50 protein-coding genes and 1 tRNA gene are annotated in these 57,671 nt (G+C 61.0%); 23 read left to right on the top strand and 28 right to left on the bottom strand.

Annotated elements, in window-relative coordinates:
• Positions 1–104: 104 nt before the first annotated feature.
• Positions 105–539: a YkgJ family cysteine cluster protein gene (locus HX873_RS10235; protein ID WP_003217996.1), complete on the top strand. Its 435-nt coding sequence runs from the start codon at positions 105–107 to the stop codon at positions 537–539.
• Positions 540–743: 204 nt separating this feature from the next.
• Here the strand turns inward: HX873_RS10235 and typA are convergent, their stop codons facing one another.
• The gene (gene typA / locus HX873_RS10230) at positions 744–2,564 is read right to left on the bottom strand and encodes a translational GTPase TypA (RefSeq protein WP_003217997.1); all 1,821 of its coding nucleotides are present in this window, start codon (positions 2,562–2,564) and stop codon (positions 744–746) included.
• A 139-nt stretch (positions 2,565–2,703) separates the two neighbouring features.
• Positions 2,704–4,158, bottom strand: coding sequence for a tRNA uracil 4-sulfurtransferase ThiI (thiI, locus tag HX873_RS10225; protein WP_023659343.1), 1,455 nt, complete (start codon positions 4,156–4,158; stop codon positions 2,704–2,706).
• A 333-nt stretch (positions 4,159–4,491) separates the two neighbouring features.
• On the opposite strand from thiI, the gene glnA reads away from it, so the two are divergent.
• From glnA to ntrC, 4 genes are all read left to right on the top strand, one after another.
• Entirely contained in the window at positions 4,492–5,898 is a 1,407-nt protein-coding gene (glnA, locus tag HX873_RS10220) for a glutamate--ammonia ligase (protein ID WP_003217999.1), read from the top strand.
• Positions 5,899–6,087: 189 nt separating this feature from the next.
• Positions 6,088–6,624 carry a chorismate mutase gene (locus HX873_RS10215; RefSeq protein ID WP_177122639.1) on the top strand — a complete coding sequence of 179 codons (537 nt, stop codon included), beginning with the start codon at positions 6,088–6,090 and terminating at the stop codon, positions 6,622–6,624.
• Positions 6,625–7,015: 391 nt separating this feature from the next.
• Positions 7,016–8,101, top strand: a complete 1,086-nt coding sequence (gene glnL, locus HX873_RS10210; protein ID WP_003218001.1) for a nitrogen regulation protein NR(II) — start codon at positions 7,016–7,018, stop codon at positions 8,099–8,101.
• A complete protein-coding gene (gene ntrC, locus HX873_RS10205) occupies positions 8,098–9,534 on the top strand; it encodes a nitrogen regulation protein NR(I) (protein WP_003218003.1) in 1,437 nt (478 codons plus the stop codon). Before glnL ends, ntrC begins: the two co-directional genes overlap by 4 nt.
• A gap of 624 nt (positions 9,535–10,158) precedes the next feature.
• Here ntrC and HX873_RS10200 read toward each other — a convergent pair.
• Positions 10,159–10,599, bottom strand: a complete 441-nt coding sequence (locus tag HX873_RS10200; RefSeq protein ID WP_003218005.1) for a hypothetical protein — start codon at positions 10,597–10,599, stop codon at positions 10,159–10,161.
• Here HX873_RS10200 and HX873_RS10195 point away from each other — a divergent pair.
• A complete protein-coding gene (locus tag HX873_RS10195) occupies positions 10,598–11,053 on the top strand; it encodes a tRNA (cytidine(34)-2'-O)-methyltransferase (RefSeq protein WP_003218007.1) in 456 nt (151 codons plus the stop codon). The genes HX873_RS10200 and HX873_RS10195 overlap by 2 nt on opposite strands.
• Before the next feature lie 132 nt (positions 11,054–11,185).
• Here HX873_RS10195 and secB read toward each other — a convergent pair whose 3' ends face one another.
• The 3 genes from secB to HX873_RS10180 are packed head-to-tail and all read right to left on the bottom strand — an operon-like array spanning position 11,186 to position 12,383.
• Positions 11,186–11,671, bottom strand: a complete 486-nt coding sequence (gene secB / locus HX873_RS10190; RefSeq protein WP_003218009.1) for a protein-export chaperone SecB — start codon at positions 11,669–11,671, stop codon at positions 11,186–11,188.
• Between the two features lie 42 nt (positions 11,672–11,713).
• Complete coding sequence (gene grxC, locus HX873_RS10185; RefSeq protein ID WP_003218011.1) at positions 11,714–11,968, bottom strand: glutaredoxin 3; 255 nt, start codon at positions 11,966–11,968, stop codon at positions 11,714–11,716.
• A 1-nt stretch (position 11,969) separates the two neighbouring features.
• On the bottom strand, positions 11,970–12,383 hold the full coding sequence (locus HX873_RS10180) for a rhodanese-like domain-containing protein (protein ID WP_003218014.1): 414 nt from the start codon (positions 12,381–12,383) through the stop codon (positions 11,970–11,972).
• Between the two features lie 151 nt (positions 12,384–12,534).
• Here HX873_RS10180 and gpmI point away from each other — a divergent pair, with 151 nt between their 5' ends.
• Complete coding sequence (gene gpmI / locus HX873_RS10175) at positions 12,535–14,061, top strand: 2,3-bisphosphoglycerate-independent phosphoglycerate mutase (RefSeq protein WP_003218015.1); 1,527 nt, start codon at positions 12,535–12,537, stop codon at positions 14,059–14,061.
• 316 nt (positions 14,062–14,377) lie between these two features.
• Here the strand turns inward: gpmI and HX873_RS31760 are convergent, their stop codons facing one another.
• Positions 14,378–14,641 carry a PBECR2 nuclease fold domain-containing protein gene (locus tag HX873_RS31760; protein WP_256349623.1) on the bottom strand — a complete coding sequence of 88 codons (264 nt, stop codon included), beginning with the start codon at positions 14,639–14,641 and terminating at the stop codon, positions 14,378–14,380.
• A gap of 446 nt (positions 14,642–15,087) precedes the next feature.
• Here HX873_RS31760 and HX873_RS10165 point away from each other — a divergent pair, with 446 nt between their 5' ends.
• The 4 genes from HX873_RS10165 (at position 15,088) to HX873_RS10150 (ending at position 19,894) form a co-directional block, all read left to right on the top strand.
• The gene (locus HX873_RS10165; protein ID WP_003218021.1) at positions 15,088–16,392 is read left to right on the top strand and encodes a murein hydrolase activator EnvC; all 1,305 of its coding nucleotides are present in this window, start codon (positions 15,088–15,090) and stop codon (positions 16,390–16,392) included.
• Positions 16,393–16,423: 31 nt separating this feature from the next.
• Entirely contained in the window at positions 16,424–17,731 is a 1,308-nt protein-coding gene (locus HX873_RS10160) for a S41 family peptidase (RefSeq protein WP_003218023.1), read from the top strand.
• A 1-nt stretch (position 17,732) separates the two neighbouring features.
• The gene (locus HX873_RS10155; protein WP_008435686.1) at positions 17,733–18,515 is read left to right on the top strand and encodes a divergent polysaccharide deacetylase family protein; all 783 of its coding nucleotides are present in this window, start codon (positions 17,733–17,735) and stop codon (positions 18,513–18,515) included.
• Between the two features lie 74 nt (positions 18,516–18,589).
• Positions 18,590–19,894 (top strand): Vps62-related protein, encoded by a 1,305-nt coding sequence (locus tag HX873_RS10150; protein ID WP_177122638.1) that lies wholly within the window; start codon positions 18,590–18,592, stop codon positions 19,892–19,894.
• On the opposite strand, the gene HX873_RS10145 is transcribed toward HX873_RS10150, so the two are convergent.
• From HX873_RS10145 to HX873_RS10115, 7 genes are all read right to left on the bottom strand, one after another.
• Positions 19,847–20,605, bottom strand: coding sequence for an ABC transporter substrate-binding protein (locus HX873_RS10145; RefSeq protein ID WP_003218028.1), 759 nt, complete (start codon positions 20,603–20,605; stop codon positions 19,847–19,849). The genes HX873_RS10150 and HX873_RS10145 overlap by 48 nt on opposite strands.
• Before the next feature lie 66 nt (positions 20,606–20,671).
• A complete protein-coding gene (hisF, locus tag HX873_RS10140) occupies positions 20,672–21,442 on the bottom strand; it encodes an imidazole glycerol phosphate synthase subunit HisF (RefSeq protein WP_003218030.1) in 771 nt (256 codons plus the stop codon).
• 9 nt (positions 21,443–21,451) lie between these two features.
• Positions 21,452–22,189 (bottom strand): 1-(5-phosphoribosyl)-5-[(5-phosphoribosylamino)methylideneamino]imidazole-4-carboxamide isomerase, encoded by a 738-nt coding sequence (gene hisA, locus HX873_RS10135; protein ID WP_003187784.1) that lies wholly within the window; start codon positions 22,187–22,189, stop codon positions 21,452–21,454.
• A 39-nt stretch (positions 22,190–22,228) separates the two neighbouring features.
• Positions 22,229–22,486, bottom strand: coding sequence for a DUF2164 domain-containing protein (locus tag HX873_RS10130; protein WP_003218033.1), 258 nt, complete (start codon positions 22,484–22,486; stop codon positions 22,229–22,231).
• Positions 22,486–23,124: an imidazole glycerol phosphate synthase subunit HisH gene (gene hisH, locus HX873_RS10125; RefSeq protein ID WP_003218034.1), complete on the bottom strand. Its 639-nt coding sequence runs from the start codon at positions 23,122–23,124 to the stop codon at positions 22,486–22,488. Before hisH ends, HX873_RS10130 begins: the two co-directional genes overlap by 1 nt.
• The gene (gene hisB / locus HX873_RS10120; RefSeq protein WP_003218037.1) at positions 23,124–23,717 is read right to left on the bottom strand and encodes an imidazoleglycerol-phosphate dehydratase HisB; all 594 of its coding nucleotides are present in this window, start codon (positions 23,715–23,717) and stop codon (positions 23,124–23,126) included. The genes hisH and hisB overlap by 1 nt, the downstream gene beginning before the upstream one ends.
• 256 nt (positions 23,718–23,973) lie before the next feature.
• Complete coding sequence (locus tag HX873_RS10115) at positions 23,974–25,635, bottom strand: OFA family MFS transporter (protein WP_003218039.1); 1,662 nt, start codon at positions 25,633–25,635, stop codon at positions 23,974–23,976.
• 295 nt (positions 25,636–25,930) lie between these two features.
• Here HX873_RS10115 and HX873_RS10110 point away from each other — a divergent pair, with 295 nt between their 5' ends.
• From HX873_RS10110 to HX873_RS10095, 4 genes are all read left to right on the top strand, one after another.
• Positions 25,931–28,147: an AsmA family protein gene (locus HX873_RS10110; protein ID WP_177122637.1), complete on the top strand. Its 2,217-nt coding sequence runs from the start codon at positions 25,931–25,933 to the stop codon at positions 28,145–28,147.
• A complete protein-coding gene (gene mutY, locus HX873_RS10105) occupies positions 28,144–29,211 on the top strand; it encodes an A/G-specific adenine glycosylase (protein WP_008435691.1) in 1,068 nt (355 codons plus the stop codon). The genes HX873_RS10110 and mutY overlap by 4 nt, the downstream gene beginning before the upstream one ends.
• The gene (locus HX873_RS10100) at positions 29,208–29,480 is read left to right on the top strand and encodes an oxidative damage protection protein (protein WP_087693327.1); all 273 of its coding nucleotides are present in this window, start codon (positions 29,208–29,210) and stop codon (positions 29,478–29,480) included. The genes mutY and HX873_RS10100 overlap by 4 nt, the downstream gene beginning before the upstream one ends.
• 103 nt (positions 29,481–29,583) lie before the next feature.
• Positions 29,584–29,659, top strand: a tRNA-Phe gene (locus HX873_RS10095).
• A gap of 91 nt (positions 29,660–29,750) precedes the next feature.
• Here the strand turns inward: HX873_RS10095 and HX873_RS10090 are convergent.
• From HX873_RS10090 to HX873_RS10080, 3 genes are all read right to left on the bottom strand, one after another.
• A complete protein-coding gene (locus tag HX873_RS10090; RefSeq protein WP_003218048.1) occupies positions 29,751–30,152 on the bottom strand; it encodes a hypothetical protein in 402 nt (133 codons plus the stop codon).
• 126 nt (positions 30,153–30,278) lie between these two features.
• Positions 30,279–31,919, bottom strand: coding sequence for a glycosyltransferase family 39 protein (locus tag HX873_RS10085; protein WP_177069300.1), 1,641 nt, complete (start codon positions 31,917–31,919; stop codon positions 30,279–30,281).
• An 87-nt stretch (positions 31,920–32,006) separates the two neighbouring features.
• Entirely contained in the window at positions 32,007–32,972 is a 966-nt protein-coding gene (locus tag HX873_RS10080; RefSeq protein ID WP_177122636.1) for an arsenic resistance protein, read from the bottom strand.
• 172 nt (positions 32,973–33,144) lie between these two features.
• Between HX873_RS10080 and HX873_RS10075 the strand changes: the two genes are divergently transcribed.
• Entirely contained in the window at positions 33,145–34,065 is a 921-nt protein-coding gene (locus HX873_RS10075) for an alpha/beta fold hydrolase (RefSeq protein WP_102604466.1), read from the top strand.
• 73 nt (positions 34,066–34,138) lie between these two features.
• A complete protein-coding gene (locus HX873_RS10070) occupies positions 34,139–34,552 on the top strand; it encodes a hypothetical protein (protein WP_063033519.1) in 414 nt (137 codons plus the stop codon).
• Positions 34,553–34,687: 135 nt separating this feature from the next.
• On the opposite strand, the gene gabP is transcribed toward HX873_RS10070, so the two are convergent.
• Entirely contained in the window at positions 34,688–36,079 is a 1,392-nt protein-coding gene (gabP, locus tag HX873_RS10065) for a GABA permease (RefSeq protein WP_003218057.1), read from the bottom strand.
• A 554-nt stretch (positions 36,080–36,633) separates the two neighbouring features.
• Here gabP and HX873_RS10060 point away from each other — a divergent pair.
• The 5 genes from HX873_RS10060 (at position 36,634) to HX873_RS10040 (ending at position 40,865) form a co-directional block, all read left to right on the top strand.
• Positions 36,634–37,407 (top strand): ABC transporter ATP-binding protein, encoded by a 774-nt coding sequence (locus HX873_RS10060; RefSeq protein ID WP_003218059.1) that lies wholly within the window; start codon positions 36,634–36,636, stop codon positions 37,405–37,407.
• 13 nt (positions 37,408–37,420) lie between these two features.
• The gene (locus HX873_RS10055; RefSeq protein WP_003218061.1) at positions 37,421–38,173 is read left to right on the top strand and encodes an ABC transporter substrate-binding protein; all 753 of its coding nucleotides are present in this window, start codon (positions 37,421–37,423) and stop codon (positions 38,171–38,173) included.
• Positions 38,174–38,246: 73 nt separating this feature from the next.
• Entirely contained in the window at positions 38,247–38,942 is a 696-nt protein-coding gene (locus tag HX873_RS10050) for an ABC transporter permease (protein ID WP_003218063.1), read from the top strand.
• Positions 38,943–38,980: 38 nt separating this feature from the next.
• Positions 38,981–39,670, top strand: coding sequence for an ABC transporter permease (locus tag HX873_RS10045; protein ID WP_032899447.1), 690 nt, complete (start codon positions 38,981–38,983; stop codon positions 39,668–39,670).
• Entirely contained in the window at positions 39,651–40,865 is a 1,215-nt protein-coding gene (locus HX873_RS10040; RefSeq protein WP_177122635.1) for a methyltransferase, read from the top strand. The genes HX873_RS10045 and HX873_RS10040 overlap by 20 nt, the downstream gene beginning before the upstream one ends.
• 242 nt (positions 40,866–41,107) lie before the next feature.
• Here the strand turns inward: HX873_RS10040 and bcsQ (HX873_RS10035) are convergent, their stop codons facing one another.
• The 10 genes from bcsQ (HX873_RS10035) to bcsQ (HX873_RS09990) form a co-directional block, all read right to left on the bottom strand.
• Positions 41,108–42,049 carry a cellulose biosynthesis protein BcsQ gene (bcsQ, locus tag HX873_RS10035; protein ID WP_177122634.1) on the bottom strand — a complete coding sequence of 314 codons (942 nt, stop codon included), beginning with the start codon at positions 42,047–42,049 and terminating at the stop codon, positions 41,108–41,110.
• Positions 42,050–42,222: 173 nt separating this feature from the next.
• On the bottom strand, positions 42,223–43,350 hold the full coding sequence (locus HX873_RS10030; RefSeq protein WP_177122633.1) for a cell division protein FtsQ: 1,128 nt from the start codon (positions 43,348–43,350) through the stop codon (positions 42,223–42,225).
• 12 nt (positions 43,351–43,362) lie between these two features.
• Complete coding sequence (locus tag HX873_RS10025) at positions 43,363–44,778, bottom strand: MBOAT family protein (RefSeq protein ID WP_177122632.1); 1,416 nt, start codon at positions 44,776–44,778, stop codon at positions 43,363–43,365.
• Positions 44,779–44,795: 17 nt separating this feature from the next.
• Complete coding sequence (locus HX873_RS10020; RefSeq protein WP_177041013.1) at positions 44,796–45,461, bottom strand: alginate O-acetyltransferase AlgF; 666 nt, start codon at positions 45,459–45,461, stop codon at positions 44,796–44,798.
• A complete protein-coding gene (locus tag HX873_RS10015; RefSeq protein ID WP_003218072.1) occupies positions 45,461–46,132 on the bottom strand; it encodes an SGNH/GDSL hydrolase family protein in 672 nt (223 codons plus the stop codon). Before HX873_RS10015 ends, HX873_RS10020 begins: the two co-directional genes overlap by 1 nt.
• 17 nt (positions 46,133–46,149) lie before the next feature.
• Positions 46,150–50,007 carry a cellulose biosynthesis protein BcsC gene (locus HX873_RS10010; protein WP_008435712.1) on the bottom strand — a complete coding sequence of 1,286 codons (3,858 nt, stop codon included), beginning with the start codon at positions 50,005–50,007 and terminating at the stop codon, positions 46,150–46,152.
• Positions 49,989–51,185 carry a cellulose synthase complex periplasmic endoglucanase BcsZ gene (gene bcsZ / locus HX873_RS10005; RefSeq protein ID WP_008435713.1) on the bottom strand — a complete coding sequence of 399 codons (1,197 nt, stop codon included), beginning with the start codon at positions 51,183–51,185 and terminating at the stop codon, positions 49,989–49,991. The genes HX873_RS10010 and bcsZ overlap by 19 nt, the downstream gene beginning before the upstream one ends.
• Positions 51,182–53,440, bottom strand: a complete 2,259-nt coding sequence (gene bcsB / locus HX873_RS10000) for a cellulose biosynthesis cyclic di-GMP-binding regulatory protein BcsB (protein WP_134325575.1) — start codon at positions 53,438–53,440, stop codon at positions 51,182–51,184. Before bcsB ends, bcsZ begins: the two co-directional genes overlap by 4 nt.
• The gene (gene bcsA, locus HX873_RS09995) at positions 53,437–55,656 is read right to left on the bottom strand and encodes a UDP-forming cellulose synthase catalytic subunit (RefSeq protein WP_177021033.1); all 2,220 of its coding nucleotides are present in this window, start codon (positions 55,654–55,656) and stop codon (positions 53,437–53,439) included. The genes bcsB and bcsA overlap by 4 nt, the downstream gene beginning before the upstream one ends.
• Complete coding sequence (gene bcsQ, locus HX873_RS09990) at positions 55,653–56,636, bottom strand: cellulose biosynthesis protein BcsQ (protein ID WP_177069293.1); 984 nt, start codon at positions 56,634–56,636, stop codon at positions 55,653–55,655. Before bcsQ (HX873_RS09990) ends, bcsA begins: the two co-directional genes overlap by 4 nt.
• 690 nt (positions 56,637–57,326) lie before the next feature.
• Between bcsQ (HX873_RS09990) and HX873_RS09985 the strand changes: the two genes are divergently transcribed.
• Positions 57,327–57,557 carry a DUF2790 domain-containing protein gene (locus tag HX873_RS09985; RefSeq protein WP_102367909.1) on the top strand — a complete coding sequence of 77 codons (231 nt, stop codon included), beginning with the start codon at positions 57,327–57,329 and terminating at the stop codon, positions 57,555–57,557.
• Positions 57,558–57,671: the final 114 nt, after the last annotated feature.

Here is a 57,671-nt window from a genome sequence, read left to right as displayed (position 1 = left end):
TGTGGCCCGGCACAGCCTTCGAGCTGAAAGCTGGAAGATATTGTTCAAAAAACCACCAGTTCCGGTATGATCCCGCGCCGGATAACACCCCTCTTGGAAACCTGATGAAGCCTCAACTGATCGCCGCCGCGGAACTCGACCGTCTCGAGACCTGGCAGAAATACTCAAGCCATATGTGTGGCGGCTGTGTGTCGAGCTGCTGCACCCTGCCGGTTGAGGTGAAGATCAAGGACCTGATCCGCATCGGCATCGTCGATGAGTTCGAGCGTGGCGACCCGCCGAAGAACATCGCCAAGCGCTTGCAGAAGGAAGGCATCGTCGAGCGCTTCAACGCCAAATCCGAGATCTTCACCCTGCAGCGCATGAGCAACAACGATTGCCTGTACCTGGATCGTAAGAGCCGCTTCTGCACTATTTATGACAAGCGCCCGGATACTTGCCGCAATCACCCGAAAATCGGGCCGCGCCCGGGGTATTGCGCGTACAAGCCGAAGGAAGTGGTGCGCGAGACCAGGTTCAAGACCCTCGACAAGTTCTGATCCAGATTTTTTATTGCTTGAACTACCGCTTTCGCGAGCAAGCCCGCTCCCACACTTGACCTCATTCATCCTGAAAAAACGCGGTCGAATGTGGGAGCGGGCTTGCTCGCGAAGGGGCCCGCACAGTCACTACAGATATTGCAGGCATAAAAAAACGCCCCCGGCCTTTCGACCGGGGGCGTTTTTCATTCAGCCTGAGTTAACTCAGTTCTTGGCTTTCTTGGCAGCGCGGGTACGCTCGCCTTCGTCCAGGATCTTCTTACGCAGGCGGATCGACTTAGGCGTAACTTCGCACAGCTCGTCGTCCTGGATGAATTCCAGAGCCTGTTCCAGGGTAAAGCGAACAGGTGGAACCAGAGCGATGGTTTCGTCTTTACCCGAAGCACGCATGTTGTCGAGCTTCTTGCCTTTGGTTGGGTTGACGCCCATGTCGTTGTCACGGCTGTTCAGGCCAACGATCTGACCGTTGTAGATCTCTTGACCGTGCTCAACGAACAGCTTGCCACGCGCCTGGAGGGTTTCCAGGGAGTAGGTCAGCGCCTTGCCGGTTTCTACCGATACCAGAACACCGTTCTGACGACCGGACATGTCGCCGGACTTCATGGTGTCGTAGCGATCGAAGATCGAGGTCAGGATGCCAGCACCGTTGGTCAGGGTCAGGAACTGGTTACGGAAACCGATCAGACCACGAGCAGGGATGTTGTATTCCAGACGCACACGGCCTTTGCCATCCGGCACCATGTTGGTCAGGTCGCCCTTACGCAGGCCCATTTCTTCCATGACCTTGCCCTGGGATTCTTCAGGGGTGTCGATGGTGACGTTTTCAAACGGTTCCTGCTTCACGCCGTCAACCTGACGGATGATCACTTCAGGACGACCAACGCCCATTTCGAAGCCTTCGCGACGCATGGTTTCGATCAGTACCGAGAGATGCAGCTCACCACGGCCGGAAACCTTGAACTTGTCAGCCGAGTCGCCTTCTTCAACGCGCAGAGCAACGTTGTACAGCAGCTCTTTGTCCAGACGTTCCTTGATGTTACGGGAAGTCACGAACTTGCCTTCTTTACCGCAGAAAGGCGAGTCGTTTACCTGGAAGGTCATGGAAACGGTTGGCTCGTCAACGGTCAGAGGCTTCATCGCCTCGACGTTGTCCGGCTGGCACAGGGTGTCGGAGATGAACAGCGAGTCCATACCGCTCACACACACGATGTCACCGGCAAACGCTTCTTCAACGTCGATGCGGTGCAGGCCGTGGTGACCCATCAGCTTCAGGATACGACCGTTGCGCTTCTTGCCGTCGGCGCCGATGGCGACCACCGGAGTGTTCGGCTTGACGCTACCACGAGCGATACGGCCAACACCGATAACACCCAGGAAGCTGTTGTAGTCCAGTGCCGAGATTTGCATCTGGAACGGGCCTTCACGGTCAACTTTCGGAGCCGGTACGTTGTCGACGATCGACTGGTACAGCGGGGTCATGTCTTCAGCCATGTCGGTGTGTTCCAGACCGGCAATGCCGTTCAGGGCCGAGGCGTAGACGACTTTGAAGTCCAGCTGTTCTTCGGTGGCACCCAGGTTGTCGAACAGGTCGAAGATCTGGTCCAGAACCCAGTCCGGACGCGCGCCTGGACGGTCAACCTTGTTGATGCACACGATCGGACGCAGGCCGGCTTCGAAAGCCTTCTTGGTCACGAAACGGGTTTGCGGCATAGGGCCGTCTTGAGCGTCAACCAGCAGCAGAACGGAGTCAACCATCGACATTACGCGTTCAACTTCGCCGCCGAAGTCGGCGTGGCCCGGGGTATCCACGATGTTGATGTGGTAGCCGTTCCAGTTGATGGCGGTGTTTTTCGCCAGAATGGTAATACCGCGCTCTTTCTCCTGGTCGTTGGAGTCCATCACGCGCTCGTCGTTGAGCTCGTTGCGCTCCAGGGTGCCGGATTGACGCAAGAGTTTGTCTACCAGGGTGGTCTTACCATGGTCAACGTGAGCAATGATGGCGATGTTGCGTAGATTTTCGATCACTTGTGTATCTCGATCAGAGGATTCGGTGTGCTGACAGGTCGTGGCAGCGATTAACAGTAGAGTCAGGCCTTGCCGTTACAGCTTGACGGCAGAGTCGGGGGGCCGGTGACGCAGGCCACAGGCAAACAGCCCCGGGCTCTTAGCTCGGTCGATAAACGCGCACATTGGCATGCCCCTCACTGAGCAAATGGTGGGCATGCAGGCGACTCATCACGCCTTTGTCGCAATACAACAGGTACTGACGGCTGTCATCCAGTTCCTTGAAACGCGCATTCAATGCATAGAACGGCAGCGTTTGTACGTCGATGCCAGCAATTTCCAGCGGCTCGTCTTCAGCGGCATCCGGGTGACGGATGTCGATGATGATCTGACCGGCCAGAGCCTCGCTGACTTCTTCGATCTGCAAATCCTGGCCCAATTCGTCGATAACCCGATCGATCGGCACCAGCTTGGCGTTCTCAAGCGCACGCTCGAGCACCGCCATATCGAACTGTTGTTCTTCGTACTCCACGCGGTTGCGCTTGGCGTGGGTCTTGGGGTTCACCGAGATGACCCCGCAATATTCCGGCATGTGCTTGGCGAAATCCGCCGTGCCGATCTGGGTCGCCAGGTCGATGATGTCTTGCTTGTGACTGGCGATCAGCGGGCGCAGTACCAGCTTCTCGGTCACAGAGTCGATCAACGACAGGTTCGGCAGGGTCTGGCTGGACACCTGGGAAATCGCTTCACCGGTGACCAGTGCGTCGATTTCCAGCCGATCCGCGATTCGGGACGCAGCGCGTAACATCATACGCTTCAATACTACGCCCATATGACTGTTATCGACTTTCCCGAGAATTTCTCCCAGGACTTCCTCGAACGGTACGCTGACAAACAGCACCCGTTGCGAGCTGCCGTACTTCTTCCAGATGTAATGCGCGACTTCCATCACGCCCAATTCGTGTGCACGCCCGCCCAGGTTGAAGAAGCAGAAGTGGCTCATCAGCCCGCGGCGCATGATCTGGTAGGCCGCGACAGTGGAATCGAAACCGCCGGACATCAATACCAGGGTCTGTTCCAGGGCACCCAGCGGGTAGCCGCCGATGCTGTCGTGCTGGCTGTGGATCACAAACAACCGTTGGTCGCGAATTTCCATCCGCACTTCAATTTGCGGCTCTTTCAGGGAAATTCCGGCAGCGCCGCACTCGCGACGCAGCTTGCTGCCCACGTATTTCTCGACATCCATGGAGCTGAACGGGTGCTTGCCGGCGCGTTTGCAACGCACTGAAAACACCTTGCCTGCCAGCACATCGCCGTAGTGCTGCTTGCACTTTTCGGTGATGTCGTCGAAGTCGCCCAGCGGGTACTCGTCGACCTGCAGGAAATGCGCGATGCCCGGCACGCAGCTCAGGCGCTCGGTCATGTCCTTCAGGGCCTTGGGGTCTGTGAGGCGGGTTTCCAGCTCGAGATTGTCCCACACACCATTCACCACCACAGCCGGGTCCAGATCGCGGAGCACGGCACGGATGTTCTTGGCCAATTGACGGATGAAACGCATCCGTACCGGTCGGCTCTTGATGGTGATCTCGGGGAAGACTTTAACGATTAATTTCATGAAAACAGCGCGCGCAGGCCCAGCCGAAAAAGGGGGGCGCGGATTATAGCGGAAATCGCTCAAGGTTTAACCAGTTAATATGCAACTGACCTTTCGCGCACCAAAACGGGTCATAAACCAAAATAAGCGCTACATTGCGGTGCGCAATTTCTTCCGTTTCAGCGGATTGCACCTTTATAGGGGCGTTTTTGTGGCAAAAAACCCATGTCGGGGCACTGGCATGCAATTTGCTCTCTTGTGAGGCAGGTTGCCTTGGTCGAGTATTCGCGCCGGCATCACCCACATTCTAAGGGCTACTCCACTACCCCAGCCCGAAGCCACCCGGAGGACACTATGTCGAAGTCGGTTCAACTCATCAAAGATCATGACGTCAAATGGATTGATCTGCGCTTCACGGACACCAAAGGCACTCAGCACCACGTGACCATGCCGGCTCGCGACGCGCTGGATGACGCCTTCTTCGAAGAAGGCAAAATGTTCGACGGCTCCTCCATTGCCGGCTGGAAAGGCATCGAAGCTTCCGACATGATCCTGATGCCGGACGACAGCACTGCCGTACTCGACCCGTTCACCGAAGACCCAACCTTGATCATCGTCTGCGACGTGATCGAGCCTTCGACCATGCAGGGCTACGACCGTGACCCACGTGCGATCGCCAAGCGTGCCGAGGAATACCTGAAGTCGACCGGTATCGGCGACACCGTATTCGTAGGCCCGGAACCAGAATTCTTCATCTTTGATTCGGTCAAGTTCAAGTCCGACATCTCTGGCTCCATGTTCAAGATCTTCTCCGAACAAGGTTCGTGGATGTCCGACCAGGACGTGGAAGGCGGCAACAAAGGCCACCGTCCAGGTATCAAAGGCGGCTACTTCCCGGTTCCTCCGTTCGACCACGACCACGAAATCCGTACCTCCATGTGCAACGCCATGGAAGAGATGGGCCTGGTCATCGAAGTTCACCACCACGAAGTGGCGACTGCCGGCCAGAACGAAATCGGCGTGAAGTTCAACACCCTGGTTGCCAAGGCTGACGAAGTTCAGACCCTGAAGTACTGCGTACACAACGTGGCTGATGCCTACGGCCGTACCGCTACCTTCATGCCTAAGCCTCTGTACGGCGATAACGGTTCGGGTATGCACGTTCACCTGTCCATCGCCAAAGAAGGCAAGAACACCTTCGCTGGCGAAGGTTATGCCGGCCTGTCCGACACTGCCCTGTACTTCATCGGCGGTATCATCAAGCACGGTAAGGCCCTGAACGGCTTCACCAACCCATCGACCAACTCCTACAAGCGTCTGGTCCCAGGTTTCGAAGCTCCGGTAATGCTCGCCTACTCGGCTCGCAACCGTTCCGCTTCGATCCGTATTCCTTACGTGTCCAGCCCTCGCGCTCGCCGTATCGAAGCCCGTTTCCCGGATCCGGCAGCCAACCCGTACCTGGCCTTCGCTGCCCTGGTCATGGCCGGCCTGGACGGTATCCAGAACAAGATCCACCCTGGCGATGCCGCCGACAAAAACTTGTACGACCTGCCGCCTGAAGAGGCCAAAGAGATCCCACAAGTGTGCGGCAGCCTGAAAGAAGCCCTGGAAGAGCTGGACAAGGGCCGTGCGTTCCTGACCAAAGGCGGCGTGTTCAGCGACGACTTTATCGATGCCTACATCGCCCTGAAAAGCGAAGAAGAAATCAAGGTCCGCACCTTCGTACACCCACTGGAATACGAGCTGTACTACAGCTGCTGATCCGGTAGCGCTGCGTAACGCGGCGTGATTAAAAAGGCCTCCTTCGGGAGGTCTTTTTTTTGCCCGCAAAACCCTGTGGGAGCCGGCTTGCCCGCGAAAAATTCAAAGGCGCCGCATTTTTTCAATATTTACGCGTTATCGTTAACGACCTTCGCGAGCAAGCTCGCCCCTACAGAAGAGGGATCTGCCTTGAAACTCAAAATTGGGTTCATCTTGCTGGCCATCAGCGCCAATGTATTCGCAGCACCACCCACCCTCGCCCCGCTGCTCGACAGCATTGCCGAACGCCTGGCGATTGCCGACCAGGTGGCCCTGAGCAAATGGGACAGCCACAAGCCCGTCGAAGACCGCCCACGGGAGCAGGACGTGATCGCCAGCGTCGTCGCCCAGGCGCCGAGCTACAAACTGGCACCGGCCCAGGCCGAGCAGTTTTTCTTGGCCCAGATTGAGGCGAACAAACTGGTGCAATACGCCCACCTTTCCGACTGGCAGCTGCAAGGCAAGGCGCCGAATGACCCACGCCCGGATCTGGTCGGCCAGATCCGCCCTAAACTGGACCTGCTGCAAAAACGCCTGCTGCAACAGCTGGCGGACTTCACCCCGGAGCGCACCAACCCGCAATGCCCGCAATGGCTGGCCCAGGCCAATCACGCACCTGCCAAAGACTCGCTGCACCAGCTGGCAATGATCCGCGCCACTGCCGAGCTGTGTATCTATAAAATCTAAAATTGCGAACCCCATCAAAATATGGGAGCGGGCTTGCTCGCGATGGCGGTGTGTCAGTTGATATGTGCATGACTGACACGCCGCCTTCGCGAGCAAGCCCGCTCCCACAATTTAGATTCGACCCATTCAGCCAATCAGTCGCTGCCACCAGCTTCCTGAACAGACTTTTCAAAACCGCACTATATTGGTGCGATACGCTGCACCCTTCCCACTTACGCAACCCATTTTGGTTCGAAACTTCCCGTCCAAGCTGGCAGAACACCACAGTTTCGCGCCTTAAGCCCCCATTTCAGGGCTTTAACGCTTCTTTTCGGAGCTTTGGTTTGGTTTTTGCATTTTCCTTGTATCAGCGTGTGCCTCAAGCCCGCGCCTTGCTCCAAAAGAGGTCCTAATGACCATCAGCGACGCACTGCACCGCCTGTTACTCGACAACCTGACCACCGCGACCATTCTGCTCAATGACGAACTGCGCCTTGAGTACATGAACCCGGCGGCGGAGATGCTGCTGGCCATCAGCGGGCAGCGCAGCCATGGGCAATTCATCAGTGAGCTGTTCACTGAGTCGGCCGAGGCCTTGAGCTCGTTGCGCCAGGCCGTGGAGCAGGCGCACCCGTTCACCAAGCGCGAAGCGATGCTCACCGCCCTCACCGGCCAGACCCTCACCGTCGACTACGCGGTTACACCGATCCTCAGCCACGGCGCCACCTTGTTGCTGCTGGAGGTGCATCCCCGCGATCGCCTGCTGCGCATCACCAAGGAAGAGGCGCAGCTGTCCAAGCAGGAAACCAGCAAGATGCTGGTGCGCGGCCTGGCCCATGAGATCAAGAACCCCCTGGGCGGGATTCGCGGTGCCGCACAGCTGTTGGCCCGCGAGCTGCCGGACGAAAACCTCAAGGACTACACCAACGTCATCATCGAGGAAGCCGACCGCCTGCGTAACCTGGTAGACCGCATGCTCGGCTCCAACAAGCTGCCGTCGCTGGCAATGACCAACGTGCACGAAGTGCTGGAGCGGGTTTGCCAGTTGGTGGAAGCCGAAAGCCAGGGCTGCATCACCTTGGTGCGCGACTACGACCCGAGCATTCCCGACGTATTGATCGACCGCGAGCAGATGATCCAGGCGGTGCTCAATATCGTGCGTAACGCCATGCAGGCCATCAGCAGCCAGAACGAGCTGCGCCTGGGCCGCATCAGCCTGCGCACCCGTGCCCTGCGCCAGTTCACCATTGGCCACGTGCGCCATCGCCTGGTGACCAAAGTCGAGATCATCGACAACGGCCCCGGCATCCCTGCAGAACTGCAGGAAACCATCTTTTTCCCAATGGTCAGCGGCCGCCCGGACGGTACCGGGCTCGGCCTGGCCATTACCCAGAACATCATCAGCCAGCACCAGGGTTTGATCGAATGTGAGAGCCATCCCGGTCACACCACCTTCTCGATCTTTCTGCCACTGGAACAAGGAGCCCCATCGACATGAGCCGTAGTGAAACTGTCTGGATCGTCGATGACGACCGTTCTATCCGCTGGGTCCTGGAGAAAGCCTTGCAACAGGAAGGCATGACCACCCAGAGCTTCGACAGCGCCGACGGGGTGATGAGCCGCCTGGCTCGCCAGCAGCCCGATGTGATCATCTCCGACATCCGCATGCCCGGCGCCAGCGGCCTGGACTTGCTGGCGCGGATTCGCGAGCAGCACCCGCGCCTGCCGGTGATCATCATGACCGCGCACTCGGACCTGGACAGCGCTGTCGCGTCCTATCAGGGCGGCGCCTTTGAATACCTGCCAAAACCGTTCGACGTGGACGAAGCGGTGGCGCTGGTAAAACGCGCCAACCAGCACGCCCAGGAACAGCAGAACCAGGAAGCCCCGCCGGCCCTGACCCGTACCCCGGAAATCATCGGCGAAGCGCCGGCGATGCAGGAAGTGTTTCGCGCCATCGGGCGCTTGAGCCACTCCAACATCACCGTGCTGATCAATGGCGAGTCGGGTACCGGTAAAGAGCTGGTGGCCCACGCCCTGCACCGTCACAGCCCACGGGCGGCGTCGCCGTTCATTGCGCTGAACATGGCGGCGATCCCGAAAGACTTGATGGAGTCGGAACTGTTCGGCCATGAAAAAGGCGCGTTCACCGGTGCGGCCAACCTGCGCCGTGGCCGTTTTGAACAGGCCGACGGCGGCACGCTGTTCCTCGATGAAATCGGCGACATGCCGGCCGACACCCAGACGCGCTTGCTGCGGGTCCTGGCCGACGGCGAGTTTTATCGGGTAGGCGGGCACACGCCAGTCAAGGTCGACGTACGTATCATCGCGGCGACGCACCAGAACCTGGAAACCCTGGTGCACGCCGGGAAATTCCGTGAAGACTTGTTCCACCGCCTGAACGTGATCCGCATCCACATCCCACGGATGTCGGACCGTCGCGAGGACATCCCGACCCTGGCCCGTCACTTCCTCAGCCGCGCCGCCCAGGAGCTGGCCGTCGAGCCGAAGCTGCTGAAAAGCGAGACCGAGGAATACCTGAAGAACCTGCCATGGCCGGGCAACGTGCGTCAGCTGGAGAACACCTGCCGCTGGATCACGGTGATGGCTTCGGGGCGCGAAGTGCATATCAGCGACCTGCCGCCTGAGCTGCTGAGCCTGCCGCAGGATTCGGCACCGGTGACCAACTGGGAGCAGGCACTGCGCCAATGGGCCGACCAGGCCCTGGCACGTGGCCAGTCGAACCTGCTGGACAGCGCTGTGCCGGCTTTCGAGCGGATCATGATCGAAACCGCCCTCAAGCATACCGCTGGACGTCGTCGCGACGCCGCCGTGCTGCTGGGCTGGGGCCGCAATACGCTGACACGCAAGATCAAGGAGCTGGGGATGAAGGTTGACGGTGGGGATGATGATGAGGGCGATGAAGGCTGATTGATCCCTCAAGTACACCGAAGATCCAGTGTGGGAGCGGGCTCGCTCGCGAAGGCGATGGTTCAGTCAACATACGTATCGACTGACGCGCCGCCTTCGCGAGCAAGCCCGCTCCCACATTTGGATCTCCACAAGGTTTCAGCACTGTGCACCGCTTCAATGCACCACGAACCGGCATCGCGCACTTATCCAACGCCTGAAACCCATGCCTTGTTAAGAAAATATTAAAACCCAAAAAAGCCAAAGCCCCGTATTCCGGGGCTTTGCGCTTTCTGAAGAAATTTTTTGGCGCCACTTCGCAATTCTGGCACGCGCCCTGCAATAACCCTGTCACTACCCAGTTTCGGGGACCTTGGTACAGGCAGGCCGAGAATCCCCTCTTTAACACCCGGGGTGCTTGATGCGGATCGCGTCGCGCCCCACACCCGTTTCGGGAACCTCGGTACAGGCAGGCCGGGGATTCCCTCTTTAACACCGAAGCCTTTGGCTTCACCCCGTTTTGGGAGCCCTGGTACAGGCAGGCCGGGAACTCCCTTCTTTACACCCGGGGCTTATGAGGTAACGCGCCCATAGCCCCAGCCCGTTTTGGGAACCTTGGTACAGGCAGGCCGGGGATTCCCTCTTTTATTGCTCCTGGAGATGGATCTCTACCCGCCAGCGTCCATCGGCCTTCTCTCCCGACCACTCCCCGCGCAACGGCCGAGCCGCCACCAGGTTCAGCAGCAAGCCGCCATCGGTCTTGCGTACGCGCCAGTTCACATCCTTGTCATTGACCTTCAACTGGCCGCCCTGGGCCTTGCCAAGCGCATCGAACAGCAGCGCCACGGTGCCGTCGATATGCTCGCCGTGCAGCTTGGGTTCGCTGTTGAACCACACCACCAGGCCATCGGCGGCGGGCTCTACCTGCTGTAGCTCAACCGGGTCTGGCGTGGTCAGCCGGCCGATCATCAGGCCTACCATCAAGCCGACAATCGCCAACGAGCCTAAAACCCGTGGCAATAGCTTCGGCCTGGGGTCTTCTTCAGGGGTAGAATGCAGCGCATCTTTGCCTTCGGAGCCGTGCATGTTTCACGTCATCCTTTTTCAACCAGAAATTCCGCCGAATACCGGCAACGTTATCAGGCTGTGCGCCAACAGTGGCTGCCACCTGCATTTGATCGAGCCCTTGGGTTTCGACATGGACGACAAGCGCCTGCGCCGCGCCGGACTGGACTACCACGAGTACGCCACCCTGCAACGCCACGCCGACCTTGCCAGCTGCCTGGAAAGCCTGAACCACCCACGGTTGTTCGCGTTTACCACCAAGGGTTCGCGGCCGTTCCATGATGCCAGCTTTGCCGAAGGCGACGCCTTCCTGTTCGGCCCGGAAAGCCGGGGCTTGCCGGCAGACGTGCTGGACGCCCTGCCAGACGGCCACCGCCTGCGCCTGCCGATGCGCGAAGGCTGCCGCAGCCTGAACCTGTCCAACACCGTGGCCGTCGCGGTTTACGAAGGTTGGCGGCAACTGGGGTTCAAGTAACACTGCATAACGAATGTGGGAGCGGGCTTGCTCGCGAAAGCGGAGTGCCAGTCAACGAAGATATCGACTGAAGTACCGCATTCGCGAGCAAGCCCGCTCCCACATTGGATCGGCGTCGTTGCTCAGAACAGCTTACTGAACCGTTGGCGAGCCTTCCTGTTGCATGCGCTGCAGCTCTTGCGCATACAGGGCATCGAAGTTCACCGGAGCCAGCATCAGCGCCGGGAACGAGCCACGGGTGACCAGGCTGTCCAGGGTCTCACGGGCATACGGGAACAGGATGTTCGGGCAGAACGCGCCCAGGGTGTGGCTCATGGACGCTTCGTCCAGGCCCTGGATCAGGAAGATACCGGCCTGTTGCACTTCAGCAATGAAGGCCACTTCTTCGCCGTTCTTGACGGTGACCGACAGGGTCAGCACGACCTCGTGGAAGTCACCTTCCAGGGCCTTCTGACGGGTGTTCAGGTCCAGCGCAACGCTCGGGGTCCATTCCTGACGGAAGATGGCCGGGCTTTTCGGCGCTTCGAACGACAAGTCACGCACGTAAATACGCTGCAGGGAAAATTGTGGGCCTTGAGCTTCTTCTGCTGCCGCTTCGGTGTTCTGTTGGTCAGTCATCGCAGATCCTTCGTGATCTTGGGGTCTTTTAGGGGTTAGGAGTCAGACGTGAAGCAGCGCATCCAGTTTACCGGCGCGCTCGAGTGCGAACAGGTCATCGCAACCACCGACATGCTTGTCACCGATCCAGATCTGCGGCACGGACGTGCGTCCCGCTTTCTTGGTCATCTCGGCGCGCACCTGGGGCTTGCCATCAACCTTGATCTCTTCGAAGACAACGCCCTTTTTCACAAGCAGGGCCTTGGCCCGCATGCAATAAGGGCAATAATCGCTGGAATAAACGACAACCTGGCTCATATCACTTCACCAGCGGCAGGTTATCGCCACGCCAGCTGGAAATACCACCCGACAGTTTGGCGGCGTTGAAGCCGGTTTTCAGCATCTCGCGGGCGTGGGTGCCGGAGTGCTGGCCCTGGGCGTCGACCAGGATAATGGTCTTGGCCTTGTGCTTTTCCAGCTCGGCCAGGCGCGAAATCAGTTTGTCCTGGGGAATGTTCAGCGCGCCGACAATGTGACCGGCGGCGAAATCCTTGGCGGGACGAATGTCCACCACTACGGCCTCATCCTTGTTGACCAGGGCGGTCAGCTCGGACGTGCTGAGGCTGCGGCCACCGCGGCTCAATTCGTGAGCGATCAGCAGCGCCAGCAGTACGACGAACGCACCAGCGAGCAAATAGTGGGTAGTGGCAAATGCAATCAGGTGATCAACCATCAAGGAGGTTCCAGGGCGTTAAAATGGCGGTAAGTATACACAGCCGTCATGGTCGGCCAACCCCCGTAAAGCGGTGACGTGGTCGGAACTTCGCTTTAAACTGCCACTCCCTTTTCTATTCCCTTCATTCATTACCGCCGCGAGAGGATCTATGACTACTACGCCTAAACCTTTGGTCCTGATAATTCTCGATGGCTTCGGACACAGTGAAAGCCACCACGACAACGCCGTGTACTCGGCCAGCAAGCCAGTACTGGACCGTCTGAGCGCTACCGTTCCGAACGGCCTGATCTCGGGCTCGGGCATGGATGTTGGCCTGCCGGACGGCCAAATGGGCAACTCGGAAGTCGGCCATATGAATCTCGGTGCCGGACGAGTGGTCTATCAAGACTTCACCCGCGTGACCAAAGCGATCCGCGACGGTGAGTTTTTCGAGAACCCAAACATCTGCGCGGCAGTGGATAAAGCGGTCAAGGCCGGCAAGGCCGTGCACTTCATGGGCCTGCTGTCGGACGGCGGCGTCCACAGCCACCAGGACCATCTGATCGCCATGGCCGAACTGGCCTTCAAGCGCGGCGCCGAGAAGATCTACCTGCACGCGTTCCTCGACGGCCGCGACACCCCGCCGAAAAGTGCCCAGTCCTCCATCGAACTGCTGGATGAAACCTTCAAGACCCTCGGCAAAGGCCGCATCGCCAGCCTGGTTGGCCGCTACTTCGCCATGGACCGCGACAACCGCTGGGACCGCGTGGCACAGGCCTACAACCTGATCGTCGACGGCCAGGCCGAATTCAACGCCGCCACCGCCCAGGAAGGCCTGGAAGCCGCCTACGCCCGTGGCGAGAGTGACGAGTTCGTCAAGGCCACCACCATCGGCGAACCGGTCAAGGTCGAAGATGGCGACGCCGTGGTGTTCATGAACTTCCGCGCCGACCGTGCCCGCGAGCTGAGCCACGTATTCGTCGATGCCGGCTTCAAGGACTTCGAGCGCGCCCGCCAGCCGAAAGTCGAATTCGTGATGCTGACCCAATACGCCGCCAACATCCCGGCCCCGTCGGCATTCGCCCCGGGCAGCCTGGAAAACGTGCTGGGGGATTACCTGGCGAAAAACGGCAAGACCCAACTGCGCATTGCCGAAACCGAGAAGTACGCCCACGTGACCTTCTTCTTCTCCGGCGGTCGTGAAGAACCGTTCCCGGGTGAAGAACGCATCCTGATCCCGTCGCCGAAAGTCGCCACCTACGACCTGCAGCCGGAGATGAGTGCCCCTGAAGTCACGGACAAGATCGTCGACGCCATCGAACACCAGCGCTACGACGTGATCGTGGTCAACTACGCCAACGGTGACATGGTGGGCCACAGCGGCAACCTGGAAGCGGCGGTAAAAGCCGTGGAATGCCTGGACCTGTGCGTCGGCCGCATCGTCGACGCGCTGGAAAAGGTGGGCGGCGAAGCGCTGATCACCGCTGACCACGGCAACTGCGAGCAAATGTCCGACGAATCCACCGGCCAGGCCCACACCGCCCACACCACCGAGCCGGTGCCGTTCATCTACGTCGGCAAACGTGACTTTAAAGTACGTGATGGCGGCGTGCTGGCCGACGTGGCACCGACCATGTTGATGCTGATGGGGCTGGAGAAGCCGAAAGAGATGACTGGCACTTCGATTCTGGTCTGACATAGTTCAGGGGTTGCTCAAAACAGGCAGCCCGTCAATAATGGACTCGAGCGCGAAACCAGTTGCCTCCAGCGGCGATAACTGGCGTAGGAACCCCGCAGATGGCTGGATATCCGCGTAGGGTGAGACCTCCACACCCCTGCTTGAGGGTGTGTATATGAATATCAAGCAAGCACTACTTAGGGCAGTTCGAAAGAGCTGCCCTTTTCTTTGGGCGTCACAAAAGCTCGTAACGCTTGTAGAGCAACTCACCATGACGATGCTTGTTCAAGGCCTTGGCGTCTGTCTGCATGAAGTTCCACAGCACATTGCCAGCCTAAATATTGACCACCACCAGCATCTGCCTCCTGGATTCATAAGCCCCAATGAATGCTAAACGGGCGGAGCAATCGCTATAAGCAACACGCCATATTTCCAGAGGCCCCGTCAATGTGTCCAAGGCGAACCTGACATAACGCTCTCTGGCGTCCTGCCGCTTTTCAACAATATGCTGCAGACAACTGCGCCTGATCGCTATTTGCCCCAAAGGCGAGTCAACTTCCACTTCCGAACAGCTCGAATGGGCAATGCCAAAATGCATTGCGACTATATCGATGGCCGCTGCGACATCGTTGCCGGCGGCCACTTCCTCAAGTGGACGCGCTCGCAAAGCCCGATCCAGACTACGAAGGTCGGGAAGCCCATAATCAAGCCACGTTTGCTGGCCTTTTGACTCGTGAATACAAGGCATTACTGACTATGCCGACCGTCGGATTAACAGGGCCGAAGAGTCTATTCCGAGCGCAAATGCACCGTCAGGGCGGAGCATTTCAAGGCATTTCGCGAAGCACACAAAACAACTGCAGAAGCACGACACGACGCTCTCAACCGCTCGTCGCCTTCAAAGGGCTATGGGACTTGCCCACAATTGCTTGCAGAATGCGGCCACTGGGCACCTAACTTGCCTGCCAAGCCGAATTGGGCGTTTTTTTTGCAGCGCTTGGCGGGCATACTAGGCCGTCCCTTTCCCTGGTGTCGCCCGCCTCTATGCTTCGCGCCTTGATTACCCTTGCTCTTGTCTGCCTGCTCCAACCGGCGTTTGCCGATGAGCGCGCACAAACCCAACAACAGTTGGACGCTACGCGTCAGGACATTACCGAGCTGAAGAAGCTGCTCGGCAAGCTCCAGGAAGAGAAGTCCGGCGTGCAGAAAGACCTGCGCGGCACGGAAACCGAGATGGGCAAGCTGGAGAAGCAGGTCCAGGAGCTGCAAAAAGAACTAAAGAAGAGCGAGTCGGAACTGGAGCGACTCGACGCTGAGAAAAAAAAACTCCAGAGCGCCCGCGTTGAACAGCAACGCCTGATCGCGATCCAGGCCCGCGCCGCTTACCAGAACGGCCGCCAGGAATACCTCAAGCTGCTGCTCAACCAGCAGAACCCGGAAAAGTTCGCCCGCACCCTTACCTATTACGACTACCTGAGCAAGGCCCGCCTGGAGCAACTGAAAAGCTTCAACGAGACCCTGCGCCAGTTGGCCAACGTCGAGCAGGAAATCGCCAACCAGCAGTCGCAGCTGCTCGACCAGAAAACCGCCCTCGACAGCCAGCGCGACGAACTGGACAAGGTCCGCAAGGAGCGCCAGCAGGCGCTGGCCAAGCTGAATGACGACGTGAAGGCCCGTGACGCCAAGCTCCAGGCCCGCGAGCAAGACCAGGCCGACCTCGGTAAAGTCCTGAAAACCATCGAGGAAACCCTGGCGCGCCAGGCCCGTGAGGCAGAGCAGGCGCGGCAAAAAGCGCTGCTGGCCCAGCAGGAAGCCGAAAAAAAGCGCGAGCGTGAAGCCGCCGAGGCAGTCGCCAGCGCCACTACCGACGCCCCGGCCCCGCGTAAACCGGCGCGTGCAGCGCCTGGCCCGCTGGTTTCCAGCGCCGGCGAATCCTTCGGCGGACCTTTTGCTTCAGCTCGGGGCAAACTTCCATGGCCAGTTGATGGTCGATTACTGGCACGCTTTGGTGAAACCCGTGGCGATGACACCCGCGCCAAGTGGGACGGTGTGATGATCAGTGCCGGTGCCGGCACCCAGGTCCACGCTATCCACGGCGGCCGCGTGGTATTCGCCGATTGGCTGCGTGGCGCAGGTTTGTTGGTGATTCTTGACCACGGTAATGGCTATTTGAGCCTTTACGGCCACAATCAAACTTTGCTTAAAGCGGCAGGTGATGTTGTAAAAGCCGGTGAATCCATCTCCACTGTCGGTAACAGTGGTGGCCAGGACACCCCGGCGCTGTACTTCGCTATTCGTCAGCAGGGCCGCCCGAGCGACCCGGCACAATGGTGCCGTACCCAAGGATAAGGGTCGCATCTACATTAGGAGTTCGTTCGACATGCTGCATTTGTCCCGCCTCACATCGCTGGCCCTGACGATCGCTCTGGTGATCGGCGCGCCTTTGGCATTCGCCGACCAGACCGCCCAGTCGGCCACGGCCGCGACCACCAAGGCCCCGCTGCCGCTGGACGAGTTGCGCACCTTTGCCGAGGTCATGGACCGGATCAAGGCCGCTTATGTCGAACCTGTGGACGACAAGACCCTGCTGGAAAATGCCATCAAGGGCATGCTCAGCAACCTTGACCCGCACTCCGCCTACCTGGGCCCGGAAGATTTCGCCGAGCTGCAGGAGAGCACCAGCGGTGAATTCGGTGGCCTGGGCATTGAAGTCGGCGCCGACGACGGCAACATCAAGGTCGTTTCGCCGATCGATGACACCCCTGCGTCCAAGGCCGGCATCCAGGCCGGTGACTTTATCGTCAAGATCAACGGCCAGCCGACCCGCGGCCAGACCATGACCGAAGCCGTCGACAAGATGCGCGGCAAGATCGGCCAGAAAATCACCCTGACCCTGGTGCGCGACGGCGGCACGCCGTTCGACGTGACCCTGACCCGCGCCACCATCACGGTCAAGAGCGTGAAGAGCCAGCTGCTGGAGTCGGGCTACGGCTACATCCGTATCACCCAGTTCCAGGTCAAGACCGGCGACGAAGTGGCCAAGGCCCTCGCCAAGCTGCGCAAAGACAACGGCAAGAAACTCAGCGGCATCGTGCTCGACCTGCGCAACAACCCGGGCGGCGTGTTGCAGGCAGCGGTGGAGGTGGTCGACCACTTCATCACCAAGGGCCTGATCGTCTACACCAAGGGCCGTATCGCCAACTCCGAGCTGCGCTTCTCGGCCACCGGCAACGACCTCAGCGAAGGCGTGCCGATGGTTGTGCTGATCAACGGCGGCAGCGCCTCGGCTTCGGAAATCGTCGCCGGCGCCCTGCAAGACCAGAAACGCGGCGTGCTGATGGGCACCACCAGCTTCGGCAAAGGCTCGGTGCAAACCGTGCTGCCGCTGAACAACGAGCGTGCCTTGAAGATCACCACGGCGCTGTACTACACGCCGAACGGTCGCTCGATCCAGGCCCAGGGCATCGTGCCGGACATCGAAGTGCGCAAGGCCAAGATCACCAACGAAGCCGACAGCGAGTTCTACAAGGAAGCGGACCTGCAAGGCCACTTGGGCAATGGCAACGGCGGCGCCGACCAGCCGACCGGCAGCGGCTCGAAAGCCAAGCCGATGCCGCAGGACGACGATTATCAGTTGGCCCAGGCGCTGAGCCTGCTCAAGGGCCTGAGCATTACGCGCAGCCGTTGATATGCGCCGTGGACTGATCATCGCTTTGCTGTGCTGTCTGGCGGGAGTCGCCCAAGGCAACCCCGCCAGTGCAGCCCCCGCTGAACACAAAGCCTACCTGACCCTGATCATCGACGACCTTGGGCAAAACCTGCCCCGGGATCGTCGTGTGCTTGCCCTGCCCGGCCCGGTGACCACGGCGATCATGCCCGACACACCCCACGCCGCCGAATTCGCCCGCGAAGCCCACAAGGCCGGCAAGATCGTTATCCTGCACATGCCCATGGACCCGGCCACCGGCCCGTTCGCCTGGCACCCCGACCTGCCTATCGAAGAGCTCGGCAAACGCCTGGACGCAGCCTTCAAGGCCGTGCCCTACACCGCCGGCATCAACAACCACATGGGCAGCCGCATGACCGCCCAGCCGGAGGCCATGGCCTGGTTGATGGGTGAGCTGCAACGACGCCACAAGTTCTTCGTCGACAGCCGCACCAGCGCTAAAACCGTCGCCGCCGCCGAGGCGCAAAAGATTGGCCTGGCCAGCGTCTCGCGGGATGTGTTCCTCGACGACGAACGCACCGAAGCGGCCATCACCACCCAGTTGCAGACCGCGATCAAGCTGGCCCACAAACAGGGTTCGGCGGTGATGATCGGCCACCCTTATCCACAGACCCTGGCGGTACTCGAACGTGAGCTGCCCAAGCTCAAGGCCCAGGGCGTCGAGTGGATCGACATCAAGTTGATGATCAGCCTGCGCAGCAACCAGGCCATGGCCGGGCACGGAAAAAACGGCACTTACCGCTAGTGCTATATAGCTACCGCGCCTGACCGAGCGGACTCTTCGATAGTGGATCTTCGTATCCACTGGAGAGTCTGTAGATGAACTCACTGCAATACAAAGACCTGCTGATCAACTTCACCACCGAGTTCGTTCCTGTATGGAACGACAAAGGCACTCGCGCCGAAAAACCCGTGACCTTCTGGCGCCCGAGCACATCCTCCGACGCGCTGGGCAACTTCGTCCCGCTGGGTGATGTGGCGGTGGCGGGTTACCACAACATCAATCAACTGAACATCGTCGCTGTTGTCAGCGAAGTTGACCGGGAGAATGGCACCGCCTTGCGGCCCCCCGTCGACTTCGAGAGAGTCTGGGAACACTCGGGACCAAGGGCACGCGCCAATTTCTCAATCTGGCGGCCCACCGCTCCAGAAGGTTATGTGGCAATGGGGCTGGTCTGTGGCCTCGGTAACGACAAACCACCACGCAATACCATCCGCTGTGTCAGAGAAGACCTGGTGACTCAGGCCTATGTCGACCAATTGATCTGGAGCGACCAAGGCAGCGGCGCCCACCGGGACTTCAGCGCCTGGGGTGTCTCCCCGTCGCAAGCAGCTCCTGGCCAAGCCTACCTGGCACCGGGCACCTTCACCGGCGCCGAGGGCTATGCCAAGCCAACCAGGCAAAGCCCGGTGCACGCCCTGCGGCTGGACCTTGCGCTTCATTCCGAGGATTTGCCGCCACTTTCACCCGAAATGGCACCAGGACGCACGATGCCGGAGCAGGTAACAGAGGGCATTCATGTGTGCGAACTGCCCTGGTTTACCGTGAACGACCCGACCCTGACGCCCCTGGAAAAACTGCAAACCTGCCCGGTATATCGGTTGAAAAGAATCGACCAGTACAGCTTGGTGGCCAGCGGTCAAAACACCACGCCAGCAAGCCAAACCTTCAGTTGGGTATTCGCAAAAGGAGAGATCAGTGACTTCTCCATGGGCCTGCGCTCCTTGACCGGCGTCGATATAAAGGCTGCCTGGGCACCCCGGCATCCGTTGAGTATCAGTGCCAACCTCAATCGCGACTTCACGCATACGGGCTTGACCGCACAAGGCTGGGAACGGGAGGGCGTGGCGGATGTGATGGCTTACATCCCGGCGAATAAATCCATCGCTGCCTACCTGGTCAAAAGCCGATACGAGCTATTGCGGGCTGACGGCAGCCAGCTCGGGCCAACCCTGACCTATGCCAGCGGAGATAACGTCTACTTCAGCGAGCTGCTGCAACCTGAAGCGGCGGTTACTGCTGTTGAGGAGCCAGAGGAAGTACCAGCAGAGGTGCCCGAGCCCACAGAAAACAACCTAGAGATAACGCCCCATGATTTCATCGACGACACCCTCCTGCCGTAACTGATCGAGGGCCGCCTGGAGTTTCGCCACTACGTCATCCGGCACGTTTTTGTTCAGCGCCAGGTACAGCTCCGCGCTGTTGAAACGCAACACAGTCTTGAGCCCGGTCACCCCGACCTGGCGTGCCAGATAACGGCCCGCCGGGTCCCCGGTGGCCCACAGGTCGATCTGACCATCCACCAGCTTTTTCGCGTTATCCTGATCCCGCAACACGATTACCGGCTTGAGCCCCTGCTTCTCCAGGCTCTCGGCGATGGCGTCGCCCTTGTAGGCGCCGATCTTGTAGCGCCGCGCCTGCTCAAGGTCGCTCAGCTGGATCTTGCTGTCAGCCTTGGCCAGCAGCACCCAATCGTCCGGGCCGATGGGGCCGACCCATTTGAACAGCGCCTCACGGTCCGGCAAGCGCGCCATCACGAACACGCCGTAACCGGGTTTTTCCAGGGCGAGTTTGTAGATCCGGTCCCAAGGGAACCGCAGGGTCAGGTTGTAGGAAATACCCGCACGCTGGAACGTCTCGCGGACGATGTCCACGGCAATGCCTTCGATGTTCTCTTCCTTGGCGAAGTTCTTGCCGTTTTTCGCCATGTTGTACGGCGGGAAGTTTTCCGTCAGCAACACCAGGGAAGCGCCGTCGGACGGTTCATCAGCGTAAGCCGAACCCGTCAGCAGAACGGTGGTACTGGCGAGGGCGAGCAGCAGGTCTTTGAACATGAAAGTTACCGGAATCCATGGCAAGCCCAGAGAGTGCCGCGAGCCTGCCATGGTGTCCAGTGACGTTTAGCGTACGACGATACCGCGCGCCGCCATGTAGGCCTTGGCCTCAGGCACGGTGTATTCGCCAAAGTGGAAAATACTCGCCGCCAGCACTGCGCTGGCGTGGCCTTCGATCACGCCGTCGGCCAGGTGCTGCAGGTTGCCGACGCCGCCGGAAGCAATCACCGGGATGCCCAGCGCGTCGCTGATGGCGCGGGTCACGCCCAGGTCGAAGCCGTTTTTCATGCCGTCCTGGTCCATGCTGGTCAGCAGGATTTCACCGGCACCCAGGGCTTCCATCTTCATCGCCCACTGCACGGCATCCAGCCCGGTCGGCTTGCGCCCGCCGTGGGTGAAGATCTCCCAGCGCGGGGTTTCGCCCGGGCCGGAGACTTTCTTGGCGTCGATGGCAACCACGATGCATTGCGAACCGAAGTGCTGTGCGGCTTCGCCGACAAATTCCGGGTTGAACACCGCCGCAGTGTTGATCGAAACCTTGTCCGCGCCGGCATTCAGCAGGTTGCGAATGTCCTGCACGGTGCGCACGCCACCGCCCACGGTCAGCGGGATAAACACCTGGCTGGCCATGCGCTCCACGGTATGCAGCGTGGTGTCGCGACCATCGACACTGGCGGTGATGTCGAGAAAGGTAATCTCGTCGGCACCCTGTTCGTCGTAGCGACGGGCGATTTCCACCGGGTCGCCGGCGTCACGGATGTTCTCGAACTTGACGCCCTTGACCACGCGACCGTTGTCGACGTCCAGGCAAGGGATGATGCGTTTGGCCAGCGCCATGGTCAGTCCTCAGCCGTTGTAGGCGTCGCAGTAAGCCTGGGCTTCAGCGACGTCCAGGGTGCCTTCATAGATCGCCCGGCCGGTGATGGCGCCGATGATCCCCGGCGCCTTCGCGTCCAGCAGCGACTTGATGTCGCCCAGGTTGTGGATACCGCCGGAAGCGATCACCGGGATCTTGGTGGCGGCGGCCAGCGCAGCGGTGAACGGTACGTTGCAGCCCTGCATCATGCCGTCTTTGGCGATGTCGGTATAAACGATGGCGGAGACGCCGTCGGCTTCAAACTGCTTGGCGAGGTCGATCACCTGGACGGTGCTGATCTCGGCCCAGCCGTCGGTGGCGACGAAACCGTCCTTGGCGTCCAGGCCCACGATCACTTTGCCGGGGAACGCACGGCAGGCTTCGGCGACGAAGGCCGGGTCTTTCACGGCCTTGGTGCCGATGATCACGTAGCTCACGCCCGCTTTCACGTAGTGCTCGATGGTTTCCAGGGAGCGGATACCGCCGCCGATCTGGATCGGCAGGTTCGGATAGCGCTTGGCGATCGCCGTGACGACTTCACCGTTGACCGGCTGGCCTTCGAACGCACCGTTCAAGTCCACCAGATGCAGACGACGGCAACCGCCTTCCACCCACTTGGCAGCCATGCTCACCGGGTCATCGGAGAACACCGTGGAATCTTCCATGCGGCCCTGGCGCAGACGTACGCAGGCGCCGTCCTTGAGATCGATTGCGGGAATAATCAGCATCTGGCAAACCTTATTCGATATTCAGCGTTGCTCGGGAAATCAGGGTTTCTCGAGCGCCCACAAGTCGCTTTCGATGCTTTCGAACCTCTCTTTAAGGTGCGTCTGCACATCGAAAATCGCCCTGTTGTAATAGTGCGGAGCAATTTCAGTGGTGAACAGTTCGAGGATTTCTGCAACCTCGAACGAGCCGAGCTTGAGCTCGAAGCGGTCTTCCATGAAACGCTTGATCTTGTCGGTGGCCTCACTCTCCTGCTGGGGAGTGAGGTTCAAGATCGGCGGCTTGACCTTCTTGGCCATTACCAGCGCCCGTCCCACGCGGCGAAGTTCTGCAGCAATTGCAGGCCATGGGTATGGCTCTTCTCCGGGTGGAATTGCACGGCAAAGCGCGAACCGTCGGCCAGGGCCGCGGCGAAGTCGACGCCATAGTGCCCGCCACCCACCACCTGGCGCGGGTTACCGGCGGCGATGTAATAGCTGTGTACGAAATAGAAACGCGCCAGGTCCGGCACTTCGTGCCACAGCGGGTGATCCACGGTCTGGCGCACTTCGTTCCAGCCCATGTGCGGCACCTTCAGGTGCTCGCCGTCTTCGTGCAGGTCCTTGCCGAAAAACTTCACCTGGCCCGGAAACAGACCGATGCAGTCGACGCCGTCGTTCTCTTCACTGCTGTCGAGCAAGGCTTGCATGCCCACGCAGATGCCGAGGAACGGCCGGTCCTGGCTGACTTCACGCACCAGGCTGTCGAAGCCCAGGCGACGAATCTCGGCCATGCAGTCGCGAATCGCGCCAACCCCCGGGAACACTACCCGGTCGGCTTCGCGAATCACGTCGGCATCGCTGGTGATCAGCACCTTGCCGGCACCTACGTGCTCGAGGGCCTTGGCCACCGAGTGCAGGTTACCCATGCCGTAGTCGATAACCGCGACCGTCTGCATTACAGGACGCCCTTGGTCGACGGCATTTGCCCGGCCATGCGGTCATCCAGCTCCACGGCCATGCGCAGGGCACGGCCGAAAGCCTTGAACACGGTCTCGATCTGGTGGTGGGTGTTGGTGCCACGCAGGTTGTCGATGTGCAGGCTGACCAGGGCGTGGTTGACGAAACCCTGGAAGAATTCCTGGAACAGGTCGACGTCGAAGCCGCCCACGGTGGCGCGGGTGTACGGCACGTGCATCTGCAGGCCCGGGCGGCCGGAGAAGTCGATGACCACACGCGACAGCGCTTCATCCAGCGGGACATAGGCGTGGCCGTAGCGACGGATGCCTTTCTTGTCGCCGATGGCTTTGGCAAATGCCTGGCCCAACGTGATACCGACGTCTTCCACCGTGTGGTGGTCGTCGATATGCAGGTCGCCCTTGCTGACGATATCCAGGTCGATCAGCCCGTGACGGGCGATCTGGTCCAGCATGTGCTCAAGAAAAGGTACACCGATATCAAATCGGGCCTTTCCGGTGCCATCCAGGTTGATCGAGGCTTTGATCTGGGTTTCCAGAGTGTCGCGCTCGACGGACGCCTTACGTTCGGCCATCACCAGCTCCGCAAAATCATTGGGCGAAAAAGGCAGCCATTATAGGGGCGCGGGCGCTAAACAGAAACATCGGAGGGGATAAGACTGATGGAGTGTCGGGGATAGACATGTCAGTACAAGTGTGGGGGCAGCTTTGTGTGTGAGCGGGCTTGCTCGCGAAGGCGGTGGGTCAGCCAATACATGTGCTGACTGATCCATCGCATTCGCGAGCAAGCCCGCTCCCACACAAGCCCGCTCCCACAAGGGTTACGCGGTGTTAGTGGAACAGTACTGCGGTTTTCTGCAGGGTGACCCACACGCCCCACGCCAACGGAATGCCCACCGCCAGCCAGGCGGCAACCGCCAATGGCACGCTGCCGGAGGAGGCTTTCCACTCCAGCACGGTGCTGGAATCGGCGCCCTTGTCATGGCCCAGCGCCTGCTCGGCAGCCAGTTCGGCGTCGGTCATGAAGTACTTGTCTGCCACCGGCCGTACCAGCAGGTTGCAGATAAAGCCCAGCACCAGCAGGCCGGCGAGGATGTACAAGGTGATGTCGTAAGCGGCAGCGCGTTCAACGCCGATGCTCAACTGATACTCACGCAGGTAGTTCACCAGCACCGGGCCCAACACGCCCGCCGCTGCCCATGCGGTCAGCAGACGACCGTGGATCGCGCCCACCATTTGCGTACCGAACAGGTCCGCCAGGTAAGCCGGGACGGTCGCAAAGCCACCGCCGTACATCGACAGGATGATGCAGAACGCCGCCACGAACAGCGCGACGTTGCCCAGGTGACCCAGGTTCGGGATCAACGCGTACAGGGCAAAGCCCAATGCGAAGAACACGAAGTAGGTGTTTTTACGGCCCAGGTAGTCGGAGAACGATGCCCAGAAGAACCGGCCACCGATGTTGAACAGGCTCAACAGGCCGGTAAAGCCGGCGGCGATGGCCGCGATGGAAGCCAGTTGGCCGGCATCCAGTTGGCCAAATGCCAGGCCGTTACCCAGCAACTTGCCGCCGAACACTTCCTGCAGCAGCGGCGAAGCCATGCCGAGGATGCCGATGCCGGCAGACACGTTCAGGCACAGCACCAGCCACACCAGGCGGAATTGCGGGGTTTTCCAGGCTACGTTCACGTGCACGTGACGGTGGGTGATCATCGCGTTGCTGGCTTTTTTCGCCGGGGCAGTCCAGCCCTCAGGCTTCCAGCCGGTAGGCGGAACACGGTAGGACAAGGCGCCGCCGATCATGAACACGAAGTAGATCACGGCCATGACCACGAAGCTCTGCCACACGCCAACGCTGGTCGGCGAGGCAAAGTGGCCCATCAAGGCGGCTGCCAGCGGAGCGCCAACCATCGCGCCGCCGCCGAAACCCATGATCGCCATGCCGGTAGCCATGCCGCGCTTGTCCGGGAACCACTTGATCAGGGTCGAGACCGGCGAGATGTAACCCAGGCCCAGGCCGATACCGCCAATGACCCCGGAGCCGATCCACATCAGCCAGATCTGGTGGGTATAGATCCCCAACGCAGAGATCAGCAGGCCGCCACACCAGCACAAGGCCGAAACGACACCAGCCTTGCGTGGCCCGGCGTGTTCCAGCCAGCCGCCCCAGATCGCTGCGGAGCAGCCGAGGAAGATGAAGAACAGGGTGTAGATCCAGCCCAGCATGGAGATGGGCCAGTCGCATTGCGACGAGAAGACCTGGCTGATGAAGCTCATGTCCGGCGCGCAGGCGACCGGTGCGGTGATCCCCAGCGCCTTGGACAACGGCAGCCAGAACACCGAAAAACCGTAGGCCATGCCGATACACAGGTGGATCGCCAGGGCGGCCGGTGGTACCAGCCAACGGTTGAACCCGGGCTTGGCGATAATGCGTTCCTTGGACAGGAACGCAGGCTGTGCAGCAGTATTACCCGCCGCAGTGCTAGTGCTCATTGGTGTTTCCCCCAGTTATTAGTATGTGTCCGTCGGGCGCTCTCTCCCTCGGCCTTACACGCAAGGCGTGGCCGTTTTGTTGAGTAAAGCTCCTTTTAAACGCGACGTTTAGTCGCAGACGGCAGACGAACATGCGCAGATTAGCATCTGTGGATGACAGAAAAACCAAACTGATATCACCTTTCTGGAGTTATCTGATTTGTTTGACGCCATGTAACGATCCCTAAACAGCCATAGGGCTACGAGCGTTATACTCTTCGGCTAAATTTTAAAATCGACATACAAGGACTCGCCCATGAAAGCGTTCGGCAAAATCCTGGGTCTGGTACTTCTCGGGCTGTTGCTGATCATTGTGGCTCTAGGCTTTGCCCTGACCCATCTCTTCGATCCCAACGACTACAAAGACGAGATTCGCCAGATTGCCCGCGACAAGGCCCACATCGAGCTGACGCTCAATGGCGACATCGGCTGGAGCCTGTTCCCCTGGCTCGGTCTTGAATTGCACGAGGCCAGCGTTGCGACCCTGACCAATCCGAGCCAACCGTTTGCCGATCTGCAGATGCTCGGCCTGTCGGTGCGCGTGCTGCCGCTGCTGCGCCGTGAAGTGCAGATGAGCGATGTACGTGTCGAAGGCCTGAACCTGCGCCTGAACAAAGACGTGCATGGCCACGGCAACTGGGAAGACATCGGCAAGAATGTGCCGGACCCGGCTACCGCCGCCACCACGCCTGCCGTGGCTGAAGCGGCCACACCGCCCAAGCCTGAAAAGCCGCCGCAGCCGATCCGCCTGGACATCGACAGCCTGACCATCAACAACGCCCGCGTCGAATACAACGACGAGCAGACCGGCAAGCAGTTCAGCGCCGAAAGCATCCAGCTTAGTGCCGGCGCCGTGCACGAAGGTGCAAGCATCCCGGTCAAACTCACCGCGTTCTTCGGCACCAACCAGCCGCTGATGCGCGTCAAGACCGAGGTCAATGGCAACCTGCGCATTCAGCGCGCCCTCAAGCGCTACCAGTTCGAAGACATGAAGGTCACTGGTGAAGCCACCGGCGAGCCGCTGCAAGGCAAGACCGTGACCTTTTCGACCCAGGGCCAATTGCTGGTGGACCAGTCTGCGAATATCGCCGAATGGACCGGCATGAAGCTGTCGCTGAACCAACTGCGCGCCCTGGGCGAGCTGAAGGTCAACGACCTGGACAAGACTCCACAGCTCAGCGGCGCCCTGTCGATTGCCCAGTTTGACCTGGCCAAGTTCCTCGACAGCGTCGGCAACCCGCTGCCACCGATGGCCGCCGGCAGCCTGAGCAAGGTCGAACTGGTCAGCCGCCTCAAGGGCACGCCGACCAGCCTGGCGCTTGAAGACCTCAACCTGAAACTCGACGACAGCACCTTCACCGGTCGCGTGGCCGTGGATGATTTCGCCAGGCAATCCCTGCGGGTGCAGCTCAAGGCCGATACGTTCAACGCCGACAACTACCTGCCGGCCAAGTCCGAAGCCGCCAAGGGCGCTGCGGCCGCGCGCCAGGCTGAAGTGCAGAACAGCGAAGCCGGCGCCATGGCGGCCGGTGGCACCACACCGCTGCCGGACGCCCCGACCAAAGCCGCGTGGAGTACCGACAAGCTGCTGCCGCTGACCCGCCTGCGCACCCTGGACGTAAACGCCGACCTGTCCTTTGGCCAACTGACCCTGAGCAAGCTGCCGATCCAGAATGCCGCGCTGAAAGCCTCCGGCCTCGATGGCCAGCTCAAGCTCGATACCTTGAGCGGCGGCCTCTACAACGGCACCTTCCAGGCCAACGGCAACCTTGACGTGCGCCAGGACATCCCGCTGCTGGCGCTGCAAACCCGCATCAAGCAGGTACCGGTCGAACGCATCCTGCAAGCCCAGGGGCAGAACCCGCCGGTGAAGGGCCAGCTCACCCTCGACAGCAACCTCAACGGACGCGGCAATAGCCAGAAAGCCCTGATCGACAGCCTCAACGGTACCGCCAGCTTCGCGATCAACAACGGCGTGCTGCTCAACGCCAACATCGAGCAACAGCTGTGCACCGGCATCGCCCTGCTCAACCGCAAGACCCTCAGCGGCGAGCAGCGCGGCAAGGACACCCCGTTCCAGGAACTCAAGGGCAACCTGACCTTGCGCAATGGCGTGGCCAGCAACCCCGACCTGAAAGTGCGCATCCCGGGCCTGACCGTCAACGGCGACGGTGACGTCGACCTGCGCGTGCTGGGCATGGACTACCGCGTCGGCATTATCGTCGAAGGCGACCAGCGCGACGTGCCGGACCCGGCTTGCCAGGTGGGCTCCAACTTCCAGAACATCGAAGTCCCGCTGCGCTGCCGTGGCCCGCTGGAACTGGGCGCCAAGGCCTGCCGCCTGGACAAGGACGGCTTGAGCCAGGTCGCCATCAAGGCGGCAGGCAACAAGCTCGGCGAGAAGCTTGAACAGAAGCTCGACAAGGTCAATCCACAGCTGAAAGACGCGCTTAAAGGCCTGTTCAAACGATGAGAAACGAGCAGTTTTCAACGGCGGTGCTCGACTGGTACGACCGCCACGGTCGCCATGACCTGCCCTGGCAACAGGGCATCACGCCTTACCGGGTGTGGGTCTCGGAGATCATGTTGCAGCAGACCCAGGTCAGCACCGTGCTGAACTACTTCGACCGGTTCATGGCGTCCTTGCCAACGGTCGAAGCCCTGGCTGCCGCGCCGGAAGACGAAGTGCTGCACCTGTGGACCGGGCTGGGTTACTACACCCGGGCGCGCAACCTGCAAAAGACCGCGAAGATCGTCGTTGCCGAATATGGCGGCGAGTTTCCCCGTGACGTCGAAAAACTCACCGAACTGCCCGGCATTGGCCTGTCCACCGCGGGTGCGATTGCCAGCCTGAGCATGGGCCTGCGAGCGCCGATCCTCGATGGCAACGTCAAACGCGTGCTGGCGCGCTTTACCGCGCAAGAGGGTTACCCGGGCGAGCCGAAGGTCGCCAAACAGCTGTGGGCCACCGCAGAGCGCTTTACGCCCCATGACCGCGTCAACGCCTACACCCAGGCCATGATGGACATGGGCGCCACCCTCTGCACCCGCAGCAAGCCCAGCTGCCTGCTGTGCCCGCTGGAAAAGGGCTGCGAAGCGCACCTGCTCGGCCTGGAAACCCGCTACCCGATCCCCAAGCCACGCAAGACCGTGCCCCAGAAGCGCACGCTGATGCCGATGCTGGCCAATGGCGAGGGCGCGATCCTGCTTTACCGTCGCCCCTCCACAGGCCTGTGGGGCGGTTTGTGGAGCCTGCCGGAGCTGGATGACCTGGCCGACCTGGAACACCTGGCCAACCAGCACTCGCTGGCGCTGGGCAAACACCAGGAGCTGCCGAGCCTGATCCACACCTTCAGCCACTTCCAACTGGCTATCGAACCCTGGCTGGTCCAGGTCCAGGAGTCTGCCCATCACGTGGCCGAGGCTGACTGGCTCTGGTATAACCTCGCCACCCCGCCGCGCCTGGGCCTTGCCGCCCCGGTGAAAAAACTGCTGAAGCGCGCGGCTGAAGTATTGAACGCAGGAGTTCCGTCATGACCCGCACCATCATCTGCCGCAAGTACCACGAAGAACTGCCCGCCCTGGAGCGCGCCCCGTTCCCTGGCGCCAAGGGCCAGGACATTTTCGACAACGTCTCCGCCAAGGCCTGGGCTGACTGGCAAAAGCACCAGACCCTGTTGATCAACGAAAAGCGCCTGAACATGATGAACGCCGAAGACCGCAAATACCTGCAGGGCGAGATGGACAAGTACTTTTCCGGCGAGGATTACGCCAAGGCCGACGGCTACGTGCCACCTGCTGAATAATTGATCAAATTTGGGGGTTGGCCCGTAAGCGACGGTAATAATTAAATATTTTTTGAAAACTTGCTTGACGACCCCCTGAAAAACCCGTTTAATGCGCCCCGTTGCCCAGATAGCTCAGTCGGTAGAGCAGGGGATTGAAAATCCCCGTGTCGGCGGTTCGATTCCGTCTCTGGGCACCACTAATTAGTTTCAGGTGGTGCAAACGTCATCTGAAACACACAAAAAACCCGCCTGGTGCGGGTTTTTTGTTGCCTGGCGTTTTTGACTCCTTCAGCCCCCGCCCCGCATCAACGTCAACACCGCAACCCGCTCCTGCTCGGAGATGTGAAAACCACTCTCCTCCACGCGCGCAATCCAATCCTGCGCCGAGAGCGACTCGCCAAAACGCACCAGGCGTCCGTAGCGCCTGAACACAGCCTCCAGCACGCTGATCATCGAGGGGTAGCTGCAGCCTCCGTCAAAACAGATGCTGAGGCCGCCAAGCCAGGAACGGCCGATCACGTGGGCACTACCGACGCTCTCGGCACCGGCATACTCAAAATCCATTTTTACTGCTTCCATGTCGCACCCAAACTCATCACCACGAAAGTACCCAAGCCTAGCAGGCGCCTGTTTTGCGGCAGGCTGCAAAGCGCTCCAATCAGACCAACCGGTCATCCAGGCGGCGACCATACAGTAAGACGATCCAAAGCGCCGGTTATCAACACCTCATTCCGACCCCATTGATCCATCCTTAATTCCCCAATGATCGCCACTCTTGTCGGCGTTACCACCGACAAGGATGTCAAGGCGACTGAGTCACTTCACCAGGAACACCAGCAGCGGGTTGTCATTCAACCGCCCATTGAACACCGGCGCCATGTGTTCCAGCGGCGTGCCGCTGAGCAGTGCGGTTTGCTTGCGCTCCACAATCACCCAGGCGGGGCGCGGTAGCGTATCCACCAGCAAGGGTTGGTTGCGCCCGATGAACAGCGGCTGCTCGTCGTGATCCAGGTTCATGATGTAGCGAATCGCCCAGGTGTCCTTGGCCAGATCGACGAACACCAGGGTCCCGGGATTATCGGCACGCAGCTTTTCCACCGCGCTTACGAAGTTCCTGGTGTCGAATTGCAGGTCCTTGGCCGGCTCCACAACCTTCACCAGCACCAGCCATTGGGTGGCCAGCGCAATCAGGCTGAGCACCACTAGGCGCTGGCCGAGATTGCCCTGCAAACGGCGCCAGGCAATCACGGCTGCGAGTTGCAGCACGATCAGCACACCCACCAGCGCCGGCACTGAAACGTCCGGCCAGTAGCCGTGCTTGTGCCACAGATGCCGACAGACAAACACCACGACAATGCCCAGCACCGGCAGGACCGCCACCAGCCACTCATAGCCACGCCGCACGCCGAGCAACCAGCCCTGGGCCTGGAGCAAGCCATAGGCGGCCACCGCGGCAAACATCGGGACCATGGGAACGATGTAATAGGCGCGCTTGAAGTGCGGCACCGACAAGCCCAGCAAAATCATCAATCCGCAGGCGGCCAAACGCAGCATCAACTGCACATCGGCATCGTCGTGGCGGGCCGACCATTTGTGGCGCAGGGCAATCATCGTCGCCAGGGCCAGCGGCACCACCGGGAAATAGCGGTACAGGCTCAGCTTGAAGTAGAAGTAGAACGCCTCACCGGTTTCATCAAGGCGCCCGGTGAATTGCATCCGCAGCACATCATCGACGAAAGCATCGCCCCCGCTGATCCGCGCCAGTTTCAACAGCGCCCACCAACAGCCGGCCAGCAGGATCAAACCGACCACGCCGTGGGCAATCACCTTTTTCAGCAGTGCAATCCGCTCTTGCCGCGTACGAGCGGTGCCCAGCGCCCAGTAGACACAGGCCACCCCGCACACCTCGATCAACCCCAGCGGCCCGCGAATGGCAAACGCCACCACGAACAACGGAAAGATCGCATATTGGCGCAGCCGCGAGCCCAGGCGCTCACCGGTATGCAGCAGGTAGAAACACCCCAGGCACAACAACGAGATCATCTGGTCCAGGCACACCGAGCGCGACTTCTCCAGCAACTGGGCAGTCAATGCGGTGAGCAGCACCGTCAGCAGCGCCCACGCCCGGCCCGACGGCACCAGCAAGCGGTAGATCAGCGCCATGACCCCGGCAGACGCCAGGGCGGTGGGCATCACGTTAGCCAGGTCGTTGGGCGCGCCGAATAAACGGGCAAAGAGGTAGCTGAGGTAGGTCGCGGTGCCCGGATAGTCCGGGTAAGGCTCACCGTAGGTGGTAGGAAACAGGCTCGCGCCGTGGCGAAACATCTCTTGCATGAACACGGCCCAGCGGCCGTCGAAGCCCTGTGGCTGCTGGTCCCAGATGCCCAGGGTGAACAGCAGCAGGGCGATGAGGAAAATACCCAGCGATTCCATTCGAAAGCGATTGTGTTGATCCATTATTCAGCCTGTCAGGTGGGGTAAACCGGCTCATGTTGCCGAACGCCACCCTGAATAAGCCCTGAACAGAATCAAACATTCATCCGCCTAACGACGAGCGGGCCAGATCAGCAGCGGCAGCAGGCGGATATAGAGTAGCTCCCCTACCAATTCCACCAGGGTTTGCGTGATCACTGCGGCAGCAGCGAGCCCACGGATCTCTTCGGGTAACGCCAGCGCCAGCGGCAGCACCACCAGGGAATTACGCGTGGAGGCGCTGAAGGTGACCGCCCGCGCCGTGGGCGCCGATAGCTTGAACAGGCGCGAAGCCAGCGCTCCCATCAGCGGGGCCAGCAACAGGAAGCCGATATACACCGGGATCACCGGCGCCAGCAGGCCGATATCGCGAACCACGGCGGTGATCTGCGAACCGATCACCACCATCAGCACCAGCGCCATGGCCGGCACGGGCAGCCAGGCCCAGGCATCGTTCCAGGCACTGACGACCGGTGAGCGCCGGGACAGGGAAGTGGTCAGCACCGCCAGAATCATGGGGGCAACGATCAGCAGCAGGAAGGCCTCGACAAACGGCCCCACTGCAACCACCACCTGCGACTGCGCCCCCAGCATCAACCCCAGGTAGACCGGCAACAGCAGCAGTTGCAGCAACAACAGAATCGGGGTCGCCGCCAGCATCAACCGCGAGTCACCCTTGCCGATATGGGTAAACACCACCACGTAGTCGATGCACGGCGTCAACAGCACCAGCAACGCACCCACCAGGATCGCCGGGTGTTCCACCAGGCCCCGAGTCAGCGCCCACACCAGCAGCGGAATCAGGATGAAGTTGGCCAGCAGCAACGCGGCCATGAAGTGTTTGTTGCCCAGCCCCTGGCGCAGGTCCAGAAAGGGGATTTGCAGGAACATCGCGTACATCAGCACGGCGATGGCGGGCGTAACCAGGGCAGCCACACCTTGAACCATGGAGGGCGCCAGCAGGCCGACAACGGCAGCCAGCACCACGCTGGCGAAGTAGATCGGGATCTGGTTTTGTTCGAGGGTGTCGCGGGTCATGGGCCGGCTCTGGTGGGCGAAAGGGTCTAAGCCTAGGCATCTGTGCCGCTCAGGTCGAGCCTCAGAAAAATCCCCGGGGTCTTCATAGCAGAAATTTGTTAGTTTCGACTTCTCATAAAACTGCGCACGGGCCTTTGCCCCCCCATCGAAAGCGCAATGATCGAGCCTGTTCATGAACCTGCCAGTCCGACCTCAAGCCGAAGCATTCCGCGAGCCCACAGCCGATGGGCATTCCATCGGCGGCTTCACGTGGCGCCATCCGCGCACAGACGTTGAACGCCCGGTCGTCATCATCAACGCCGCCACCTCCGTACGCTGCCGTCACTACTCACGGTTTGCCGATTACCTGTTTGCCAATGGCTTCGACGTCATCACCTACGACTACCGCGGCATCGGCGAATCCCGCAGCGGCTCGCTGAAAGGGTTCAAGGCCTCATGGTCCGATTGGGGCGTGCTGGACTTCGAAGCGATCCTGCAGCGGGCCCAGCGGGAGTTTGCCGGCCAACCGATTGATGTGGTCGGGCACAGTTTTGGCGGATGTGCGGCGGGGCTCGGGGCTTCCGGCGCGGTGATTCGGCGCCTGGTGACGGTAGGCGCGCAGTTTGCCTACTGGCGCGACTACGAGGCGAGCGGGCGCTGGCGGATGCTTGCCAAATGGCATGTGGTGATGCCGCTGGTGACAGCGGTTTTTGGCTACTTCCCGGGCAAACGCATAGGCTGGCTGGAGGATACCCCGGCGGGCGTTGTACGCGACTGGAGTACGCCGACGCCGAGTTATGAAAAACGTCCGAGTGGGCGAGCCTTGCCCGAGTTGCCGTTTTCGCGGGTGAAGGCACAGATATTGGCCATCAGCATTACCGACGACCCGTTTGGCACGGTGGCGGCAATCGAGCGCCTGCTGGGTTACTTCGACGGCAGCGAGCGCACGCACCTGCGGATCGCCCCTGAAGATATCGGCGAAAAAGAGGTCGGACACTTCGCATTCTTTCGCAGCCAGTATCAGGATCGGTTGTGGCCGATTGCATTGGCTTGGCTGCAACGGGGAGAGTTGGCCAACGGCACGCCGGGGCGCCAAGTGACGGATCGCACCTAGAAAGCCTTGGGATTTCTCCAGACCTGCGCTTCAATACCCCACCCCCAGATCCTGACACCAAGGACGTGAGCCCATGGCTTCGCCGAACAAGCAGCAAAAACGCGCCCACCGGGCAAAAGCCAAGGCCAAGCAGAATCGCACCCAACGCGCCGTCGCCACCAAGCCGGATGCCTTTGCCGGCGATGACAGCCGCATTGATCTTGAATCGGTGGATTTGACCGAGCTGTTCCTGGAGATGCGCACCGCTGGCGAAACCAGCCAGCAGGCGCTGTGTGCCGTGTTCCTGGCGCACCCGCTGCTGGCAGTGGTACTGGAGCAGGAAGGCGAAGAAGAAGCGACGGACTTTATCCTCGCGGCGCTGATCGAGTATCGCCAGTGGGCCACGGATACCGAGGATGAAGCGGCAGCGCTGGCGTGGATTGAATCGCCGGAATTCCAGGCCGATTACGTCGCGGCGTCACAGGCGCTTGTTAGCTCCGAAGACTGATACAAAACGAAATGTGGGAGCGGGCTTGCTCGCGAAGGCAGTGTGTCAGTCAGCTCAAATGTCGACTGATCCACCGCATTCGCGAGCAAGCCCGCTCCCACATTTGATCAACGGTATTGCGACGAAAGCACTCCGTCAGTTAAGCACCGCAGCCCCAACCTTCCGGCCCTTGCGCCGACGCGACACCATCAGCCCCGCCGCAACTACCAGCAAGCTCAGGATCCCGGTGGCAATGATCTCCACCTGATGCGCTTCCTGGAACAACATGATCGTCAGCACGCCCACGATGAACACGATCACCGCATACGTCAGGCCCGGGAACAGCCACATCTTGAAGGCAATCTTCTCGCCCGCTTCCGTGCGTTTCTGGCGCATGCGCAGTTGCGACACGGCGATCACCAGGTACACCAGCAGCGCGATGGCGCCGGAGCTGGCCAGCAGGAATTCAAACACCGCCGCCGGCGCCACGTAGTTGGCGAATACCGCCAGGAACGCCGCGCCGGTAGACAGCAACACCGCCCAGTAAGGCGTGCCGCTCTTGTTGGTGATCTTGGACACCGCCGGTGCATCACCGCGACGGCCCAGGGAGAACATCATGCGCGAAGCGGTGTATAGCGCCGAGTTCAGGCAACTGGTCACGGCCACCAGCACCACCAGGTCAACGATCAGCTTGGCATTCGGGATGCCCATGCGTTCCAGCACGGTCTGGTAGGAACCGACCGCTGCCAGCGCAGGATCATTCCACGGCACCAGGGCCACGACGATGAAGATCGACACCAGGTAGAACAAGCCGATCCGCCAGATCACCGAGTTGGTGGCCTTGGAAATCTGCTGGCCCGGGTTCTTCGATTCAGCGGCCGCGATGGTCACGATCTCGGTGCCCATGAACGAGAACATGGTGGTCAGGATCGCCGCCAATACCGCGCCCATGCCGTTGGGCAGGAAGCCCTGGGTGTCGAACAGGTGCGAAACGCCGCTGACCTGACTGCCCGGCAGGAAGCCGAAGATCGCCAGGATGCCGAGGATCACAAACCCGATGATCGCCACCACTTTGATCAGCGCAAACCAGAACTCGAACTCGCCGTAGTTCTTCACACTGAACAGGTTGGTCGCGGTCAGCAGCAAGGTAATGATCAGGGTGAAGGCCCAGATCGCCACGCCGGGGAACCAGGCGTGCAGGATGGTCGCGGCAGCGTTGGCTTCCAGCGGAATCACCAGCACCCAGAACCACCAGTACAACCAGCCGATGGTGAAACCGGCCCAGTGCCCGATCGCACGGTCGGCATAAGTAGAGAACGAACCCGTGTCCGGCGATGCCACGGCCATCTCGGCCAGCATGCGCATCACCAACACCACCAGCGTACCGGCGGCGGCATAAGCCAGCAGCACGGCCGGGCCCGCCGCAGCAATCGCGTGGCCGGAGCCCACAAACAACCCGGCACCGATAACGCCGGCAATCGACAGCATGGTGACGTGACGCGGTTTGAGCCCCTGTTCGAGGTCATTGGAGCTTTGCGTACTACTCATTGACACACCTTTGCGAGGAATTGCGAATACGGTCCACCCGGTCTGGCGTCTTTCTCGTGAAAAGAAACCAACGGGGCGTTCTTTATTTTTTACGCAAGATTTGCGCCAAAATGTTACAGAGCCACGATTGACGCGGGCTGTAGGGAAACTCAATAGCTCTCGTAAGTCACTGACACTAATGGCATTCCGCTATAGCGTTACTGTGCGACTCACTTGAAAGACGAATCAGTGCACCAAAAACACACACAATTTGTGCGTGACGCCCCATAAAAGGGCTGATAAGGACCGTTCGCCGGTTTAACCCTTCCAACACCCGGCCAAAGCTGGCACCATCGCGCCCTTTTTTACGCGAAACCTGTAGGAATACTGGTTCAAACGGCTGTTCGGTTGTTGATGGCGCGACACACTGCTGTGCCGATGCGACACCCTGCCGCAGACCGTCTGTTTACCGCCTGCAGGGCTGTTGGCTGTCATCCGGACGCTATGCTAGCTTGGCGCCTCGCCAGGAAGGCGGGCCAACAGCAGGAGCGCAATGAACACAATGAGGACCGCACATGGCTGAGGCCACGCCCGCGCTTGAAATCCGCAACTTGCATAAACGCTATGGTGAGCTGGAGGTGCTTAAAGGTATCTCGCTGACCGCCCGCGACGGCGATGTGATCTCGATCCTGGGTTCCTCCGGTTCCGGCAAGTCCACGTTCCTGCGCTGCATCAACCTGCTGGAAAACCCGCACCAGGGGCAAATCCTGGTGGCCGGTGAAGAGCTCAAGCTCAAGGCTGCGAAAAACGGCGAACTGGTGGCCGCCGACGGCAAACAGATCAACCGCCTGCGCAGCGAAATCGGTTTTGTGTTTCAAAACTTTAACCTGTGGCCGCACATGAGCGTCCTCGACAACATCATCGAGGCCCCGCGCCGCGTGCTCGGCCAGAGCAAGGCCGAAGCTACTGAAATCGCCGAAGCCTTGCTGGCCAAGGTTGGCATCAGTGACAAGCGTCATGCCTACCCCGCGCAACTGTCCGGCGGCCAGCAACAACGCGCCGCGATCGCACGCACCCTGGCCATGCAGCCCAAAGTCATCCTGTTCGACGAGCCCACATCGGCCCTTGACCCGGAAATGGTTCAGGAAGTACTTAATGTGATCCGCGCCCTGGCCGAAGAAGGCCGCACCATGCTGCTGGTCACCCATGAAATGGGCTTCGCCCGCCAGGTGTCCAGTGAAGTGGTGTTCCTGCACCAGGGCCTGGTCGAAGAGCAAGGATCGCCACAGCAGGTATTTGAAAACCCGCTTTCGGCGCGCTGCAAACAATTCATGTCCAGCAACCGCTAACGGAGCAACATGCATGCAGAACTATAAAAAATTCCTCTTGGCCGCCGCTGTTTCGATGGCGTTCAGCGCCACGGCGATGGCTGAAACCTTGAAAATGGGGATCGAAGCGGCCTACCCGCCGTTCAACAATAAAGATGCCAGCGGCAACGTCGTCGGCTTCGACAAGGACATCGGCGACGCCCTGTGCGCCAAGATGAAAGTCGAGAAGTGCGAAGTGTATGTCTCCGACTGGGACGGCATCATCCCGGCCCTGAATGCCAAGAAGTTCGACTTCCTGGTCTCCTCGCTGTCCATCACCGATGAACGCAAGCAGGCCGTCGACTTCACCGACCCGTACTACTCCAACAAGCTGCAGTTCATCGCGCCCAAAGCCAACAAAGACTTCAAGACCGACGCGGACTACCTGAAGGGCAAGATCATCGGTGCACAGCGCGCAACGCTGGCCGGTACCTACCTGGAAGACAAGCTGCCGGACACCACCGCCAAGCTCTACGACACCCAGGAAAACGCCTACCTCGACCTGACTTCCGGCCGCCTGGACGGGATGCTCGCCGACAAGTACGTGCAGTACGAGTGGCTGAAAAGCAAAGACGGCTCCGCCTACGAATTCAAGGGCGACCCGGTGGTCGAGAGCGACAAGATCGGTATCGCCGTACGCAAAGGCGACCCGCTGCGCGAGCGCTTGAACAAAGCCCTGGCTGAAATCAAGGCCGACGGCACCTACAAGAAGATCAACGACAAGTACTTCCCTTTCAGTATCGAGTGATCCTGAATGGCCTGCCCGGCGTGCTCGCTTGAGTGCGCCGGTCCTGAGCTTTGCCTTGCGAAACGACTAAACCATGAATTTCGACCTCTACGGATTCGGCCCGGCGCTCGCCGCCGGCGCGCTGATGACCGTCAAGCTGGCGCTCACCGCCCTGTGCCTCGGGCTGGTGCTCGGGCTGGCCGGCGCCCTGGCCAAGACTTCCCCGTACAAGCCGCTGCAATGGCTTGGCGGCAGCTACTCCACCCTGGTTCGCGGCATCCCGGAACTGCTGTGGGTCCTGCTGATCTACTTCGGCACGGTCAACCTGATGCGCTCCCTCGGGGAGTTTTTCGGCAACCCCGACCTTTCCCTCAGCGCTTTCGCCGCCGGGGTGATCGCCCTGGGCCTGTGCTTTGGCGCCTACGCCACGGAAGTCTTCCGCGGCGCGATCCTGGCCATTCCCAAGGGCCACCGTGAAGCCGGTGTCGCACTGGGCTTGTCGAAGGTCCGGATCTTCACCCGCTTGATCATGCCGCAGATGTGGCGCATCGCGCTGCCGGGCCTGGGCAACCTGTTCATGATTCTGATGAAGGACACCGCGCTGGTCTCGGTGATCGGCCTGGAAGAAATCATGCGCCACGCGCAGATCGGCGTGACCGTCACCAAGCAGCCCTTCACCTTCTTTATGGTCGCGGCCTTCATGTACCTGGGCCTCACTGTCCTGGCGATGACCGGCATGCACTTCCTGGAAAAACGTGCCGCGCGCGGCTTTGCGAGGAGCACGCAATGAGTGGCGACTACAGCTGGCTGTCGCATTTCGACCTGGGCCTGAACTGGGCCGTGATCATCAAATGGCTGCCGAAACTGGCCCAGGGCGCAACCCTGACCCTGGAGCTGGTGGCCATCGCCGTGATCGCCGGCCTGCTGCTGGCAATCCCGCTGGGCATCGCCCGCTCGTCACGCCTGTGGTACGTGCGCACCCTGCCCTACTGCTACATTTTCTTCTTCCGCGGCACGCCGCTGCTGGTGCAGCTGTTCCTGGTGTACTACGGCCTGGCACAGTTCGACGCCGTGCGTGAAAGCTTCATGTGGCCGTACCTGCGGGACCCGTTCTGGTGCGCCACCGCCACCATGACCCTGCACACCGCCGCCTATATAGCCGAGATCCTGCGTGGCGCGATCCAGGCCATCCCGCCGGGTGAAATCGAAGCCGCGCGGGCGCTGGGCATGTCCAGGCCCAAGGCGCTGTTCTACATCATCCTGCCGCGTGCCGCGCGCATCGGCCTGCCGGCCTACAGCAACGAAGTGATCCTGATGCTCAAGGCCAGCGCCCTGGCCAGTACCGTGACCCTGCTGGAACTGACCGGCATGGCCCGCACAATCATTGCCCGCACCTACCTGCCGGTGGAGATCTTCTTCGCAGCGGGTTTGTTCTACCTGCTGATGTCCTACGTCCTGGTGCGCTTCTTCAAGCTGCTGGAGCGCTGGTTGCGGGTCGATGCCTGCCAGGGCCGCTGACGCCTTGTTGACGGGTGAGCAACTGCTCGCCCGCTTCCAGGCGCTGGATACGTTCCTCACCGAACATCAAGGGCTGTGGCGACCACGGCCCTTTACCCATCTGCAATTGCCGTGGGAAACCCAGCATCCCGAACTGGCCCATTGGCTGCGCCAGCGCTCGCTGGCCGAAGCGGAAAGCAGCCATAACCAGCCTCACCACCTGCCGGCGCCTGCGCCTTTCCCTGAGCTGGCCATGCAGTCGCTGAATCTCAGCGCTGTGGATAACTTACCGTCCCGCCCGCTACCCGCCGCCCGTCATCGCCTGAACGTCGATGTACCCGGCCGCAAATGGCAGCAGATCGAAGCCTTCGGTGCCGCGCTGCAATTTCGCCAAACCCCCGAACACTGGCTAGACTGGTGTGCCGGCAAGGGCCACCTCGGCCGCCGCCTGTTGCAACCCGGGCAGCAACTGACCTGCCTGGAATACGACCCGGCCCTCATCGCCTCAGGGCAAGCCCTCAGCGAACACCATCAATTGCCCGTCACCCATCGCCTGCAAGATGTGATGGCCGACGTACAGATCAGCCGCGACCAAACCCCGGTGGCACTGCACGCCTGCGGCGACCTGCATGTGCGCCTGCTCCGGCTGGCCAGCGCCGCCGGCTGCCAGCAGTTGGCCGTGGCGCCCTGCTGCTACAACCGCATCCGCGCCGAGCAGTACCCGCCGCTGTCGATTGCCGCCCAGGCGTCGTCACTGCATTTATCGGTGGAAGACCTCGGCCTGCCGCTGAGCGAAACCGTTACCGCCGGCGCGCGGGTGCGCCAGCAGCGCGATACGTCGATGGCCAGGCGCCTGGGCTTTGATGTTCTGCAGCGGCAACTGCGCGGGAGCGATGCTTACCTGCCCACTCCGTCCCTGCCCGCGAGTTGGCTGGCCAAGCCGTTCGCCGACTACTGCCGCGAACTGGCGGCCCTCAAGGGATTATCCACAGGGGAACAGGATTGGTCGGCACTGGAGGCCCAAGGCTGGCAGCGCTTGGCGCAGGTGCGAAACCTGGAATTAGTGCGTGGTCTGTTTCGGCGCCCGCTGGAAATGTGGCTGGTGCTGGACCGGGCATTGTTTCTCGAAGAAAACGGTTACAGGGTTCAAGTCGGCAGCTTCTGCGAAACACCGCTCACCCCGCGCAACCTGATGCTGCTCGCCGAGCGCAATTAAAGGGCATTTTGTCGCAGCGCGCCCTGTGGATAACTCTGTTGATGGAATTCTGGCAGAGGCCCTGCCGGCAAGCTTCGCGGGGCAAAATGCTGACTGGTCATTTTTTGTTCACAAAATAAAACGCACGCAAAACAGGCAGTTGCAGCGTGATGAGAACCGCTCCGCAAAATTGCCGTTTGATGACAGGTCGAACCAACCGATTGTGCATAAGCATCTGAGGTTAGCGGCATAACCCGGGCTTTTCAGCGGGCAACCAGCAGGCGACAAAGCGCATTGATATCGTCACAGGCCATGCTTGCGGCTTGGTTATCCAGCGGATCGCTGCCAAAAGCCAGGGCCTCGCTGATCGCCGGATCCCGATGCACCACCTCCAACAGGCTGTCACCCAGGCGCTTCCTGAACACCTCGACCATGTCCAGGCTAAAGCCCGAGGTCTCGTCGAGTTGGTTGATCACGAAATGGCAACGCAGCGCCGGCCGATCATCAAGGTGTGGCGCCAGCAACTGCTCCATCTGCTCCAGGGTGCCAAGGGAAGCCGCATCCGCCTGGGCGATGACCAGCACCACATCGGCCACGTTCAGTGCCTGATGCAGGTAGACGTTATTACCCGCCGGGGTGTCGATGATCACCGTGTCCTGCTCACCCAAGCCCAGGGCCGACAAATGTTGCGCCAGCCAATGCGGCTCCTGTTTCAGCCAGCGCTGGAGGTCTTCCTGCTGACGGATATCGGTTTCGCCAAACGTGATCACCTGGCAACCGGCAAAGCCTGAATGAAGGATCTGGCTCCAGCGCTCGTTATGCAGGCTGGTGCGCCCGATGCCGGGCAAGGTGTGGCCCAGGCCGAAGTGGTGATAGAGCGCGTTTTGCGGGTCCAGGTCCAGCGCCACCACTGGCTGCCCCAGGCGCTGCAAACCGCTGCTCAGCGCGGTGGCCAGGGTGCTGCGGCCGACGCCGCCATTGACCGAAACCAGCGCTACCACCTTCGCCCGGATGTTCGCGGCTTCGCGGGACTGCTCGTTGGCACAAGGGGAATGTCGGGAGAACGACGCGCCACTGCCCATATTGAGGCTGGCACTGTCGTCGACCGGCATGTCTTCGAAGAACTGCAGCATCGAATCCATCCCTTGAACATCACTGGCAGTCGTCTTATCGAACAACGAAAAAAGATCATCGGTACGGCTCATCGCCAACACTCCCTCACGACGCATCTTAAAGACGTGAAAGGTCAGCTGTACTGATGCTTACCGCAGGTCTTTTTGTGGGCGCCTTTGTGTACGCATTCTGTGACAAAGGAATGAAAGTGTCATTATTTTGGTGTTTCTGAAGAAATCTTTAAGACGAGCGGTAAATGGTCAATTTACTGACTAATCTTTATCGGGTCGTAAGGTGTTTGCAAATCCCGCTCCGGGATCTCCCAGATCAGCAGCTTGGGCGGCGTCTGCTTGAACGCCGGGCTGTCGAAATAAGCCTTGGCGGCGCCTGAAAATTCGCCGCCGTCCTTGCTGAAGTTACCCACCGGAGCGTTCAGGGCTTTTTGCAGGAAACCCACGAAATTCGAATTGCGCGAAAACGAGGTACCGATCAGCGCCACGTTCGGCAGGCCGGCGTCACCAAACAAATCGTCAGGGTTACTCGACGCCGCCGGGCCGTTCTCATGCGCGGTGCTGGCCGCAACCTGCTCGCCCACCGGCTGTAACTTCGGCGGCAACCAGTCGAGACCGGCCAGGCGCACCAGGTCACCCGGACGCGGTGCGAGCGGTGCCTGGGTAATATCGAAGGCTTGCTCCGGCGTGGCCTGGATACCGCGCTGGTGGATGCGCAGGGCCACGGCGCGGGCGCCGGCATTCGAGCCGATTTCGCTCCAGTGCGTGTCGGTACGCAGGTAGGCATCCGGGCCGAGGGGTTTCAGGGTGTCGGTCAAATCCAGCACTTCAACGCCCGCCGCTTGCAACAGCGTGCTCCATTGCTGGATCCGGCCATCCAGCACGGCCGGACGATACAAGCCGCAACGCTGGGCAGCGGCGATGCGGGTTTTATCGGGCACCACCATCACTTGCAGATCAATACCGCGCTGGCCTAGCTGCTTTTTCAGGTCGATCACCGCGTCGGCCTTGGTGCGCGCATTGTCTTCGGCGTGGCGGTTGAGCTTCAGTTCATCGCTGATAAACAGCCAGCCCGGGCACCCCTGGCGCACCCGCGGCCCAGTGTCGCCGAACGCCAGCCAACTGGCGCCGCGCTCCAGGTTTGCCGCTTCGATGGCCATCGGTGCCTTGGACAATTCCTTGGCAAACCGATGGGTCACTTCACCGTGCAGCAGCATGTCGCTGTCGACCTTGGGCGGCAGGAAACTCACCGGCCCCTTGACCATCAGCCAGACGCAAGACAACAGCCCCGCCGCCAGGAAAGGCACCAACACCCAGCCCGCCAGGGGGCTGGTGCGGACGGCCAGTTCACTCGGTGGGGTCGGCGCGGTAGGGGCGGGCATCGTCAGGCTTCCTTAGAACTGAAAGTACAGAAACGGCACGGCATCGCGGCTGGCAATCAGCGCGAACGACAACACAAACCCGGCCACCGGCCACAGGGATGCGGCCACCACAAACCAGGGCTGCGTACCAAAACGCTGCTCGCAGCGGGTCTGCCAGATCGGCGCGATGATGCACACCAAACCGAGCAACGCGGCCATGCCATGAGCCGGGCGCATGGCCACGGCCAACGCATCACCCAAGGCCATGCCATGCATGCCGAATTGGCCGGCGTACATGGTCAGTGCCGAATGGAAGTCCGGTGCGCGGAACAGCGTCCAGGCCAGGCACACAAACAGCAGCGTCAAGATGTGCGACAGCACCGGCGGAATGCTCGGCAGGCTCGAGCGCGACCACGCCCGGTCAATGCACAACGCGATACCGTGGGCCGAACCCCACAACAGGTAGTTCCAACTGTCGCCGCCATGCCATAACCCGGCAATCGCCATGGTCAGGAACAGGTTGCGGTAGGTGCGCCATACGCCATCGCGGTTACCGCCGAGGGCGATGTAGAGGTAGTCCCGCAGCCAGCTGGACAACGACAAATGCCAGCGCCGCCAGAAGTCCTGGATGCTGCTGGCGAGGTACGGCCGGTTGAAGTTTTCCGGGAAGTGGAAGCCCAGCATCAAGCCCAGGCCGATGGCCATGGCACTGTAGCCGGCGAAGTCGAAAAACAGTTGCAACGAGTACGCCAGGCAGCCGATCCAGGCATCCACCAGGCTCGGGTTTTCCAGGTGGAAGGCGATGTCCACCAGCGGCGACAAGGTGTCGGCCACCAGCACTTTCATGCCCATGCCGATCATGAAACGCCGAGCGCCAAGGCTGAAATTCGGCCAGTTGAAATAACGCTGGTTCAGCTCGCGCCGCACCCAGTCATAACGAATGATCGGGCCCGCAATCGAATGGCCGAACATCGAGATATAGGTCGCGTAATTGATGAAGCTGCGCTCCACCGGCACGGTGTGCCGGTGCACATCCACCAGGTACGAAATCGCCTGCAGCACGATGAACGACAACCCGGCCGGCAACGCCACGCGCTGCCAATCCAGCGGCATCGCGCCGTACCAGGTGATTACCTCACTCACGGTGCCCGCGACGATGTTGGCGTACTTGTACCAACACAGCACCGCGGTGTTGAACACGATCAACGCGATCAACAGCCGCACCCGGCCCTTGCCGTCTTCACGGGAACGGTCCACCAGCAAACCGCCGACCCACGCCACCACGGTCAACACCATGTGCAGGAACAGGAACAGCGGGTTCAACCAGCCGTAGAACAGCCAGCTGCCGATCAACAGGATGACGTTGCGCCAGCCCGGACGGGCCAGCGCATAAATCAACAGGAAGGCCGGCAGGAACAGCGTGAGGAATTCCAGTGAGGCAAAGACCATGGTGGTGTCGGGCCCGATCAGTTAGCGAGCGTGTCGGAGGTAAACAGCAACCTCGAACCGGCGGCCGATGGCAGTGCGAGCACGCTGTAGCGTTCGCCGGCCTTGAGGGTGAAGGTCAGCGGCTGGCCCACCGGCGCGTTGGCGCACTTGAGCTGCACCGACAGTTCCACCGGGTTGATCATGCGGCGCGAAATCGAGCCTTCGGCGACCTTCTTGAACAGCTCGGCTTTTTGCGCCACGGCTTCCAGGCTCGCATCGGCGCAGGCGGCGTCGGCGTTGATAAAGGCCAGCGAGGCCTTCAGTGCGTTGAAGTCATCCGGCTGTTCGTGGATCACCAGCTGGCGCGTGCCGCCCTTGGCGTCCGGCACGGCCACTACGGTGGCGAACTCGCCCGGCGCGACGGTCACGGCCAGCTCGGAATCCTTGCCGCCCTGGCTCAACACACCCTTGATCGGGGTCTTGCCGCCCGACACCGGCAGGTAGTCAGACACCAGTTTGTCGCCACCCAACACCAGGCTGGCCTTGGAACCCTGGGGCAGCAATTTCAGCTCGCCGTCGGTGCCGTTGGCCAGGCGCAGGAACGCCGAATCCTTCTCCGGGCCGGTGGGGTAAAGCGGGATGTCGGCGCTGTAGGCGCTGACGCTGGCGAGCAAGGTCGCCAGGCCCAGGGTAATCCGTTTCATTATTGCGCTCCTTTGCCCACGGCGGCCGGTGGCAACTTCGCCAGGGAGTCGCCGATCGCCTTGGCCCACTTCTGGTAGCCGTCGATGGTGAAGTGCTGGCCATCGGTGGTGATCCACTGGCCCGGCTTGGAGAAGGTCAGCGAGTCGACGTAGGTGCACGGCGCCACGTTGGTGGCGAGGAACTGCGACATCACCTTGGTGCGCGCATCATCCTTCTTGTACTGCGAACCGACCTTGCCCCACGCCGGCCCGACCCACACGCACTTGGTGCCGGTTTCGGTGATGGCCTTGGTCAGGGAAGTCACGCTTTTCCAGGCCCAGACTTTCGGGAACTGCGGCTCCGGGTACGAGGCCATGGTGTCGGCGATGATGATCACCACCAGGTCCGGCTTGTCCTTGGCGATCAGGTCTTTGATCGGGGTGGTGCTCATGGCGTTCTTGCCGAAAATCTCGGCCTTGCCAACCGGCAGGCGCTCGGCACCGCACTCGACTTTCTTCGGCACGATCCAGTCGGCTGCACCGGCGCCGCACGCGCCGATGGAGTGAACCTTGGCGCCCTGGGCGGTGAGGTTGTCCTGCAGCGGGTTGAGCAGTGAATCAGGAAAGCTCATGTGACTTTCGCCCAATACCAGCAGGGTCAGGCCGGCAATAGCAGAAGCGGAAACAGGCATGGATGACTCCTATCAAATCAATTCGAATAAGGGGAACGGTACGGACTGACCGGCAAGGGCATAGGCCCGCTCAGGTCTTCAAACAAGTAGCGCAGGTAGGCGTTACCGACGTACTGGCGATAGTCCTGAGCGTTGTCGAGACCGACTTCGCCACCCAGGTAAAAGCGCGAGCTGAGGCGGTATTCGGCGGCGGCATTGAAGCTGTAGCCGATGCCGGTCTTGCTGTCCTTGGCGTATTTCGGATCGCCCCGGGTCGGGTCATTTTGGTAATCGCTATGCCCCGGGAAATAATCGACCGCATCTTGCTCGATATGCTGGATGCCCACCGAACTTTTTATCTGGTAGCTGAACCGATCAAAACTCTGCGCCCAGCGCACCGGCACACCCAGGGAGAAGAAGCGCTGCGGGCTGAAGTAACCGCCCTGGCCGTAGGTGTAGTAACCCTGGTTTTCCTTGAAGCCCATGACCGAACCGCTGATGCCGAGGGTCAGGGTGTCGGTCGGGGTATTGCGCAGGTACCAGTAGATGCCGCTGCCCAGCTCCAGGCGGGTGTTGTCTTCGACGTTGTTGCCCAACAGCTCGTGCAACGAGGCGTAGCCATACACACCTAGCTTCTGGTTGTCGTAGCTCAGGTCGCCACGCCCGCCGTTGGCGGTCACGCCGCCCCATTTCTCGCCGGTACGCTTGTCTTCGGAACCGGCAAAGGAGGTCACACTGTCGGTGACCGGGCGCCGCGAAACGTTGACCCCGTAACGGAAGTTGGAGCCCTGGGAGAACGGCCGCGAGACGCTGGCGCCACCGACGATGGTGTCGTACAGAAAGCCCAGCGGGCTTACACCGATGTCGGCCTTGAGGCCTTCATCCGGGTTCTCCACGGCAACGGCCAGACCGACGCCCGTGTCGCTCTGGGAGCCCGCCGGGTTGGCCGTGCCACCGCCAAAGCGTGTGGCAGAGTCGCTCTTCACGCTGCCGGAACTCACATGCACCGGCGTCACGCGCAGCGCAACGTTCAGATCCCCCACCGGCATCCGCGCTTCGAATGGCGCCTCGACGTCAGTGATTTTGCTCAAGCCGCTTTCGCCATTGTTGCTGCGAACGCTCAAGCCCTGCACCAGGTAACCGGTGCGATCCCGCAGGATCGTATCCAGTGCACGACGTGCCGGGCTGAGGTTGGCGGTGTCGAGTGCAGCAATGCTCGACGGTGGCTCGAACGGCTCGTTCCAGTTGTTCGACGCCGGACGCGCGGAGGCTGCCAGGGCATTGTCCGGCACGACATTGGTCGGTGCATCAATCGGCGGCGGCACGGCGCCGGCGACGGTCAGGTCGGTGACCTGGCGACGCTGGCCCGGCAAGCCGACGAAGGGGTTGTAAGGCACGCCCTGGGAGCCGGCCTGAGCCAATTGCGTCTGGCTCTTCTGGCTGTTCTCAATCGCCAACGCCTTGCGCAGCAGCGCAGCGGCTTCGTTGTTTTTGCCCAGCCCCTGATAGATGCGCGCAGCCGAGGTGAGGATCTCGGGGTTGCCCGGTTCCAGGGACAGCGCCTTTTCACTGGCGCTTTCCGCCAGGCCACGATCACGGCCTTGCAGCGCGATATCCGCCAGGCCCAGTTGCAGGCGAGCGTTGTTCGGGTTCTGCTGAATCAGCGGCGCATAAAGCTCCATGGCCTTTTTGCTATTGCCGCTGGCCGCGTACATCCGCGCCAGGGCACCTACCGCCATAGCGTCGTTGGGACGCTGGGCAAGGGCCGGCGACAGCATGTCGTAGGCCGCGACCAGGTCGTTTTTCTCACGCAGGGCATCAGCCTGCTTGACCCGGTACAGGTAGATCAAATCGTCGTAACGCTGGCGACCGGTTTCACTCAGCGGCTTGCCCTGCACTTCACGCAGGATGTCGCCCGCCTCGGTGTAGTGGTTGGCCTTGAGCAGGACATTGGCGTACAGCAGTTTCTGGTCGACGGTCGGGTTCGGATTGTTATCCAGAACCTTCTGCATGATATCCAGGCCCTGCTGCGTCGCGCCGACTTCCACATAAGCGGCCGCCAGCACCGCCAGGCGCTCAGGCTTCTGCCGGGTCATGGCTTCACTGCGGCCCAGCAGCGCGAGGGCTTCCGGGCGTTGGCCACGGCGGGCGGTCTCGATGGCGATGTCGGTCTGCTTGTGCAGCGCGATATCGATACCCAGCTCGTTCATGTCAGCGGTACGTTGCCCCGCAGGGATACGCGCCAGGGTCTCTTCAGCCTTTTTCCACTCACCCAGCTCCGCCGACAGCAGCGTGCTGGTGTACAGCGCGTCCGGCTGGTTCGGCTGCTTGGCCAGCAAGCCGTCGATCAAGGCACGGGCGTTGCGAATCTGGCCGTCGCGCAGGTAAATGCGCGCCAGGGCGAAGCGTGTCCACGGGTTTTCTGGGTCGGCATCAAGGGCTTGTTTGTAGGCGGCTTGCGCGGCTTTCAAATCGCCCCGCTGCTCGGCCAGCTTGCCGACCTGGGTAGCGCGCAACGCGGTGATTTTCACACTCGGCGCGAACTTCGCGCGCTCGGCGGGCGACACCGAGTCGATCAGCTTCAAGGCTTCTTCCGGCTGCCCGGATTGGGACAGCACGTTGATCAAGCCGCTCAGCGCGTCCGGGTCGCCAGGATGACGGGCGAGCACTTTGCGGTAGCCGGCTTCGGCGGTGTCGAACTGATTGTCCTGGGCCTGGAAACCCGCCAGTGCCACGGCAGCGCCGGGCTGGCCAGGGTTCAAGCGTTCGGCCTGGGCCACCAGGTCGCGGGCCTGGCTGCCGCGCCCGCCACGCTGGGCGTCACGGGCCTGGTTGAGCAGGTTCCAGTAGCGCACATCATTGAGCGCCGACTGCCATGCCGCGCCACCCGGCAAACGGGTGGCCTGAACCAGGTAGCTTTCAGCCTCGCTGAAGCGCTGCTGCTGTTGACGCAGCACGCCCATGCCGCCGAGCGCATCGACGTCATTGGATTTTTCATTGAGGCGCGCCGCCAATAGCGGCTCGGCGGTTTTCAGGTCGCCGTCATCCAGCGCCTTGAACGCCTTGGTCATCTGCGGATCACGCTGCCAACCGGCGCCGGTCTTGCCTTGGGCAATGCCCTTGTTCATCAGCGCACGGATTTCGCTGTCGTCCGGATGCGCAGCCAGAAACTGCTGGAACAACGGCACCTGGTCGCTCTTCGGCGGGCCGAGCCAGATCAGCGCAAAGCGCCAGGTTTCATCGGCGTTGCCGCCCACGTCGTTGTTCGGTGCCAGCTTGGCCAGGGCGCGGATGCCGTCGGCGCGGGTGGCCGGGTTACGCGCCAGATGCTTGGCCAGGAACAGCGCCACAATCGGGTCGTTCGGCCGCTCGCGGGACAAACGCTGCAAGCCGGCGATGGCCTCGTTAGTGCCCTTGGGCGTGAAGCCCAGGGTGTTGTAATACTCGCGGGCAAGCAGGCCCTGGGGCTGGCGCCCCTGGAAGATCTGGCGATACAGCGCCACCGCTTGTTCGCGCTCTTCTTCAGGCTCGCCGAGTTCACGGGCCTGTTCCAGCAACTTGGCGTTGGCCGGGATGTTGACGGTGATGTCCTGCTCCAGCAGCAAGGCCTGGCGCGGTACCGGGCTCAACGCCTGCAGGCGGGCCAGGTACTTTTGCGCTTCGGCCGGACGCTGTTGTTGCACCTGGATCAAGCCAATGCCGTACAGCGCATCCGGCTGTTCAGGGCTCAGGCGCAGCAGTTTCTGCCAGGTCTCGAGGGCGCGTTCCGGGTTCTTTTTCGACTGCCAGTAATAGCCCTGCTCGATCAGCAGGCTTTGCGGGTCAGTGGTTTCGGCAAAGCTGGCGCTGGAAGCCAGGGCCGCCAGAATCGCAATGGCTAGCGTGTGACGGCGCATGCAGACTCCCAGGATAATTTCACCGTGCCGTCTTGTTCGAAACGGTACTTTTGATCAGCGAAGCCCTGGCCGAACAGGCTGAGCATGTAGTCGTAGTAAATCGGCTGGGCGCTGTCCGGGGCCGAAGGCGCGAGCGCCTTGGCGAGGGCGTCGTCGACTTTCTGCTTTTGCAATTGCGCCAGGGCGGTTTCGCCCCGGGCCTGGAAGAAGGCCATGGTGGAGGCCGAGAACCCCGTCGGCGTGTAGCCGTTGTTTTTCTCGACTTCACCGGTCAGCACGTGGACTTTCTCCGGCGGCAAACCGCTGACCGACGCAGCGGTGGCACGGGAAATCCCGCCCAAGGCCTTGAGCATCGGCGCGGCCAGCGGGTCGCTCTTGGCGGTCATGCCGGCCCAGAGGTAAGTGCGGATCGCGTCGTAGCTGCCCAGGTCATCGGAAAACGGGTCGACGATAAACAGCCCGGTGTTCGCGCTGGTAGCGCGATAACCGACCCAGTTGGCCGCCAGGCCATGGGGATTGCTCGGCAGGTCGGCGAGCATCTTCGCGTTGCTCTCGGCCACTTCGTTCCAGCCGGCGTTCGGGCGTTCTTTTGCAAAGCGGCGCAGTTGCGGCAGTACTTGATAGCTGGGGTTGAAGCGCCACAGGCCACCCGCGTGTGCATAGCCTACCGGCCCCGGCAACAGCATCTTGCCCAGGCCCGGTACGCGCACGATCAGGTTGCGTTCAACGTTGGCCAACACCAGTTGCGCGTCGCTGCGGTACTGCGGTGCGTTCCACACACGCGCGGCTTCGAGCAACGCATAGGCCATCCACAAATCGGCGTCGCTGGCGGAGTTGCTGTCGATCGCGCCCCACTTGCCATCGTCACGCTTGCCCCACAGCCAGGCCGGCAGGTTCTGGCCGATGTCGGCGCCCGCCATGTTGGACTTGGTCCAGGTCCAGAGCTTGTCGAAGGTCGCCCGGTCGTTGCCCACCAGGGCAAAGAACATCGCGTACGACTGCCCTTCCGAGCTGCTTTCCGTCGGCTTCATGGACGAGTTCAACACCCGGCCATCGTCCTGGATAAAGCGCTTGGCATAGTTCTGCCACAGCGGCCAATCGCAGGTCTGTGCCTGGGCGGCACCGGCAAGCAATGTGCTGCCAATCACCGCCAGGATCGCGCTACGCAAAGGGCTCATGCCAACCGCCGTTTTGCACGGGCACGCAGTGCCAGGTAGATCAGGCAGGTCAGCACCAGCAGCCCCAGGAAGGTAATCGCCAGCATCCAGCCCAGGTTCTGGGACAGCTGCCATTGCATGAATTTGAAGTAGTTCAGGTCGCCGACGTAGTACTGCTGGTCCGCGACCAACGAGCTGATCTGCGTGCCCTGCACCACCGCCAGGCTGCCCTGGATCGAGTCTTTGTAGTCGTCACCGCCAATCAGTGCCGAGGTCGCTTCAAGCAGGCCCTGAGGCTGGTTGCTGGCAATCAGCACCACGCTGCGCCCGGCCTTGAGCGGCGATTGGAAGCCGGCGAACCAGGTGCTGTTGCTCAGGCCGCTGAAGGTGATGCCGGCATTGGCCGTATGCTGGTTGGCCGCGGCGTCCGGGCTGATCCAGCTGCGCACATAACGTGGCAGGTCAGACAACAGGAAGTGGTGCTGCAGGCCGTCACTGGTGGCCGGCAGGTATTGCTGCCATTGCTGCAGCAGCGGCTGGTTGCCGCCGGTGGCGAGCACCAGCAGGTCTTTGTCGGCAACGCTTTGCACGTCTTTGGCCTGCACCACTTTGACGGCGGTGGCCGGGTAGCCGGTGGACTCGCCGAAGCGGCCCATCACAGTCAGGTAAGCGCTCAATTCATCGGTGCCGACGTTGTCCGGCATCACCACCGCCGACTCCGAAAGGTCAGCCAGGCGGGTGAACGGGAAGCCGGAGTCGTTGAACACGCCCAGGTTCGGCATGGCGATAAAGTGCTGGTAGCTGCTCAGGTCCAGGCTCGAGTCCGGGTCAATCGCACCGCGCATGTTGTCGACGATGATGTCCCGGCATTCGCCTTCCTTGATGTAGTCGTACATGAAGCGCAGTTGCAGCTTGGACTTGGGCGAGGCCGAGCTGATCGGCAACAGGGTCGTCACTTCACGGGGCAGGGTTTCGTCTTTCTTCAGCTGGTCCAGCAGGCTCTGCCCACCGCCCAGGTTGCTCACCGACGGCAACGCGACAGACTTCATGAACTGGTCATTCAGGCCGATCAGCAAGGAGGAGTTGGTGGACACCTGCTGCGGCGTGTAGCGGTATTTGACGTTGAGCGGCACGCCCTCTTCACGCCAGTTGAACAAGTCGGGCGGCAGGCGCAGGTCGACGCTGATCGGGCCCGGGTTGTAGCCGGAGACGTTGAGCTTTTTCAGTTCTACCAGCTCGCCAAGGCGTACCGGACGGTTGCTGGGCAGCCAGTTCGGCGCGTCGTAAGGGCTGCGCGGGGCCAGGGTGTCGAGCCTGGTGATGACCACGCTGTTGCCGGTCAACACCGGGTTGCCCAGCACCACAGCGGTGGCGGCACGCTTGAGTTCGGCGCCATCACGGCCGGAGACGATCAGCAGCTTGCCATTCGGATCGTTGGGGTTGGTGATCAGGGTCAGGGTCGGCCCTTTAGGCTCAGGGACCGCCACACCGTGTACATCCACAGCCTGGGTACTTTGCACCAGCACGATGGCGTTGCCCTTGGCCGGAATCTCGCCAAGGGTCGTCGGGAACGTCGCACCCCGGTAGCTGGCCAAGCCGCCTACCCACGACGACAGCGCACCGGCAGCTTCCAGCGCGGCGTTGTCCGGCGCGCTGGCAAACACGAACGGCAGGCTGACCTGGCGCGCATCGCGCTTGTCGAAGAACGGCAGCGGCAGCACCGACAGGTCGTCTTTCAAGACGATCGGCTGCACCTGCACTTTCAGCTCACTGCTGTTGCTGATCTTGGCCCAAAGGCTGCTGTGCAGCGGGTCTTCACAGGACATGGTGTAGTGGCCGATGAACTGCAGGCTCAAGCGGTTGAATTCGGTGATCAGGTGCGCCGGAATCTGCACCAGTTTTTCCTGCTGGATGCCCGCGCCTTCCTTGGGCAGCGGCAGGCTGGCGGCGACTTCGTCGTTGACCAGCACGTTGATCTGCGACAGGTCCGCCAGCAGCGCCGGCGAGTAGCTGTACTTGAGCAGCAGTTGCGCGCCCTTCACCACTTCATCGGCACGGATGTCGAAGTTGACGCTGTCGGACGCTTCCACGCCTTGCAGGTTCATGGTGTCGCGACGGCCCAGTTGCTTGAGGGTCAGGCTGTAGCCCTCGTCAGTGCTCTGCACCGCAACAGCGGGTGCAGCTGCCTGTGCCTGCGAGCCCAGGCCCAGCAGCGAAGCGATCATCAGCGCGAGCACGCCGCGCGACTGCGGGCGGGCAAATAGTGTGGAAGTCATGGCTTGTCCATCAGCGTATCGAGCGGTTGTGAGGGAGTGCGGCGCAGGGCCAGACGCAATTCATGCAGCGTGGCGCGACCCAGGGTAAACAGGCCGCCGATGCCGATGGCACCGACTTCACGCAGGGCTGACAACGGTGTATCGGGCTGGCCGGCGCCCCAACTCGCGGCCCAGGTGTCGGCGCGGGAAAACGTCAGGCGTACCAGTTCGCTTTGTTGGCGCAGGGACAGTGCATCGAATTGCGCGCCAATCTGCGCGCCCTTGCTGAACACCACCCGCGCCTGGAACAGGCTGTCTTGTCCGTTGCGCGACAGCACCAACTGCAACTGTTCGCCCCGGGCAATCTGGTGCCCGTCGGCGAGGATCAGGCCGAAGCCGTTCTGCGAGAAATCCTGGGTCGTGCCTTTGAGCACACGACCGTCGGCGCAGATCACACTGACCGGCAATTTCGCGCTGACCCGCGGCTCGGAGCGCACTTGCCGCGCTTCGGAAGCCACCGCCACTGCCGCGCTGGTGATGATCAGGTTGTAGAGGGTCCAGGTCAGGTTGATCGCCACGGTGACCGCGGTGGACTCGTCGCCCCAGATCAACTGATAAAGACCGAAGCACAGCCCGACCAGGTTCACCGCCAGCAGTACCAGGTACGGCCGGGCGAGTTTCCAGTCGAAGAATTGCTTGTCGATGATTCCGCCCTTGTCGGTGACGTTGAAGCCGCCCGCCTTGGGGTTGACCAATGCAACCAATACCGGCGGCAGGATGTACCAGGCCAGTACGGTCTCGTAGACCTCGTTCCAGAACGAGTGGCGGAAGCGCCCCTGGATCCGCGAGTTGGTCAGGCTCGAATGCACGAGGTGGGGCAACACATAGGCGACAATCATCAGCGCCGAGGCGTGGAAAATCTGCGCGCCGAAAATCAGGTAGGCCAGCGGCGCGGTGAGGAACACCAGCCGCGGCAAGCCATAGAAGAAGTGCAGCATCGCGTTGGCGTAGCAGATGCGCTGGCCCCACTTCAAGCCTTTGCCCAGCAGCGGATTGTCGGTGCGGAAAATCTGCGCCATGCCCCGCGCCCAACGGATGCGCTGGTTGATGTGGCGTGACAGGCTTTCGGTGGCCAGGCCCGCGGCTTGCGGGATCGCCAGGTAAGCGGTGTTGTAGCCCAGGCGGTTGAGCTTGAGCGCGGTGTGGGCGTCTTCGGTGACGGTCTCGACGGCCACGCCGCCGATTTCCAGCAAGGGCTTGCGGCGGATCACCGCACACGAGCCGCAGAAGAACGTCGCGTTCCACAGGTCGTTGCCGTCCTGCACCAGGCCGTAGAACAACTCACCCTCGTTGGGCACGGCGCGGAAGGTGTCGAGGTTCTTTTCAAACGGGTCGGGTGAAAAGAAGAAGTGCGGCGTTTGCAGCATCGCCAGCTTGGGGTCCTTGAGGAACCAGCCGAGGCTGACTTGCAGGAAGGAACGGGTCGGCACGTGGTCGGCGTCGAACAGCGCGATGTACTCGCCGTCGGTGACCTTCAACGCTTCATTGAGGTTGCCGGCCTTGGCGTGGAAATTGTTGTCGCGGCGGATGTAGTTCACGCCGATCTTGCGGCAGAAATCGCGGAAGTCGTCGCGACGGCCATCGTCGAGCACGTGGACGCGCAACTTGTCCTTGGGCCAGTCCATTGCCTGGGCGGCGAAGATGGTCAGTTTGACGATGCTCAACGCCTCGTTGTAGGTCGGGATGAACACGTCGACCGTGGGCCACTCCGACGGTTCGGTCTTGAGCCACACCGGCTCGCGGCGCAGCGGCCAGGCGGTTTGCACGTAGCCGAAGATCAGCACCACCAGCGCGTACAGCTCGGCGAGCACCAGGCCGTAGCCGAACAGCATGTCGAGCCAGGTTTCAAAACCCAGGGTGGAAGTCAGCCGCCAGTACATGTAGCGCAGCGACGCCACCAGCGACAACACCACCAGCGCGAGGATCGCCATGCGCCCGGGAATCTTGCGCAGCACCAGCACCGCAAGGAAGCACACGGCAGCAAACAGGCATTGGCTATAGAGGTCCAGCGGGGCGCTGACAATGCTCACCAACAACAAGGTGCCGACCACACAACTGATCACCACCAGCACTTTGCGCAGCGTATCGGGCCAGCGATTGAAGCGCGAAATCGCGGCGTCCAGCCGCTGCTCGGCGCGCCCCGGAGTGTGGGGCGTAGAGGACGTAGTGTCGGTCATGGAAGGTCCGAATCGATTCGTTCGAGCAGCGTGCGGCACAGGGCATGAATGTCCTGGCAGCCGAGACTGTTGACGGTAGGGTCGAGGGGATCGCGGCCGCAGGCCTGGGCTTCACTGAACACCGGGTCACGGTGGACCGTGCCGAGCAGTGCATCGCCGAGGCGGGCCTTGAACACTTCGGCCATGTCCAGGCTGAAGCGGTGGGCGCCGTCGAGTTGGTTGATCACGTAGTAACGCTGTGGTGGTTTTTCGCGCTCAAGGTACGGCGCCAGCACACTGTCCATCTGGGCCAGGGTGCTGAATGAGGAAACATCCGCCTGCACCGCCACCAACACCACGTCTGCCAGGGCCATGGCCTGGTGCAGGTACACCGTGTTGCCGGCGGGCACGTCGATCACCACCGTGTCCTGGCCATTCAACTGCAAACCGGCCAGGTGCCGGGGCAGCCATTGGGCGTCTTCGCCGAGCCAGCGATTGAGGTTTTTTTGCTGGTCGTTGTTGGTCTCACCGAAGGCCACCAGACGGCAACCGGCAAAGCCGCGCTCAGCCAGGCCTTCCCAGGACTCATTGCTCAAGCTCGTCGCGCCGATGCCGGGCAAATTCAGGCCCAGGCACAAGTGATGACGCAGGGCGTTTTGCGGGTCCAGGTCCAGCGCCACGGCCGGGTGGCCTTGACGCTGCAGGCCGCTGGCAATGGCCGCGGTCAGCGTGCTGCGACCGACACCGCCCTTGAGCGAGACCACCACGATCACCTTGGGTGACGATTGATCCGAGTACACCTCACCGGTCGGCCCTTCGACCACTTCGGGAGGTTGCAGGTGATCGGCTTCGCCCTGGGTCAGCTCTTCGAGCAAGCGCAGCAATGGCGCCGACGGCGGCTCATCCAGCGCGACGGTGCAAGCGGTTTGGGCCGGGATGGGCACGGCGTCGAAAGGCTCGACCACCACGTCATCCTCAAGATAATCGTGGACGGCGTACATCTCCCGGTAGCCATTTGGATTGGCGCCCAGCTTATTGAATAGTTTTGAAATATCGTCTGCGCGACTCACCCACGGCCCTCCCCGGTTATTACGCTTTAAAGGCGTTAAAAAGGTCAGCCCGTTGAGCTGACCTTGGTTTTTCTAGTTATGTGTTGGCTGGCGGCATTCTGTGATATCAGATTGATGGTGTCAGTATTTTGATGCTTTTTGATGAATTCTTTCCGACGAGCGGCTGAGTGCCGTATTTTTGACTTATTTGACGAATTTTTATCAATTTCTTTCAGATCAGAAGCTTGCGGAGGCTTCTAAGAATTTTTCTGGCCGCCTGGTCAGGAAAAATTGCTTAGCTGACGAATCAAATTACAACTTACTAATTAACCGCCAACGTTCCGTAAACCGGGTTAAACGATTCCGCTATTTATATGACGCTTAATATTTCGAAACAGAATACGGTAAGACTCACCTTATTCAAGGGAAAAACGATGACCGTTATGTCGAAAACATCTAAGAGAAAGACCATGAGGCACTAATGCCTCTAATGGATATGTTTCTGTATCAAGTTGTATGCAATCCCCTTCTCAACACATGCCGAGGCAAAACGCCGGGTGCATGACACAGGCCGGATACCTCCCGGGCGCTCAATAGGCTCCAACGCAACACACACCCTATTGAACCTCAGAGGACACCACCATGAACCGCAACACCCTCATCGCCAGCAGCCTGTTTGCCTTGCTCAACGTTGCCGCCTTTTCGGCCCAGGCCAGCCCCAAGCTGGATGTACAGCAAGTACTGTCGACCGTGGACGATGGAGGCGCGGCGTGTGGCGTGGTGAATGCGCGGATGACCTACCTGGATTCCCATGGGCAGAAGCGGGTGTTTGAGTACAAGAAATTTGCCGACTCGTGCAACGAAGGCAACTAAAAAGCTGAACGACAAAACCTGTGGCAAGGGAGCTTGCTCCCGCTGGAGTGCGCAGCGCTCCCACTGTTTTGGGCCTGCTGCGCAGCCCAGCGGGAGCAAGCTCCCTCGCCACAC

It is taken from the genome of Pseudomonas sp. P7758, from assembly GCF_013386485.1.
In the GTDB taxonomy this organism is placed as follows: domain Bacteria; phylum Pseudomonadota; class Gammaproteobacteria; order Pseudomonadales; family Pseudomonadaceae; genus Aquipseudomonas.
Note: the sequence above shows the minus strand (reverse complement) of the source record. Positions and strands in the feature narration are given on the sequence as shown.

Excerpts from the sequence above, each read along its gene's own strand:
- bcsA (WP_177021033.1), bottom strand. The coding sequence starts at position 55,656 with ATGACCGACACTACGTCCTCTACGCCCCACACTCCGGGGCGCGCCGAG.
- HX873_RS10110 (WP_177122637.1), top strand. The coding sequence starts at position 25,931 with ATGAAAGCGTTCGGCAAAATCCTGGGTCTGGTACTTCTCGGGCTGTTG.
- secB (WP_003218009.1), bottom strand. The coding sequence starts at position 11,671 with ATGACTGACCAACAGAACACCGAAGCGGCAGCAGAAGAAGCTCAAGGC.
- HX873_RS10165 (WP_003218021.1), top strand. The coding sequence starts at position 15,088 with ATGCTTCGCGCCTTGATTACCCTTGCTCTTGTCTGCCTGCTCCAACCG.
- HX873_RS10180 (WP_003218014.1), bottom strand. The coding sequence starts at position 12,383 with ATGGTTGATCACCTGATTGCATTTGCCACTACCCACTATTTGCTCGCT.
- HX873_RS10085 (WP_177069300.1), bottom strand. The coding sequence starts at position 31,919 with ATGGATCAACACAATCGCTTTCGAATGGAATCGCTGGGTATTTTCCTC.
- hisB (WP_003218037.1), bottom strand. The coding sequence starts at position 23,717 with ATGGCCGAACGTAAGGCGTCCGTCGAGCGCGACACTCTGGAAACCCAG.
- hisF (WP_003218030.1), bottom strand. The coding sequence starts at position 21,442 with ATGGCGCTGGCCAAACGCATCATCCCTTGCCTGGACGTCGACAACGGT.
- HX873_RS31760 (WP_256349623.1), bottom strand. The coding sequence starts at position 14,641 with ATGCATTTTGGCATTGCCCATTCGAGCTGTTCGGAAGTGGAAGTTGAC.
- HX873_RS10070 (WP_063033519.1), top strand. The coding sequence starts at position 34,139 with ATGGCTTCGCCGAACAAGCAGCAAAAACGCGCCCACCGGGCAAAAGCC.
- hisH (WP_003218034.1), bottom strand. The coding sequence starts at position 23,124 with ATGCAGACGGTCGCGGTTATCGACTACGGCATGGGTAACCTGCACTCG.
- HX873_RS10050 (WP_003218063.1), top strand. The coding sequence starts at position 38,247 with ATGAATTTCGACCTCTACGGATTCGGCCCGGCGCTCGCCGCCGGCGCG.
- HX873_RS10025 (WP_177122632.1), bottom strand. The coding sequence starts at position 44,778 with ATGGTCTTTGCCTCACTGGAATTCCTCACGCTGTTCCTGCCGGCCTTC.
- HX873_RS10100 (WP_087693327.1), top strand. The coding sequence starts at position 29,208 with ATGACCCGCACCATCATCTGCCGCAAGTACCACGAAGAACTGCCCGCC.
- thiI (WP_023659343.1), bottom strand. The coding sequence starts at position 4,158 with ATGAAATTAATCGTTAAAGTCTTCCCCGAGATCACCATCAAGAGCCGA.
- bcsB (WP_134325575.1), bottom strand. The coding sequence starts at position 53,440 with ATGACTTCCACACTATTTGCCCGCCCGCAGTCGCGCGGCGTGCTCGCG.
- mutY (WP_008435691.1), top strand. The coding sequence starts at position 28,144 with ATGAGAAACGAGCAGTTTTCAACGGCGGTGCTCGACTGGTACGACCGC.
- HX873_RS10075 (WP_102604466.1), top strand. The coding sequence starts at position 33,145 with ATGAACCTGCCAGTCCGACCTCAAGCCGAAGCATTCCGCGAGCCCACA.
- HX873_RS10040 (WP_177122635.1), top strand. The coding sequence starts at position 39,651 with ATGCCTGCCAGGGCCGCTGACGCCTTGTTGACGGGTGAGCAACTGCTC.
- HX873_RS10130 (WP_003218033.1), bottom strand. The coding sequence starts at position 22,486 with ATGGCCAAGAAGGTCAAGCCGCCGATCTTGAACCTCACTCCCCAGCAG.
- HX873_RS10235 (WP_003217996.1), top strand. The coding sequence starts at position 105 with ATGAAGCCTCAACTGATCGCCGCCGCGGAACTCGACCGTCTCGAGACC.
- ntrC (WP_003218003.1), top strand. The coding sequence starts at position 8,098 with ATGAGCCGTAGTGAAACTGTCTGGATCGTCGATGACGACCGTTCTATC.
- bcsQ (WP_177069293.1), bottom strand. The coding sequence starts at position 56,636 with ATGTACGCCGTCCACGATTATCTTGAGGATGACGTGGTGGTCGAGCCT.
- HX873_RS10080 (WP_177122636.1), bottom strand. The coding sequence starts at position 32,972 with ATGACCCGCGACACCCTCGAACAAAACCAGATCCCGATCTACTTCGCC.
- HX873_RS10115 (WP_003218039.1), bottom strand. The coding sequence starts at position 25,635 with ATGAGCACTAGCACTGCGGCGGGTAATACTGCTGCACAGCCTGCGTTC.
- HX873_RS10090 (WP_003218048.1), bottom strand. The coding sequence starts at position 30,152 with ATGGTCGCCGCCTGGATGACCGGTTGGTCTGATTGGAGCGCTTTGCAG.
- HX873_RS10060 (WP_003218059.1), top strand. The coding sequence starts at position 36,634 with ATGGCTGAGGCCACGCCCGCGCTTGAAATCCGCAACTTGCATAAACGC.
- HX873_RS10195 (WP_003218007.1), top strand. The coding sequence starts at position 10,598 with ATGTTTCACGTCATCCTTTTTCAACCAGAAATTCCGCCGAATACCGGC.
- HX873_RS10155 (WP_008435686.1), top strand. The coding sequence starts at position 17,733 with ATGCGCCGTGGACTGATCATCGCTTTGCTGTGCTGTCTGGCGGGAGTC.
- bcsZ (WP_008435713.1), bottom strand. The coding sequence starts at position 51,185 with ATGAGCCCTTTGCGTAGCGCGATCCTGGCGGTGATTGGCAGCACATTG.
- glnL (WP_003218001.1), top strand. The coding sequence starts at position 7,016 with ATGACCATCAGCGACGCACTGCACCGCCTGTTACTCGACAACCTGACC.
- HX873_RS10055 (WP_003218061.1), top strand. The coding sequence starts at position 37,421 with ATGCAGAACTATAAAAAATTCCTCTTGGCCGCCGCTGTTTCGATGGCG.
- HX873_RS10200 (WP_003218005.1), bottom strand. The coding sequence starts at position 10,599 with ATGCACGGCTCCGAAGGCAAAGATGCGCTGCATTCTACCCCTGAAGAA.
- HX873_RS10010 (WP_008435712.1), bottom strand. The coding sequence starts at position 50,007 with ATGCGCCGTCACACGCTAGCCATTGCGATTCTGGCGGCCCTGGCTTCC.
- HX873_RS10015 (WP_003218072.1), bottom strand. The coding sequence starts at position 46,132 with ATGCCTGTTTCCGCTTCTGCTATTGCCGGCCTGACCCTGCTGGTATTG.
- glnA (WP_003217999.1), top strand. The coding sequence starts at position 4,492 with ATGTCGAAGTCGGTTCAACTCATCAAAGATCATGACGTCAAATGGATT.
- HX873_RS10030 (WP_177122633.1), bottom strand. The coding sequence starts at position 43,350 with ATGCCCGCCCCTACCGCGCCGACCCCACCGAGTGAACTGGCCGTCCGC.
- gabP (WP_003218057.1), bottom strand. The coding sequence starts at position 36,079 with ATGAGTAGTACGCAAAGCTCCAATGACCTCGAACAGGGGCTCAAACCG.
- HX873_RS10160 (WP_003218023.1), top strand. The coding sequence starts at position 16,424 with ATGCTGCATTTGTCCCGCCTCACATCGCTGGCCCTGACGATCGCTCTG.
- HX873_RS09985 (WP_102367909.1), top strand. The coding sequence starts at position 57,327 with ATGAACCGCAACACCCTCATCGCCAGCAGCCTGTTTGCCTTGCTCAAC.
- grxC (WP_003218011.1), bottom strand. The coding sequence starts at position 11,968 with ATGAGCCAGGTTGTCGTTTATTCCAGCGATTATTGCCCTTATTGCATG.
- HX873_RS10145 (WP_003218028.1), bottom strand. The coding sequence starts at position 20,605 with ATGTTCAAAGACCTGCTGCTCGCCCTCGCCAGTACCACCGTTCTGCTG.
- HX873_RS10150 (WP_177122638.1), top strand. The coding sequence starts at position 18,590 with ATGAACTCACTGCAATACAAAGACCTGCTGATCAACTTCACCACCGAG.
- bcsQ (WP_177122634.1), bottom strand. The coding sequence starts at position 42,049 with ATGAGCCGTACCGATGATCTTTTTTCGTTGTTCGATAAGACGACTGCC.
- gpmI (WP_003218015.1), top strand. The coding sequence starts at position 12,535 with ATGACTACTACGCCTAAACCTTTGGTCCTGATAATTCTCGATGGCTTC.
- HX873_RS10020 (WP_177041013.1), bottom strand. The coding sequence starts at position 45,461 with ATGAAACGGATTACCCTGGGCCTGGCGACCTTGCTCGCCAGCGTCAGC.
- hisA (WP_003187784.1), bottom strand. The coding sequence starts at position 22,189 with ATGCTGATTATTCCCGCAATCGATCTCAAGGACGGCGCCTGCGTACGT.